Genomic DNA, 57671 nt, shown 5'->3' on the forward strand with positions numbered 1-57671 from the left:
CTTGCAAAACAGGCATTAGAAAAAGGAAATCCCCCAGTTGGTTCTATTGTAGTTTTTGAAGATAAAATCATTGGAAGAGGAATTGAATCCGCAAAATCAAGTGGAGATATTACACAGCACGCAGAAATTTTAGCGGTAAAAGATGCCTTGAAAAACGGTTATCGAGAGGTTTTAGAAAAATCTGTGATGTTTTCTACTCACGAGCCTTGCATTATGTGTTCTTATCTTATCAGACATCATAAAATTGCAAAATTAATTTTTGGAGTTTCTGTTCCGTTTGTGGGTGGGCAATCTTCTGATTTTAAAATTCTTGAAACTGAAAATGTTCCGAAATGGGGAAATAAGCCGGAAATTGAATCGGGAATTGAATCGGGAATTTTGAAGAAGGAATGTGAGGTTTTGAATAAAAAATTTGCAGAATATCTGTCGAATCAGTAAATCTTAAAGTTTTAAAACTGATAACAATTCAAGAATTATTTTGGCAGTTGCCCCCCATACTTTATGACCATTCACTTTATAAAAAGGTGTCGTCACCAAATCTCCGGGAATACTGATTTCACTACAACCGATAATATTTGGATCTAAAAAGGAATTCAGTTTTAATTCGAAAATTTGCTGAACTTCACGGGGATCAGGTTTGAAATCTGGTCGATGTGGGAGATAACCAACGACTGGCAAAACACTGAAATCACTTGGACCGATATAAATTTCGGTTAATTCTCCTAAAACTTTGACCTCATCAGGATTAACTCCAATTTCTTCCTGTGCTTCCCGAAGCGCCGTTTGAATGAGGTTTTCATCTGTTTCCTCAAATCTTCCTCCTGGAAAACCAACCTCATTGGAATGAAAACCATCATAAGAATTCCTTAAAATCAGAGGAAAATAAATTTCATCATCAATTGGATATAAGAGCATTAACACAGCACTTTTTCTGGTTTTCTCAGTAGGTTTTAAAGTGAGATATTTTGCAGAAAGTGCTTCCATTATCTGATGTGCTTTTTCTCCCGGAAGTTCTTTTTTGAGATTTTTCTGAATCTTTTCAATGGATGAAGAAAAATTTTGCTTTTTCATAATTTCAGTTTTAACCGATTAAAAAAGTCGGCTAAATCCACGTTAATAGATAATAGCCGGTTCATCATCTCAACATCAACAGGAAATATCCGAACAAGATTGCCCATTAGCAGAGTCAGGAATGAACATTGTCGTCAAACTTTCCTCAACAATTTCTTTTAAACTTTCAAAAGGTTGAAAACCGTGGGTAAGAACTTTCACAACTCCATTTTCCAAGGTCAGTAAAGTCGGAAATCCCTGAACGCCTAATTGTTTGCTGAATTGAAATCCCTGCGCGGTTTTCAATTTCATCTCTTCCGAATTAAAACTTTCTAAAAAAACATTCTTTTCAACTCCTATTTCTTCTGCTAAATCTGCCAAAACCTCATCATTGGTAATGTCTTTCCCTTCCATATAAAATGATTTTTGCATCAGACTTAAAAATTCGAAATCTTTCTCCGGTAGAAATCTTTGGATAACTACTAATGCACGGCTTGAAGGTTCTGTATCGTAATGAAAACTATCAGAAACAAATTTCATCGAATGGTCGAAATACTGACCACTGCGAAAGTTTACATTTCTCCAGTGATATTCAAGGAAATCTTTATATTCTTTGGTCACCTTCTGCTTGCTTCCCGGTGCAAAACCACCTGAAACAATCTGTAAATCAATATTTGGATAGTTTTCTTTTAGCTCTTTCATCACCGGGCTGAAACCATAACACCACGAACACATCGGGTCTGTAAAATAATACAATTTCATAATTTTAAATTTTAATTGTTTTAAATTTCTTAGACAAATTTAGGTTCGTTTTTACAGAGATGATTTCTTAAAAAGTTCAAAAACTATCGTGAAAAGTTTAGTATTATTAAAAAGATTAAAGTTGCTGTTGCAGCTGCTTTGGTGTATTTCTGTATTTCTGTTTGAAAGACGCTATAAAATGAGCAGGAGTTTCAAAACCAACTTCATACGCTATTTCTGTAACATTCTTTTCTGAATTTTTTAATAGTTCGTAAGACTCTTCCAATCGGCGTTGCATAATCCATTTTCCGGGATTTGTTTTGAAGGTCTGAATAAACTTTCTTTTAAACGTCGACAGACTGCAGTTTGCGAGAAAAGCATATTGCTCCAAGGAAATATTTTCTTTGTAATTGTTCTGCATCAATACGACCAAATCAGGATTTTGATGAGTATCAAGACTGCGTAATCGTTTTTCAAAATGATATCCATTGGGAGCGGAAATTAAAATCTGAAATAATTCTCTCATTTTAAAAGGTAATAAAACCTGTAACCGCTCTTTATCCTGATTTAACTCGAAATAAGATTTAAATTGGACAATAACCGAATTCATTAATTCATCTTCTTCCAACAAAGCAATATCTCCGTTTAGACAGTCTTCAACTTGCGTGTGAGTATTATTTTTACAGTCGAAAATGGCATCGATTTGGGACTGAAGCCAAGTATCAGAAAAGAAAATAATGATTGATTCATAGCCTTTTTCTTCATTTTGAATTTTATCAGAAACCAGATAAGAACCCTTTTTCATAAAAAAACCAGAACCGGCCGGAACAATTCTCTTCATTCCACACCCCAAAATCTCTTTTGTACCTTGCAGAACAATGTTGATCATATTCATATGAACGCACATATTGGCTTTGATGATTTCCTGGTGAGTCTTGTAATGCATCACCTGAATATCATCATTCCACGATAAAACCTTGGGATTTTCTTTGATAATTTTACTGCAATTGAGATTGTTCATTGTTCATTAATTTTCTTGCTATGCCCTGTAAAATTGATGAATTTAAATCGGATAAAAAATGGACAATTTTTATTTCGTAATGGACAAAATTTTATTAAATCCAAAAAGAGATGCATTATACATCTCTTTTTTATTAATTTGAATTAGTGCTTATTTCAATTCATTACTAAGTTCAGCAACATTTGCATCTTCTTTTTCAGCATTAAAACGATCCAGAAACTCCAAATATAATGGTAGGCTTCTTTCTACCCATTCCTGCGATGGCTCGAAGGTCATTCCGTAGTAAGCGAAAAGTGGCTGGTAATCGGCTTTAATCCAGTCAAACATTGCTTCATAAGGACGGGTAAGATCTTCAAGATTAAATTTCAATGGTGTTCCGCGCTGCAGATGTTCTTCTTTCAATCCTAAAGAAATCGCCAAAGCCACTTTCTTTCCTCCAAACCTGAAACCACTTGAGCTTCCATAAGCCCAACCGTGAGTAAGAACTTCATCAAACCATTTCTTTAATAAGGCAGGGCCATAATACCAATAATATGGAAACTGGAAAATAATATGATCGTGCTCCTCAACCAGTTTTTGCTCTGCTTTAATATCAAATTGCTGATCCGGATACACTTTGTGTAATTGATGGATATGAAATTTTTCAGGATATTTTTCTAATTCTTGTAACCACAATTTATTAATCACTGAGTTCTCAATATCAGGATGCGTGATGATAATTAATGTCTTTTTCATTTTAAATTTTTAGGTATTTAATTACGTTTTGATAAGACAAAATTAGGTCAGGATTTGAAGTCTTTATTTCATTAAAAGTTCAAAAAATATCGTAGAAAGTTCAGAGTTATTGATTATTGAAAGCTATAATTGATATTATAAAAAAATCTGTTGTAACCTTCTAAATTGAGATATTTTAATTTGGCTTAAAATGGACAATTTTCAAATTAGAATAGATAAAATTTCATTGAGTTTAAGCCGATATTCATTGAAAATATTAACTAAGTTTACTGCTCAAAATAATGCTATGCGACTACGTTTCACAATACTTCTATTTCTCTGCCTGATTTTTAAAACTTCAGCTCAAACTCATACTGATCTTTATCAAAAAATTATCGATTCGGTTTATGAAAAAAATCCTGAAATGATTGGGGTTTTGGTACACATCGAATCTCCCAAAATTTCCTTGAGCTACGCTAAAGGCTTCGACGGAAAAAATTCCAAACAAAATTTGAATGTACAAAAACCTGTGTTGATTGCTAGTACCACTAAAACTTTTATGGCAGCAACGATACTTCGCCTGGCAGAAAAAGGTAAGTTAAATATTAATCAAAAAATAAAAAACCTAATTACTGAAACATCAAGAATGCAATTGACGAAGGCTGGATATCATTTAGACTTCATAACCATTAGTCATTTGCTTTCTCATACTTCTGGAATCAGAGATTATGTTGATGAAGGCTATTTCAAGTTTATCAATGAAAATAAAAAGCATCAATGGACAAGAACTGAGCAAGTTGAAAGAGCTTCAAAATTGGGACAACCTTTAGGAAAACCAAGAACTTTATTTCGTTATGCAGACATTAATTATGTTTTGCTATCGGAAGTTATTGAACATTTTACAGATGAGCCTTTTTATACTTCGGTACGTAAATTATTGAAATTTAAAGAAAATCATTTAAACAATACGTGGTTTATTCAATTGGAAAAACAGCATGAAAATACTTTGCCGTTGGTCAATCAATATTGAAGTCATTTTAACTGGAATATTAAAGACCTGAATCCGTCTTGGGATTTGTACGGCGGTGGCGGATTTGCTTCTAATGTAGAAGATATGGCTCGCTTCTATCAATTGTTATTCAGCAGAAAGATCATTAAAAATAAAGATATTTTAAAGCTAATGTATACCGATGTTCCACCAGATTTTACTACTAATTACTGTTTGGGAATTCGCAAAATTAAAATCGAGGATATTATGGGTTACAATCACGGAGGCGGTTTGGGCACCGATGCAACTTATTTTCCTGAACTGAATGCGACTATTTCAATTGCTTCTGTTGAAGCTGATAAAAGAAATGTTGCTTTGCAAATACGGGATCTTCTAATTGAGAGATTAAGAAAAGAAAAATAAATTTGAGAAAATTAGGAGAAGATTCCAAAAGATTGTAATAGCGTTTTTTACACATAAATATATAAAGCTGGTGAATAATACCTTATTCCTTAGATAGAATTTCTTTTTTATTAAATTCATCTACTTTTATAAGCTCTGATCTTCTCCAATATAAGGCGACTCAACTCCTCCTCTACGAAAAATAAAATATCCTTTTCCGGAGAACATATTGGATACAAAATTAATCCGAATATAGGCTTTATCATCATCAGTTAATTGATGGTTATTTAACAAAAAAAAGTGGTTTTAATCGTGTGAAGCACACTGAAAATTTTATTTAAATATGTATTTAAAATTATAAAAACATTGATAAATATCAAGAATAAATTACTGCATTTATCAATATCTGTCTTCTTCTCATTTCTGAAATTTGTCAAATAAACAACAACATTTACTATGCTCAATAATGACAATATTATATTAGTGACCGGCGCTACAGGTTCACAAGGAGGAGCTGTAGCAACAGCATTACTAAAAAGAGGAAATAAAGTCCGAGTGATGGTTCGAAAGTCATCCATCGATTCATCAATAGCCCAAGCATTAAATAAAGCTGGTGCAGAGATTGTAATCGCTGATCTGGAAGATAAAGAGTCAATTGAATTAGCCTTACAAAATGTGTACGGGCTATTTTCCGTTCAGGCTATGTCTGACGGAACAGATTCGGAGAGAAGGCATGCGGATATTTTAGTGGATGCTGCATTAAGAAAAAATGTGCAACATGTAATTCATGTTTCGGTCAGCCAGCTTGGAAACTATCAAAAATTTCCTAAATGGGGTGAAAATAGATGGAATGAAAAATACTGGCTAGACAAAAGCTATGCAGAAGAGAAAGTAAAAAATGCAGGCTTTAAATATTGGACAATTTTAAGACCCACATTTTTGATGGATAATTTTGTTCAGCCCAAAGTTAATTTTATGTATCCAGGATTAGATTCAGGGAAAATAACTGTTGTCTTTAATGCAAAAAAAGAAACTACAATTTATTGATGTTGCGGATACTGGTGAATTTGCAGCAGCGGCGTTCAATAATGCAAAAAATTTTGATCATAAAATTATTGAACTGGCTGGTGATGAGCTGACTATTGAAGAAATGGTTGCTAAAATAAGTAGAATAACAAAAAAAACAATCAAAGTGGAACACGTTACTGAAGAAGAAGCAATTGCAGATGGAATGATCTGGCCATATGCCAATTATCAGGAGTGGACAAATCAAGTAGGCTATTCGGTAGATATTAATGCTTTAAAAAGCTTTGGGATTCCTCTTACATCATTTACACAGTTTTTAGAAAAAAATAGAAATAAGCTTCCCTTATAATCTAATGCTTATTTAGGTGGCAATATACCTGAATTTACTTAATTTTCATTTATTTCATAATCTACTCTACTTGTCGATAAATAGTAAAATTCGGGATTATGTAAAATTTCAAGATTACACATTAAGTATATTGCCACCTTATAAAACTACATTTTGATCTAATTCAAATAGGATAAACTCTTCACTTCCTTATGCTCTTAAGAGAAGTTCCCCAAAAATAAATCCTCAATATAGCATCTGTATATTTATCTTTTTGAGCTTTATTAATACTCTTTCTTCCCAATCGCTTTATGTGGGTTCTTAAATCAAGAAATTTCCGTTCAATATGATTGGTCTCTCTACGTTTTGTACTGTGAAGATGTTTTGGAATTAACTTAGGAGAGATATTCAAGCGGTCGCTGTATATCTTTTTTGGATTTGCAAAAAGCAAAGTATCTGTAATACATTGTATCGTTTTGGTTGTTCTTCTACCAAGCTTATAGTCAATTACTTTCTTTGTTTCCCTACAATAAGCCGCAACTATCCACCGTTCATTAGTTTTACATTTAGTATATGTTTTCAGTTCATCAATTTCGATGGTAATATCCTTAGGAATAGGAGGCTTAACTACTTTCGAAGCGATTTTTAAAATCTTTTTTAGTACAGTCGTCTTGCTTACATCAAGTAATCTGCTAATTCCTCTAATACCAACTCCTTCTTTTATCAGCTGTTGAATATTATGATTAGTACTTTTATGATATGCACGATAAGAATAGTTCCCAATGAACTTCTTTTTGCATTTTTTGCACTGATATCGCTGTTTATTTTGTGATGTTATTCCTGCCTTGATACAGTAGCTGTAATTACAGTGAATGCATTGATTTCGCCGTTTATTCATAATGATTTAAAGTAAATTAGTAACTCCACGTCTGAACCATCTAACATAAATTACTTCGTTCCGGAGTCGCTATTTCGCTTTTTTAGTCGGCAAAAATAAAAAACGATGCATTATAATACATCGTTTTTTCTATTATATCTTTGTACCGTATTGATAATCAATGAAGTTAATTAAAAACTCCACATCTGTACCATTACCCAACTTGCGGAGAGAGAGGGATTCGAACCCCCGGACCTGTTACAGTCAATAGTTTTCAAGACTATCGCAATCGACCACTCTGCCATCTCTCCTTAAACTCCGATTGTATCGTTGTTTTCAGTGGTGCAAATATAGAACGTTTTTCAATTATGTCAAAATATTTTTACTATAAATTTTAACAAAAATTAATAATCGACTAAAAATCAGACTCATTATTTTCACAAACATCAATTAATACAGAGAAAATTTAGATTAGAAAGCAAAAAACACACCTCAAAGAAGTGTGTTTTTCAGATTTATAAATTAATTTTTAATAATTAATGTAATTCTGCCAAATACTTTTCAGCATCCATGGCTGCCATACAACCGCTACCCGCTGCTGTAATCGCTTGTCTGTAGATATGATCCTGAACATCTCCCGCAGCAAAAACTCCCGGAAGGTTTGTTCTTGAAGAACCTTTTTCAGTAACAATATATCCGTTTTCATCTAAATCGATTTGACCAGCAAAAATATCTGTATTTGGCTTGTGACCAATTGCAATGAAAATTCCGTGAACGTCTACTGTAGACTTTTCCTGAGTCTGGTTGTTAATCACCACTGCTCTTTCTACCAAATTATTTTCACCTTCAATACCAATTAATTCGTGGTAAAATTTCACTTCAATATTCGGTGTGTTTTCTACTCTGTGGATCATCGCTTTTGAAGCTCTGAACTCTCCTTTTCTTACCAACATCGTTACTTTATTCACCAATTTTGCAAGGTAAGTAGCCTCTTCAGCTGCAGTATCTCCTGCTCCTACAACCACAACATCTTTTCCTCTGTAGAAAAATCCGTCGCAGGTAGCACATGCAGAAACTCCTCCTCCATTATATTTTTTCTCATCATCAAGACCCAAATATTTTGCAGTAGCTCCTGTAGAAATAATCACAGATTTAGCTAAAATTTCTTTATTCCCTGCATATAATTTGTGAATACCGCCAACTTCTTTTGAAAATTCAACATTAGTAATCATTTCGTAATGCACTTTGGTATCGAATCTTTCAGCTTGTTTCTGCAAATCCATCATCATTTCAGGACCTGTAATTCCTGCAGGATAACCCGGGAAATTATCAACTTCTGTTGTTGTGGTTAATTGTCCACCTGGTTCCAGACCTGTGTATAATTCAGGTTTTAAGTCTGCTCTTGCTGCATAAATTGCCGCTGTAAAACCAGAAGGTCCAGATCCAACGATCACACAATCTAAAATATTTTCTTCCATAATTTATTTATCAATTTCAAGGATGCTAATTTCGGAATTTTTAATGTTTTATTAAAGTAAATTTAATGATACTTGTCAATGTTTAATATGTGAATATTCAATTGTTAATAGTTTCTGGTCTTTGGTTGATAGATTTCACTATCAGTAGATAATAACTCTTAACCAATAACAAAAATTACACTTTCATCTTAATTTTATCTACATTGATAATTTTGTAAACCAATTCTTTAATTAATTCTGCATCATCCATATTTACGGCCCCCAAACCTTTTCCTTTCATGTCAAATTCTCTCAAAATTGAAATGACACGAGTAGAATGTTTTAGCGGATATAATCTTGCTGCTTCTGCATAATCTTTAATAAAATAAGGATTAATACCCATTTGTGAAGCGATTACTTGTTGAGGTTGCCCAATCATCGTATTGTAAATAATTACATTAGAAAAATAATTGTACAAACTGGAAAGTAGCATTACAAAAGGATTATTCTTAGGGTTTTTCCCCATAAAATAGGCAATTCTGAACGCGGCATTAGCGTTTTTCGCTCCTAAAGCTTTCTGAAGTTCAAAAACATTGAATTCTTTGCTTATTCCAATATGGTTTTCAACGATGGTACCGTCTAAAAGTTGACCTTCTTTTAAAATAATTTTAAGTTTTCCTAACTCATTTGAGATTCTGGAAAGGTCATTTCCAAGATATTCTGCCAAAAGATTAGAAATATTCGGGGCTGTTTTTATCTTTAATCTGAGACATTCATCAGCAATCCATTTGGGAAGCGTATGGTCTTTTAAAGATTCGCTCAAAAAAAGCGCATTTAGCTTTGTTAAAGTTTTGGTAACCTTTTTTCGGCTGTCCAGCTTCTTATGTTTATGGGCAAAAACCAAAACCGTCGATGGAACCGGATTTTCTGCATACGCATCTAAAGCTTTGCTTTCTTCTTCATTAAATTTCAAATCCTGCGCCTCTTTTACAATAATCACCTGTTTGTCTCCCATCATTGGAAACTGCCGCGCCAAAGAAAGAATTTCCTGATACGTTGTATCTTTTCCGTAAGTGACTGTTTGGTTAAAAGCTTTTTCGTCTTCCTCCAGAAAGTCGTGTTCAAGGGCTTTTACCGCAACATCAATAAAGTAAGGTTCTTCTCCGTGGAAAAAATAAATCGGTAAAACTTCTTTATTTTTAATATTTTTGAGGATTAAATCTAATTCTTTCATCATATAAATGGAACTTCCAAAACTGAACTTTCAGGAAACTTTTGATTTTAAATTCAAGAAAGACAAAGATAAGTTTTTTATTTATGACTTGGTTCGTAAAACTTACCTTTTGCTGACTCCCGAAGAGTGGGTTCGGCAGCATTGGGTTCACTATTATCTTACCGTGAAATCCTACTCTACTTCTGCGTTAATTACTGAAAAAAAGATCGTTCTGAATGGTTTAACGAAGCGTATTGACCTTTTAATCACAGAAAAAGCGCAGCCAAAAATTTTAATTGAATGTAAAGCACCACAAATCAAATTAACAGAAAAAACATTTGAGCAGACTGCAAGATATAATTCAATAATTGGTGCTTCTGAAATTATTTTAACCAACGGTTTGCAACACATTAATGCCTATTACGAAAACGAGCAATATCAATTTTACAAATAATATTGAGGTTGAGGTTGAAATTTTGCGCCAACCTTAACCTTAACCTTAATCTTAACCTTAAAAGTATGGAAATTAAAAATATAATATTCGATTTTGGAGGTGTTTTGATGGATTGGAATCCAAGATATTTTTTCAAAACTTATTTTAATGATGATGAAAAAATGGAATATTTCCTTGAAAATATCGCTCAGGATGAATGGAATATTGAGCAAGACAGAGGAAGGACTTTAGCAGAAGGAACCGAAGTTCAGATTAAAAAATTCCCGGAATGGGAAAAAGAACTCAGAGCCTATTATGATAACTGGACGGTAATGCTGAAAAGTGACATCCCTCAAAATGTAGAAATACTGAGAAAACTGGGAAACACACCTTATCAATTATACGGATTGACCAATTGGTCTGAAGAAACTTTTCCCTATGCTTTAGAAAATTATGATTTCTTTCAATTATTTGACGGAAAAATTGTGGTTTCAGGAACAGAAAAGTTAATCAAACCTGACCCTAAAATCTGGAATGTTTTATTGGAAAGATACCAGTTAGAAGCCAATGAATCGGTTTTCATTGATGATAATTTCAAAAATATTGAGATGGCAAAAACATTAGGTTTCAAAACTATTCATATTCTACCGGAAACAGATTTGAAAACTGAACTGAATAATTTAGGCGTAAAATTTGATTAAATTTTCAAACTCTAATATCACAAATATTTTCACTCATTACACAGACGTTATTCGTGATATTTTTGAAAAAACATTAGGATAATTTGGGTTTCAATTAAATTACAAAATATGATACGTTCAATATTATTATCAGCATTTTTGATGACTTCAGGAACTATTTTCAGTCAGAATTTAAAACCTGTGTCTTATCAGGATGGTTCGCAAAAACTGAATGGTTTGGTAACCTCCAATGCCGGAAAAAAACTTCCCGGAGTTTTGATTCTTCCAGCCTGGAAAGGAATTGATGACGAAGCAAAAACGGCAGCAGCAGATTTAGAAAAACAAGGCTACATAGCCTTTATTGCTGATATTTATGGAGAAGGAAATATTCCGACAGACAATGCTTCGGCGGCAAAAACTGCGGGATTTTACAAGAAAGATTATGCTGCTTATCAGAAGAGAATTTCTTTAGCTTTAGAACAATTGAAGAAAAACGGAGCAATTTCAGATAAAATTGCGGTCATCGGTTATTGCTTTGGCGGAACCGGAGCTTTGGAATCTGCGAGAGGAAAATTACCCGTTGTAGGCGTTGTTTCCATTCATGGAAGTATCGGAAAAGACCAATCGAGACCGAATGAAGCTATCTCAACTAAAATTTTGGTTGAAAACCCTGCAGAAGATAAAAGTGTTACGCCGGAAGATTACAATAATCTGGTTAAAGAAATGAATGATGGTAAAGCAGATTGGCAAATCATTACGTATGCTAATTCAAAACATACTTTTACTGACTCAAAATCAACCGATTATAATCCTGTAATGGCAAAAAGAGCCTGGAATCATACGCTTTTATTTTTGAAAGAAATTTTGAAATAATTGAACTACTATAAATTAAAAACAACCTCGATAATTGAGGTTGTTTTTGTTTATAAATCACTGATCGTATTACAATTAGAACACCACCAGTATTCTGATTCTTTATCTTTCAATTTCTTTTTTGTTTTCTCTTCACAATTTTCACGGACACATTTATCACTCTCATTTTCTTTCGCTTCGTAGTCGCAATTAAAACAACTCCAACTCGTTAAATGAGTCTTTCCGTTGATAAACCATGTAAAAGAGCTTTCTTTACACTTTGGGCAAATTTGTAACGCCATATTTAAATTATTTCTTCTTCTCTATTCACCAAATCCATCGAAAAAGCCGGAAGACAAATTGCAATATATTCGCAAGGCTCTGAGAACGGATTGCTGTAACGGATTCTTGCTCCTTTTTCAATTAAAATACTTTGTCCTTTTTCTAAAATCACCTCTTCTCCGTCAATTTCAAATTGCTTTTTACCTGAAATAATGATGGTAAATTCATCAAACTCAGGAGTTTGATGAGGTTCGCTCCAATCTGGCGGAGCAACCATGTGTGCAATAGAGATGTTTGAATTCTGGGTTGAATTTCCCCAATGCTCTTCAATTAATTTTCCGTCGGTTGTAGGAACTACAAATGGTGATTTCTGAATTTTATATTTTTTCATGATTATATTTTTATTTAATTAATTTCTCGCAGATTTAGCTAATTGAGCAGATTTTAATTCCTAAAATTAATCAGCGTAATCTGCTACATCTGCGAGAAAATTTATTTATGTTTAATCAACTTTAAAATGATTTTCTTTTGCTATTTCGTACACAAAATTGGTTCGTGTCGGTTCTCCAAAATAAGCGACTTCTTCTTCCGCAATTTTTTGTCCGCCCAATCTTTCTAATGCAATCTGAGAACGGAAATTTTCTTTTCCGATATGGAAATGTACTTTGTCTACAAATTGAAAAACATAATCCAACATCAGTTTTTTGATTTGTGGATTGATCCCTTTTCCCCAAGAATTTGTTCCGTAAAAAGTATAGCCAATAAAAATACTGTTTTCAGATTCATCAAAATCATAAAAACGGGTACTTCCCAAAATATCTCCAGTAGATTTTTCTACGATCTTAAAAGCTCCTTGACTTTCGATTGCACCTTTAAAAAAGTTTTCAAAAACTTCTCTTTTGTAACGGTCTTTATTTGGGTGCTGCTCCCAAACTTTCGGATCCGAAGCCACTTCGTACAATAAGTCAAAATCCCCTTGTTGTAAGGGGATTAATTGATATTCTTCGTTTTCTAAAACAGGTTGAATAGAAAAATTCATCTTTTATAAATTTGAATCTTAGCCTTTTGCTTTTGCAGCGTCAGATTCTATTTTTTTGATTTCTTTTAATTTCTCAGCAATTTTAGTTACTGCTTCCGGTTTTGCAGGTTTTAAAGCTACTTCAGCTTGAGCCATATCCCATTTGATCACAAGATTTCCTGAATTTTCATCAGTCGGGTTTAAAGTAATTTCGAACCACTCTTGTTTATCAGCTAATTTATTAACAGGAACCGTTACATCTACAACATCCTGTTTTGGGTCGTAAGTATAAGCTCCCCATTGCTGAAAATCTTTATTTAAAATTACTTTCCAGTCTTTTTCTGTTGGTACGATAAACAAACCATAAGTTCCTGCCGGAACTGTTTTTCCACCAAAATTAACAGATTGTCCAAATGTAATTTTTGTAGAAGAGTTTGCACCCGCTCTCCAAACCTGTCCGTAAGGAACAAGTTCTCCGAAGATCTTTCTTCCTTTCACTCCCGGTCTTCCATAATCAACAGTAATTTTAGACATTGAAAACTGCTGTTCTACTTTCTGACGCGGACTTGCTGCAGGTACCGAATAATCTTGTGCAAAGCTTAAAGCTGAAGCCGAAATGCAAACTGCAAATAATAATTTTTTCACTTTTAAAATTTTGCCTAAAATTACAAAATCGAGTTCATAAATCACTTTTTGAGACTGATAAATTTTGTTAAATTAAATTGAAAAAAGAAAATGATTATGTTTTTATTTTAACGCAAAGGTCGCAAAGATTTTTTTAACTACTAATTGTTTTTAAGTTCGCAAAGGCGTTTCACTTAGCCAAGCTCACTAAAATTAGTTAAAGATTTTTTTTTGCTTGTTTGATGTGTCTCAGATTATGGTAGATTACAAAACGGAAAGTATCACCTAGTTTTAATTTAATTAAATTTGAAATACTGATGCTGGTTTTTACTTTGTTTAAGTCTATATTTTTAGCTTCATTTAAAAGATCAATCATTTGTTTTTGCTGATGAATAAATTCATTTAAAAAGCTCTTATCAAGTTTGCTGTGAATAGGATTCATTGATTTGAAAGTCTTCATTGAATTTAATTTCTCCTTTGGAAGCATGCTATTTGCGAAATAATTTCCTAAAATTCCTGAACTGAAAATCTTTGTTGATTTTGTGGATGAATTTTCTATTCTTTTACTGATTTCAGGAATATAAAAATTCCCGTAACGATTCAAATGTTCAATGCATTCAAGAATGCTCCAGCTTTTTTCTGAAAGTCTGAAGTTAAGTTTTTCATCGGTTTCATTTAGAAGATTTTCAGCAAACTGTATGTTTTCTTCAGTAATCTTTTTCAATTCATCGATCAGTTGAAGCGTAGGAATTTTCATGTTAATTTTTATTGCAAATTTCCAGTTTTCGTAAATGATAAATCTTGATTACAGTCAATATTTTTTGAGTCTTGACAAAGTTTCAGGGCTCATTCTTAAATAATTAGCAATATGTTTATTGGGGATTTCCTGAAAAAGTTTCGGACTTCTTTTTAAAACCCTTTCATAACGTTCTTTCGGAGAATTGATTAATAAATCCTTTTCTCTTTCAATTTGTTGTAAAACTAAATCTTCCAAAATTACAGTCCATAATTTCAGATTATCGTCAGAAGATTTTATAAATTCATAAAGATCTTTTTTTGAAGCCACTTTAATTTCGGTTTTCTTAATCGCCTGAATGTAAAAATCAGTTGGTTTTTCAGACAAAAAAGAATCGAGGCAGACAATTATATTTTCTTTATATCCAAAACGAATTGTTCTTTCCTGATCTTCATCTCTGATAAAAATTCGTAAACTCCCTTTTTCAACATAATAAATATTACTGTCGATATCACCTTCCAAAGTCAGAAAATTATGCCTTTCAATCACTTTCTTTTTTTGAAATAAATTAGCGTCGATTAACTTCTGAATAATATTCACATTCTTAAATTTTAATGAAACAAAAACCCCATAAAAATATGAGGTTTTAAAATATATTAGAAAAATTTATTCTGGCATCGCTTTCCATTTCTGCAAAATAGCAGTGTAAAAATACATAAAGAGAAAGCCTGCAAAAAGAATAATATAGCTCAACCAAAAGCCTAATTCTTCGAAAATATTTGAGCAGTTTTGATAAGGATAAGAATCTTGCATCTTTATTACCATTTCCTGACAAGCTGCATTTTGATGGATTCTAATAATCGCAAAAATTAAAAGCACAAACAAAACAAAGCCATTCATCGAGATATTGACCAAAACAGAAGATACCATTTTACTCACCATATTCATTTTCAGCAACGGAATCAACAGAATAACTAAACCGATAAACAAAATAAAATATGATACAAAAAACTGCTCCTTACCTCTGAAAGTAAGACCATAAAATACCGTAATTAAAGTAACGGTTAAAGTTAAAACTCCTGCGCTAATCACACTGAAAAGCAACGAACGAAGCCCGGTAATTCTGAAACTGAAAATAAAAGTAGAAAGGAAAAACGCAATCCAGATATAAATATGAATGTTATCTGAAAAGAAATCGTCTTGCTTCATAGAGTCTACGCTTTTAAGCAAATCTTTCATGTTTCCAGACAGATAATAATACTCTGTCATATTATTTTTTACATATTTATCCGGAGCAAGCTGTTGATTGATTTTAGGATTAAATTCTCTGATTTTTATACTGTCTCTGGTATAATCTGAACTTACAACTGCAGAATCTACAGCAACTGTTTCTTCATAATATTCATCTTCATCGGTTCTGGTTTTTCCTGCATAATCTTTTATAAAATAACGGATTTCAAAATTCGGATTATCCTTAGAATAAATCATAGAAACCCATTTTTTTGCATCCAAGTTATTCTTAACTCTATAAGTTTTAGAAATCGAAAGAAAATCTTCAAAAAGTTTCTCAAGCTCAGCCTGATTTTTAGAATTTAAAAGCGTTGCCGTTTTTTGATTAACAGATGCTTTTTTATTTTTAAGAATATAATCCGGAGCATCTTTATCGTAGTAATAATCAGTTTCTATGGCACTCACTCCATTATCAAGTTCATGGAAATCATAATCATAAAAAATTTCCGAAAAATTGTAGAAACTTGGCTGCGTTGTTTTAATATATGATGAAAGATCTACAACCTCTTTTTTGTAGTAAAAAGTTTCAAATTTTTCTTTCTCGTCTGAATAAGCGGGCTGTATTTTGTTAGAATATTCAGGATTTGGAGGAATGAAATTTCCTCGCTTGTCTTTTTTATAAGATTTTTTTGAATACAGCGTATAATACTGATACACTCTGTTGTAATACACAAAAAACTTTTTGTTTTGGTCTATTTTTTCAATATCATTTTCACAGTACAAATCGTAAAAAGGTTTTGGGAACAATCTGTTTTCTAAAGTATAAGATTCTATATTCTGAGAAAGAAAAGGCGCAGTTCGGTTGATAATATCAATATTTTTTGCCATTTCCTGATCAGGATATTTATTATTGATAAACATTCTGAAACCCGTCATGTACGAGAAATAAAACGTGGTACACGAAAAAATAATAATAAAATACTGTAAAAACTGACCAAATAGTTTTCCTTTAGAAGTAGGATAAAAATTCTTGAAGGCATTGTTTTTAAGCATCATCAAAAGCCATCCTACGATCAGTAAAATAGAAATAATAAGATGAACGAAAATAACACCGTTTTTGAAATAATCATCTTTTACAGAATATTTCTGCAAAGAAACAGGATCGATATGCGAGACATAACCGATGATAAAAAAGACGATATGAAAAACGAGAGCCGCCAAAAGCATCCATACAATTTTAGTATTCCAGACTGTAGGATATCTTTCGAGCAAATATTGGTTGAATTTATTGAGTTTTTGCATTTTAATTTGAATTAAAAAAGATTAATTAACGAAAAACCTTCTCGTAGAAGACGAGATATTTCTGATGTAAATAATTTCTGCTTTTGCATTTCCTAAAGCTGAAATTACCTCATAAAACTGAGTTTCTGATGAGAAATAAGCGACGTAAACACCACCATTGAAGTTAAGCTTTTCCATATTGAAACCCTTAAAGACTTCGAGAAGTTTATCGCGACTCTCATTAGTATCAATCTCAATAATTAATTGGTTTTCGTCATCACCATTTACTTCAGAATTATCTTTATATTTTCCGTTTTTCAGAAAGATTACCTTGTCTGAAATCTTTTCTACTTCGTACAATTGCTGCGAGCTTAAAATTAAAGCAATCGGATGATTTACCGAATTGGCAATTGATTTTAAATCTTCCAAAATGACCTGTTGCGCCAAAACATCAAGGTTTGCTAAAGGCTCATCCAACAAAAGAATTTCAGGTTTTCTTAAAAGAATTCTCGCTAATTCAAAACGCATTTTGTAACCGGATGAAAGTTCGCTCCATTTCAGATGCTTGTAATTCCACAATCCGAGACGGGCAATCATCATCAAGGTTCTGGTTTCGTTTTCTTCAGGCGCAACACCATGATTTGAAAGCACAAATTTCAGATTATCTTTCAGACTTCCATACCATTTTTCGGTTCGTTGCGGAATGTAAACCAATTTCGTTCTCAAATCATATTCATTTTTTGATTTTTCGTTGAATGAATAGTTTAAACTTCCATCATTAAATGAAATTTCATTCGCCAAAATTCTCAGCAAAGTTGTTTTCCCGTTTCCATTCTCTCCTACCAAACCGTAAACCTGCCCTTTATTGATTTCCACAGAAACCGGACCGAGCGAAAAACGGTTGCTTCCGTAAGATTTTACAATATCTTTTGCTTTCAAAACAGACTGTTCAGAAATATGTTCTTTTACCTGAACTTTTTCAATTTTGGCGAGAAGAGTTTTTGATTTTTCGATTAACTCATCGATGACGTGATTGTGTGTTTCTTTCCAGTCGGTTAAATCAATCGCTTCTTTATAAATCGACATATCCTGAGTGTCGATAGCGCAATCTAACAGTTTTCTGAACCCTAGAACGGTGTCTTTATTATCAAAAAAATGGTAGACTTCGGCGACTCTTTGCTGATGTTTGGTCATTTGGTTTATTTAATTTGACCGAAGATAATTATTTTTAAGACAAGTTATATCTAAATGGTGAGAAAAATTTAATCTATATTTGGGGATATTTTAAGAATCGAGAAATGTTTAAGAAGTTTAGCTGTTTAGCCATTGTTTTATTGAGTTTAAATCATTTCAAAGCTCAGGAAAAGATTCCATTCAGATTAACGAAACACAATAATATTATTGTAAAAACTTTGGTTAATGATAAAGATTCGCTTCATCTGATGTTTCAGATTGCGATGGAAGATGCTTCAATTTCGCCAGATAGAATCAGAAAAGCAGACCATATCACATTTAAAGATGAAATAAGTGACGGTAATACGGTAAAAATCGGCAATAAAAAATATGAGAACATTAGGTTTTTTGATAATGAATTGACCGGTCATGAAGCCGATGGAAAAATAGGAACCGGGATTTTTAAAGACCAATATTTTAAAATCGATTACGACAACAGCCAGTTTGTTTCTTATGATAAAGAACCGGATTTAAGGGATTATCAACCGATGAATCTGTATGTAAAAAACGGGCAATTTTTTATCGTTGCAGACAATGTAATTGAAGATAAACAGCAGGAAGCTTATTTTCTTCTTCAGTCTGGTTATTCAGGAGGTTTGCTGTACAGTAACGAGTTTGCAGAAGCCAATAATCTGAATGAAAAGCTAAAAATTACAGGCGAAAAGTCAATGAAAAACTCTTCCGGACAAATCATTACATCCAAACAGGGAGTTTTACCTTTTCTAAAGCTTGGAAATATTGTTTTAAAAAATGTTACAGCCGGATTTTTCACAGGAGACCTCAAAACTCAACACGCGAATTATTTTGCAGCCGATGTGATGCGCAGATTCAACTGGATTTTTGACAAAGACAGAAAAATGGTTTATATAAAACCGAGTAAGTATTTTAATGAACCTTATTATAAAATAAATTAACCCATTCCCGCCATCATCGACATATAATAATTGGCGCAGTGTAAAGATATAAGCAGAAGAATATTTTTTTCCTCAAATGTCTCTAAAATCTCTGAAGTGTTTATTTGGTATTCATAATTTAAACTTCTCCACTGAATATTGGGTTTCATCATCAGAAGTTCAGTTCCTTTTACATCGCTTAACACAAAAGATTCTTTGAAAAAACCTTTGTGACTAAGCGTATATTTTTTCTCAATATCATTGAAATAGGTATTCATTAAGATATTTCCGTCCCAGTTCATGGTAAATTTGAGAAGAACTTTTTTCCCATCAAGAACTTCAACTGTTGTTCCCCAAAAACCTTTCGGCTCAACCTGATATCTTGATTTTAAAATTTCAATTTCAGCATTGAATTTAAACCAGTTTTTATAATTCAATTGCCCGACCGGGTTCCCGTCTTTTGATACTTTAAAATTGGTATATTTTTCTGCGATAGCCTGATATTCCATTGATGTGTTTTTTGAAATTGTAACAAGTTCTAAATTTAATCTTTTTTAAAATATGTCATTTTATTCCAATTTATTAACCTTCAACCTTATCGGGTAAATAATTTTTATCTCAAATCTAAATTTCATTAACTTTGATAAAAATAAATGAAATGAATTCTAACACTTTACATATCATTAACCAAAAATTAAAAGATGAACCGGAGGAAATCCTGAAACAGGTTTTGGGATATTTAGACGGAATTCTTGAAAAAAAATCTCAAAAAGATTGGTACGAGCATAATCTAAATTACCAGTTAACAGATGCGCAAAAACGTGAATTGGATGCAATGGAAAATTTGAAGGATGAAGATTTTATGCCTGCTGAAGAATTTCATAAAAAGATAAAAGAAAAATATGGCTTTTGAGATTGAATATACTCATCACGCCGAGATTGATGTAAATAAAGCTATAGATTACTACGCCGAGAATGTATCATTAAAAGTTGCAAAATCTTTTTATAAAAAACTTTTAGCTGCTGAAAAAACATTAAAGCGAACACCATTTTTTCAAAAAATCCACAATGATTTTCATCGTTTACCACTGAAAATTTTTCCTTTCATCATTATTTATAAAATTGAAAAAGAAACTATCAAAATTTTCAGAGTTTTTCACACTTCTCAAAACCCTGAAAAATATCCGTAAAAAGCGGAAGAAAATTATGAGGATTTACATTACTTTGTTGCAGACAACAGTGTTTTGCTCTTTTTTAATCAGGTAACTGCATAAAGCTTGCTCCAATAATTTTCAATGAATCATCAAAACGTTTCCAAACTCTAAAATATCTAAACCTTCCTTCTAATGGTGCTCCCATCATTTTTCCTTTCGCTGTCATTGTAACGATAGAAAGTGCGATGTCATCCATTATTTTAATGTTATCAATTTCTATTGAAGCGTTTTCAATGATCATTGTTTTCGCTTTATGCGAATTCAAATCCATTTCTTTCGTTATAATTTCTCCCGTCGGTGCTACTGCAAGCAAATCATCGTGCAATAGTTGATCAAGTAATTCCACATTGCTTACGAGCTGAGCCGAAAAAAGTTTGTTTTCCGCTTCAACAACGTTTTCTCTGGTAATTTCTGGTTTATACATATTTTTTTGTTTGGCGATTGTCTGTTCGTTATAATTTTTTCGAAAAGTACTTTTTCTAAAGTAACTAATTTTCCATCAATCAACAAATTATTTAATTTTTATAAATAAAAAACCTAACAGGTTTTAGAAACCTGTTAGGTTTGACGAAAAGTTTCGTTCAAATTTTATTTGAAAATTACATCGTCTCCATTTTGAAACTCATGCTTTCGATTACTTTCAAGATAGCTTCAACTGTATCCATTGACGTTAAACAAGGAACACCGTTTTCTACGCTCATTCTTCTGATTTGGAAACCGTCTCTTTCAGACTGTTTTCCTTTCGTCATGGTGTTGACAACGTATTGTACTTTTCCTTTTTGGATCAAATCGATAAGGTTTACGCTTTCCTCTCCTATCTTGTAACCAATTTTGCAAGGAATTCCTTTTTCTTCAAAGAATTTTGCCGTTCCTTCCGTTGCCCAGATTCTGAAACCAACTTCATGGAATCTCGCCGCTAAATCAGCCGCTTCCTGCTTGTGTTTATCAGCTACCGTGAACAAGATTGAACCGTGCATCGGAACTTTTCTTCCTGCTGCAACCAATCCTTTGTAAAGTGCCTTTTCCAAAGTCGTGTCTTTACCCATAACCTCTCCTGTAGACTTCATTTCCGGGCCTAAAGAGATGTCAACTTTCGTTAATTTAGAGAAAGAGAACACAGGAACTTTTACGAAAACACCTTCTTTATTTGGAACCAATCCGTTTTTGTAGCCTAAATCTGTCAGTTTCTGACCTAAAATTGCCTTTGTAGCAAGATTTGCCATTGGAACTTCCGTGATTTTAGATAAGAAAGGAACCGTTCTTGATGAACGTGGATTCACTTCGATTACATAAACATTTCCTTCGAAAAGAACGTACTGAATATTCATTAAACCAATCACTTTCAATCCTTTAGCCAATCTCTGAGTATAATCTACCAAAGTATCAACTTCGCTTTGTGAAATATTCTGTGGAGGATACACCGCAATCGAGTCTCCAGAGTGAACTCCTGCTCTTTCGATATGCTCCATAATTCCTGGAATGACCACTGTTTCACCGTCACAAATCGCATCCACTTCAATTTCTTTCCCAACCATGTAACGGTCGACCAAAACTGGATGTTCCGGGCTTGCATCTACCGCAAACTCCATATAATGAGCCAATTCTGCTTCATTATAAACAATTTCCATTGCTCTACCTCCCAAAACGTAACTTGGACGAACCAGCACCGGATAACCGATTTCGTTTGCAATTTTTATCGCTTCTTCTTTTGAAGTTGAGGTTTTTCCTAAAGGCTGAGGAATCCCAATTTCCTGAAGGGCTTTTTCAAACTTATCTCTGTTTTCAGCTCTGTCAAGGTCTTCCAAAGAAGTTCCTAAAATCTGAACTCCATGAGCAGCCAATTTATCAGCTAAATTAATTGCTGTTTGACCTCCAAACTGTACCACAACTCCTTTTGGTTTCTCCAATTCGATGATGTTCATTACATCTTCTTCCGTCAACGGTTCGAAGTATAATTTATCTGAAATTGAGAAGTCTGTAGAAACCGTTTCTGGGTTGTTGTTGATGATGATTGCTTCATAACCCATCTCTTTGATTGCCCAAACTGAGTGAACTGTCGCATAATCAAACTCAACTCCCTGTCCGATTCTGATTGGTCCTGAACCTAGAACGATGATTTTTTCTTTGTCTGAAGGTACGGATTCGTTTTCTTCTTCGTAAGTTCCGTAGAAATATGGTGTTTCAGATTCGAATTCCGCGGCGCAAGTGTCTACCATTTTGTAAACCGGCATTACTCCATTTTCTTTTCTGAAATTGAAAACTTCACGTTCTTTTACATCCCAAAGAACTGCGATATTTACATCTGCAAAACCTAATTTTTTAGCTTCTAATAAGATGTCTTTGTTGAATTTATTTTCAGCGATCACCTTTTCGAAATCAATTAGTTTTTTGATTTTCCAGATGAAGAATTTATCGATTTTGCTCCATTCTACGATTTGTTCCCAGTCGTAACCTCTTCTTAAAGCGTCCCCGATGATAAACAATCTTTCGTCATCACAAACTCTGATTCTTCTTTCGATTTCTTCTGCTGTTAAAGCTGCAGCTTGCTTAGTTTTTAAACCAATATGTTTAATTCCTGTTTCCAAAGAACGAATGGCTTTTTGTAAAGACTCTTCGAAATTTCTTCCGATTGCCATTACTTCACCCGTTGCTTTCATCTGCGTTGATAATCTTCTGTCCGCAGTTTCGAATTTATCGAATGGAAATCTTGGGAATTTAGTTACCACATAATCCAAAGCCGGTTCAAAACAAGCGTAAGACTTTCCTGTAACCGGATTCATGATTTCATCTAAAGTTAATCCTACCGCAATTTTTGCAGCAATTTTAGCAATCGGATAACCAGTTGCTTTTGATGCTAAAGCTGATGAACGAGAAACTCTCGGATTCACCTCGATGATATAATAATCAAATGAGTGTGGGTCTAAAGCCAACTGTACGTTACATCCACCTTCAATTCCTAAAGCTCTGATGATTTTTAATGAAGCATTTCTCAACAACTGATATTCTCTGTCAGAAAGCGTTTGAGAAGGTGCCACAACGATTGAGTCACCTGTGTGGACTCCAACCGGGTCGATATTTTCCATGTTACAAACCACAATCGCATTGTCGTTTGCATCACGCATTACTTCGTATTCAATTTCTTTGAAACCTGCAATTGATTTCTCAATAAGACATTGTGTAACCGGACTGTATTTCAATCCTAATTCTGCAATTTCTTTCAATTCAGCTTCGGTAGCAGCGATTCCACCACCTGTTCCACCCATTGTGAAAGCAGGACGAACAATTACCGGATAACCGATTTCGTTAGCAAAATTAATTGCTCCTTCAACTGTATTTACGATGTCAGATTCTGGAACCGGCTCGTTCAATTCTCTCATCAATTCACGGAATAAATCTCTGTCTTCCGCTCTGTTGATCGCTGAAAGCTTCGTTCCCAAAACTTCAACTTTACATTCTTCAAGAATTCCTGATTTTTCCAATTCTACCGCCATGTTCAAACCTGTTTGTCCACCAAGCGTAGGTAAAAGTGCATCTGGGCGCTCTTTTCTGATGATGTGACTTACAAACTGAAGTGAAATCGGCTCGATATATACCTTATCTGCGATTTCAACATCTGTCATAATCGTTGCAGGGTTTGAGTTAATCAAAATTACCTTGTAGCCTTCTTCTCTCAAAGACAGACAAGCCTGCGTTCCTGCGTAATCAAATTCTGCCGCCTGACCAATGATGATAGGTCCTGAACCGATTACTAAAATTGTTTTTATATCTGTACGTTTTGCCATTTTTTTGTTGTTAGATACTAGATGTCAGATTTCAGATTCTAGACTTCCAGCGTTGTGTTTTACTTTTTTAGATTAGATTTAAATGAATAAATCATTCTTTGAATTTCATTCAGGTTTGATATTAAACTGTTAACTTTTTCTGCATTTAATAAATTTAATTCTCTTGTCAGAATTAATTGTGTCTGTAGTTCAAAAGAGGAAGCATTTGCAATTCCAAGAAAATGATAAAGTTCTCTGTCGTTATTTCTTCCTGCTCCTTCCGCAATATTTGACGGAATTGAAATTACTGACCTTTTAATCTGAGAAATCAAACCAAATTTTTCATCTTTTGGTAAGTCTGCACAAATAATATAAACCTCCTTCGCAAGTTCTATTGATTTCTGCCAGAAAAGTAATTTCTCAAAATTATGCATGTAAAGTCTTTTATCTGATGTCTAATATCTGAAATCTAAATTACTTTTTGAAGTTTTCCATTAATTCAATGAAATCATCAAACAAGTAGTTCGCATCTTCAGGACCTGGACTTGCTTCCGGGTGATACTGAACTGAGAAGCAAGGGTGAATTTTGTGTTTAAGCCCTTCGTTGGTTCTGTCGTTCAATGCAATGTGTGTTTCAATTAAATCTGTTTCTTTAAGACTTTCCTGATCAACCGCATAACCGTGGTTTTGAGAAGTAATTGCCACTTTGTTTTTCTCTAAATCTAAAACCGGGTGATTTCCTCCTCTGTGTCCGAATTTTAACTTGAAAGTTTTTGCTCCACAAGCCAAACCGATTAATTGGTGCCCTAAACAGATTCCGAAGATTGGAACTTTTCCTAATAATCCGCGGATCATTTCTAAAGCTCCCTGATTATCTTCCGGATCTCCAGGGCCGTTTGATAACATGATTCCGTCCGGATTCATCAACAAAATTTCTTCTGCTGTTGTATCATGTGAAACTACAGTGATGTCACAATTTCTTTGAGATAATTCTCTGATAATTCCTAATTTAGAACCGAAATCTACAAGTACTACTTTAAGTCCTCTTCCCGGGTTTGCATAAGGTGTTTTTGTAGAAACCTGCTCCACTTGGTTGGTTGGGAAATTTGTGCCTTTTAGTTCTGCAACTACTGTACTTTCGTCAGCATCAGCGTTTACAATTTTTCCTTTCACAACTCCGTAATTACGAAGAATTCTTGTCAGTCTTCTGGTATCGATTCCTGAAATTCCTGAAAGTTTTTTCTTTTTAAATAATTCATCTAAAGTAATCTGAGTACGGAAATTTGATGGTAAATCACAAAGTTCTTTTACGATAAGACCTTTGATAGCCGGCTCTATACTCTCATAATCATCTCTATTAATCCCATAGTTTCCGATAAGCGGATAGGTCATACAAACAATCTGACCGCAATAAGACGGGTCAGAAATCAGTTCTTGGTACCCTGTCATTCCGGTATTGAAAACCACCTCTCCTGCCGTTTCCAATTCAGCTCCGAAACCTTCTCCATGAAACACTTCACCGGACTCCAGTATTAACTTTTTCTTCATTTTTAAATTAGATTTTAGAAATTAGAAGTTAGACTTCTTCATTCTGTTATTTTACTTCTTATTTTTTCTATTTTACTTTTTAAACCACCCCGTCAAAATTCTTTGAATTTTCGCCACCCCTCCAAAGGAGGGGAATTTGTGGGTGTCTATTTATCTCTAAACTCGTATCCCGAATCTCTTATTTAAAAGTGTATCCTTGTCCTTCCAAGGCTTCTTTTAAAATTGCCATTCTTGCGAAAACACCGTTCTGCATTTGTTTGAAAATTCTTGAGCGTTCGCATTCTACCAAGTCTGTATCAATTTCTACTCCTCTGTTGATTGGAGCTGGATGCATGATGATCGCTTCTTTTTTCATCGCTTTTTCTCTTTCTTTCGTCAAGCCATATTTTCTGTGGTATTCTGAAGCTGAGAAACTCATTTTAGCATCGTGTCTTTCGTGTTGAATTCTCAATAACATCAAAACATCAACTTCTTTAATTAATTCATCAACAGATAAATAAGTCCCATTAATTAAAGCTCCTTCGTCAAACCATTGTTCTGGTCCTGAAAAGTAAACTTTAGCACCTAATCTTCTTAATGCTTCTGCATTTGAATTCGCAACTCGGCTGTGTTTTACATCTCCTACAATTCCTATTTTTAAACCTTCAAATTTTCCAAATTCCTGATAGATTGTCATTAAATCAAGCATACATTGAGAAGGATGGTTTCCTGTTCCGTCTCCTCCGTTAATCACGGGGATAGTAATATTTTTTAATTCATCAAAATATCTGTCTTTCTTATCTCTGATTACAACCAGATTTACACCAAGACTTTCAATTGTTTTTACCGTATCATAAAGACTTTCACCTTTATTCACAGAACTATTTGAAGCATCAAAAGAAACCACCTGCAAACCTAATTTTCTTTCGGCAATATCAAAGCTTGTTTTCGTTCTTGTACTGTCTTCAAAGAAAAGGTTTGAACAAAAAACTTCTCCTTCAATTTTGGCAGTTTTTCCGTTCGCAAAAGCCAGTGCTTCTGTTACTATACTGTTGATTCTCTCGGTACTTAGTTCTGTAATCGTAAACATAATATCTTAATTTTTTACAAAAAAAAAGCGAAGAAAATATCTTCGCTTAAAATAAATAAATATCGTAAAGGGCGTCTACGCCCGGTAATTCTAATGATATAAATACTGTGTTATTCATTAGGTGCAAAGATATAACATTTTGGCGAACTGACAAAATCAAAATTCTTATAAAATTAAAAAATCTTAATCTCTCTTTATTTTCATTTTTAAATATTACTTTTGTTAAAACTCAACACATTTTTATGGATTTAAAAGACAAAATGATTCTTAGCATCATTCAGGAAGACTCTACCTATTCTGTGAAAGAAATTTCGGAAAAGATCGGTCTTACCTTTACTCCGACGTATGAACGTATCAAACAGCTGGAAAAACAAGGAATCATCGAAAAATATGTAGGTCTTTTAAACCGTGAAAAACTGGGTTTAAATATTGTTGTTTATTGCAATGTTCGCTTGAAAGAACAATCTAAAAAAGTACTTGAAACTTTTGAAAAAAACATTATGCAACACGATGAAGTTCAGGAAATCATCAGTCTTTCAGGCGAATATGATTATATGCTGAAAATTATCGCTAAAGACATCAATTCTTATAATAATTTTACGGTAAATGTAATTTCAAATATTCCTAATATCGGACAATATCACAGTTCTATTGTACTTCACGAGGTTAAAAAATCTACTAAGTTTAAGATTGATTTGGATTAAATTAAATTGAACCATTAAGATTTTAATTAAGGAGTTAAGCTTAATTAAGAAAAATCTATAGATTTTTAATTATTATTTTATTATTTGTTTTCGAATCTTAAATATTCTGAACTTCTTAACTAAAATCTTAATGGTTAAAAATAAATCAACCCAACAATTTATTTTTCAATTTATTAAACTGATATTCTATTTTATCCAAACAAAGATTTCCGATACTTCCCTGATGGGTATGATTTAGTCTTCCTATTTCAAAATCAAACTCATTATTTTCAATCTCCTGTCCTACTTTCACATAAGCATCACGGAATGAACTTCCGTTTTTTACTTCTTCATTAATTTTCTCTACGCTGAAAAGGTATTTGTATTTTTCGTCTTCCAGAATACCATCCTTCACCTGAATATTTGGTAAGGTATAATTTAAAATTTCCAAACATTCTTTTAAAGAATCAATTGCTGGAAAAAGAATCTCCTTTGTTAACTGCATATCTCTATGATAACCAGAAGGAAGATTGTTCGTCAACAAAATAAACTCATTCGGCAAAGACTGAATTCTGTTGCAACGCGCGCGAACCAGCTCAAAAATATCCGGATTTTTCTTATGAGGCATAATGCTGCTTCCCGTTGTAAATTCTTTAGGGAAACTGATAAAATCAAAATTCTGACTTAAATACAGACAAACATCATAAGAAAATTTACCTAAAGTTCCTGCCAAAGTAGCCATTGCCATCGACAACATTTTCTCCGATTTTCCACGTGTCATTTGAGCATAAACTGAATTACAATTCATCGACTGAAAACCTAAATTATAGGTCGTACTCTCACGATCAATTGGAAAAGACGAGCCATATCCTGCTGCGGAACCCAGTGGATTTTTATTAATGATATTTTTAACCGAAAACAACATTTCAACATCATCTAACAACGCTTCTGCATAAGCTCCAAACCATAATCCAAACGATGAAGGCATCGCAATCTGTAAATGCGTATAACCTGGAAGAAGAATATTTTTATGCTGATCCGCTAGTTTGATCAATATTTGAAAAAACTCGTCTGTCAACGCTGCAATTTCACGGATCTCATCAACCAAATACAATTTAATATCTAATAAAACCTGATCGTTACGAGATCTTGCCGTGTGAATTTTCTTTCCTGTATCTCCTAATTTTTCAATTAAAATTGACTCGATCTGCGAATGAATATCTTCCGCTGTTTTATCGATTTCAAAAGTTTCATTTTCGATATCTTTCAAAATCACTTCCAAAACAGACAACATCTGTTTCGATTCTTCATTCGAAATAATTCCGACTTCTGCCAACATTTTACAGTGCGCCATCGAACCTTTGACATCATATTTCGCCAAACGCTCATCAAAATCAAGATCTTTCCCGACTGTAAATTTGTTGACTAATATATTGGTGGCATTGTCATCTTTTTGCCATATTTTTTTCATAAAATTTCTTTTTTTTATTTTAAAAATTTCTTTTGTCTTGAAACAAAAGAAACAAAAATTCAAGACTGGAAACTCCGGCTAAAATTTTAAATTATTTCCTAAAATTTCCAAAACTCGGGCGGAAAGTTTGATTTGAAATGATAAGATTATTTTTTGCCGCCACTCAAACAGTGGAAATTTTTTAACGGTAATAATTTAAAATTTCTTAACGCCTCCGTTTCCTAGGTCGTTGTTTGTGGACTTTATAGACTTACATCATTCATTTCCCCGCTTCCAGCCTATAAAACCTTCTCTAAAATCTTAATATAAATCTCAATTCCTTCCGCAATTTCTTCGATGAAGATAAATTCATCTGCAGTGTGAGAGCGCCTACTGTCACCTGGACCGAGCTTTACTGATGTACAAGGAATTATCGCTTGATCGGATGAAGTTGGTGAACCGTAAGTTGTCCTGCCAATTTCCAAACCAGCCTGTACGAATGGATGTTCCGTTTCGATTTTTGATGAATTTAACCTGAAAGACCTTGCTGTTAAGGTTGATCTCATCTGCGATTGAATGATCTCAAACGCTTCTTTATTCGAATATTCATCCGTAACTCTCACATCCAAAGTAAAAGCGCATGATTCAGGAACAACATTATGCTGAACTCCGGCATGAATTCCCGAAAGTGTCACCTTAACTTCGCCTAAATAATCTGAAACTTTTGGAAATTTAAAGCTCAGAATATTTTGAAGATCTTCCATGCATTTTACAATCGAATTATTGTCATTCGGATGAGCGGCGTGAGAAGGAGTTCCTTTCATTTCTCCATCAATAACCAAAAGTCCTTTTTCTGCAATCGCTAGATTCATCTGCGTTGGTTCTCCTACAATAGCCAATTCGATGTTTGGTAACTGAGGAAATAAGGCTTCAATTCCGTCAAAACCTGAAATCTCCTCCTCTGCCGTCAAAGCAATAATTAAATTATATTTTAAATCTTCTTTATCAAAAAAATGCAAAAAAACCTGCGCCATCGAAACCAATGAAGCTCCCGCATCGTTGCTTCCCAATCCGAATAATTTTCCATCTTTCTCAATCGGCAAAAACGGATCTAAAGTATAAGCTTTATTCGGTTTTACGGTATCATGATGCGTATTCAGCAAAATCGACGGTTTGAAAACATCAAAATTTTTATTCACCGCCCAGATGTTATTTTTAAAACGTTTTGTTGGAATCTGATGTTTTCTGAAAAAATTTTCAATCTCCACAGACGTATTAAATTCATCTTTGCTGAATGACGGAATTTCAATCAGTTTTTTCAACAATTCTACTGCATTATTCAGTAATTCTTCTTTACTATAAACAGATTTCAGTTCCTGCATGATGATTTTCTATATGGTTTTTTAGTGAGGTTTCCTTAATCAAGAATACCTTATTAACTTTATTTTTCACTGCTCCAAGAGCATTTTCTAATTTGGGAAGAATTCCTTTATGAAGTTTTCCTTCATCTTTTAAGGTTGAAAATTCTTCCTCGGAAATATTTTTAATAACAGATTCAGGGTTGTTTACATCTTCCAGCACTCCTTCTTTATCGAAACAATACAACAATTCAACATCATATTTTGAAGATAAAGCCTGCGCAATTACCGAAGCAATCGTATCTGCATTGGTATTGAAAAGATGTCCTTTTTTATCGTGAGTAATTGCAGAAAAGACAGGAACTAATTCAAGCTTCAATAACTTTGAAATCAATTTTCTGTTCACGCTTTTCTCTGTAATGTCGCCAACAAATCCGAAGTCTATTTCTGCGTCTTCTCTTTTTGTGGCTTTAATTAAATTGGCATCAGCACCCGAAAATCCCATTGCTCTGCACTTTTTATGCTGAAGTTTTGCGACAATATTTTTGTTGATTCCTCCTGCATACACCATCGCTACAATATCCAAAGTATCTTTATCAGTGATTCTTCGGCCGTTAATCATTTTTTGTTCAACGCCCAGTTTATCAGCTAAAGTTGTCGCCAATTTTCCGCCTCCATGAACCAGAATTTTCTTTTCTTTAATTTCAGAAAACTGCTCTAAAAATTCGTTCAATAATTCCTCATCATCGATTAATGCTCCGCCGATTTTTATGATGTATAATTTTTCTTTCATACAAACCTTTTTTTGAGAACCATGTCAAGGTTTTGAACCTTGACATGGTTTGCTAATCTAAACTTAGCGATTTTCTAAAACCCGTTAGGTTTGGATTTATTAAGAATTCAATTCATCTAAAATTTCAGAGAAAACTGCCTGCGCCGAAAAAATTCGATTTTTTGCCTGTTGATAAATGATAGAATTTTTACCGTCCATCACCTCATCACTCAACTCCACATTTCGACGAACCGGAAGACAGTGCATCACCTTTCCTTGATTGGTATTAGACAGTTTTTCATTCGTCAACATCCAGTTTTCTTTCACTTCCGGCATTGCTGCATAATCATCAAAAGATGACCAATTTTTCACGTAAATAAAATCTGCATCTTTCAACGCTTCATCCTGATTATGGATTATTTTTACATCTTTTGTGAAATTTTTATCCAAATCATAACCTTCCGGATTCGCAATTACCAACTCAACATCCATTTCCTGCATCCATTCTGCGAAAGAATTCCCTACTGCATGAGCAATTGGTTTGATATGTGGAGCCCAAGTCAATACCACTTTAGGTTTACGCTCTTCTTTCCAATTTTCCGTGATCGTAATACAATCTGCCAAACTTTGCAAAGGGTGACGCGTTGCTGATTCCAAAGAGATAACCGGAACTTTTGCATGTTGCTCGAACTGACTTAAAATACTTTCGTTAACATCATCTTCCTTGCTTTTCATTCCTGCAAAACAACGAACCGCGATGATGTCACAATATTGATTTAATACTTCAATAGCGTCTTTGATATGTTCTACCGTGTCGCCGTTCATTACAGCTCCGTCTGCGAATTCCAGACTCCAAGCTTCCTGTGCAGCATTTAACGTCAATACATTTAAACCTAAATTCTGAGCTGCGATTTGGCTGCTTAAACGGGTTCTTAAACTTGAATTTAAAAATACAAGTCCAATTGTTTTTCCTTTTCCTTTCTCTGTTTCCGAAAGAGGGTTTTCTTTAATTTGTAAAGCTTTTTTTATAATATCCTGTAAGTTTTTAACATCGCTTACAGAGGTGAATTTTTTCATTTTGAATTGATTTTTTTACCACAAAAGTTTTAACACATGAGTCACATTAGATTTTAGTTAAAAACTTTGAAAACATTTAGAACACATGAGTTGAAAATCAAAGATTTTCATAAGTTTTAATGCTCTTTAAAAAGTTTTATAGGTTCTTAAAATCATAAAACTTTTGTGACTTTTGACTTCGTCAAATCTTCGATTTGTGGTTAATTAATTATAGATTTTCTAAAACAGTTTTTAAAGCACTGATGAACAAATCAGTTTCTACTTTTTTAATGTTAAGTGCCGGAAGAATCCTCAACAAAGCCTTATCATTAGAATTTCCTGTGAAAATATGATGATTGTACAACAGGCTATTCCTCACTTCCGAGCAATCCCTGTCGAGTTCAATTCCAATCATCAAACCTTTCCTTCGGATGGTTTTAATATGTGGAAAATCTTTAATTTCATTTTCAATATACGCGCCCATTTCCTGAGCATTTTCGATGAGATTTTCATTTTTCATCACGTCCAACACCGCAATCGCCGCAACACAAGCTAAATGATTTCCTCCGAAAGTTGTTCCCAGCAAACCGTTGCTTGCCTGAAATTTAGGATGAATTAAAACTCCGCCAATTGGAAAACCATTCCCCATTCCTTTTGCCGTTGTAATGATATCTGCTTCAATTCCAAATTCCTGATGAGCAAAGAAATAACCGCTTCTTCCGTATCCTGACTGAACTTCATCCAAAATCAAAACGGTATCATATTTTTCACATAGTTCTTTAATTTTAGTTAAAAATTCAACGGTTGGAATCATAATTCCGCCAACGCCCTGAATTCCTTCAATAATGACAGATGAAATTTCGTTTCCTTGTTTTTCGAAAACCTCTTCAAGTTGTTCTATATTATTCCATTCAGATTTAATAAATCTTTCATCATAATTTACCGGAGCTACAATTTTCGGATTATCCGTTACCGAAACTGCCGCCGAAGTTCTTCCGTGGAATGAACCTGAAAAATACAATACTTTGTTTTTTCCGTTATGAAAAGATGCCAATTTTAAAGCATTTTCATTCGCTTCAGCTCCTGAATTACATAAAAACAAGTTGTAATCTTCTAAACCTGACAGTTTTCCTAATTTATCTGCTAATTCGGTTTGTAATTCATTCTGAACTGAGTTTGAATAGAAAGATATTTTATCTAACTGGTTTTTTAATTGAGTTTGATAATGCGGATGGTTATGCCCGATAGAAATTACCGCGTGACCTCCGTAAAAATCAAGATATTTTTCTCCTTTATCGTCCCAAAGAAATGATCCCTGAGCTTTAATTGGGTTTATGTTGAATAATGGATATACGTTGAATAAATTCATCTTAGTTGATTGTTTTTGGTTGATAGTTGTTGGTTTTTCTAATAACTATCTTTATTAATTTTCTTTTGTCTTGAAGCAAAAGAAACAAAAATTCAAGACTGAAAACTTCCGCTAAAAATTTAAATTGAATCCTAAAATTCCCAAAACTCGCACGAATTGAAAATTTATTCTTAGGCTGAAAATTTGCCTCGTGCTCAAACAGTGGAAATTTTTTAACGGATTAAATTTCAATTTTCTTAACGCTACATTTTCCTAGGTCGTTTTTTGATTGGAGTTTTTAAAATTTACAATTCAGATTTTTAATTCACATTTAAAACGCAATCGGTTTTAAGTTTAATCCTGAATTTTCTTCCCAGCCCATCGCAAGATTCATGTTTTGAACTGCCTGTCCGGAAGCTCCTTTTAACAAATTGTCAATCGCTGAGTGAATGACCGCAACATTTCCACTCTTTTCTATATGAATCACACAGCGATTGGTATTGACAACCTGCTTTAAATCAATTGCTTTTTCGCTTACCTTTACAAAAGGTTCATCTGCATAAAAATCCCTAAACAATTGATGAATATCTGAAAGTTCTAAATCTGTTTTCACCGTGGAACTCGTAAAAATTCCTCTCGCAAAATCTCCTCTCCATGGAACAAAATTTAGACTGATTTCATTTTTATTGAAAGAAGCTAATTGCTGCAAAATTTCTTCAACATGCTGATGCTTCAAGGTTTTGTAGGCAGAAATATTATCATTCCTCCAGGTGAAATGCGTCGTTGCCTGCAAAGATTGTCCGGCTCCTGTAGAACCTGTAATTCCTGTTGTATAAACATCATTCAATATTTTTTTTTGAGCTAACGGAAACAAAGCCAACTGAATCGCCGTAGCAAAACATCCCGGATTGGCAATACTTTTTGCGCCAATAAGTTGTTTTCTATTGATTTCCGACAATCCGTAAATAAAATTTCTGTTTTCGAAATTTCCATTCAAACGAAAATCGTTTCCCAAATCGATGATTAGTGTTTCTTCATTAATTTTATTTTGTGCCAGCCAACTCTGGCTTTCTTTATGCGGAAGGCACAAAAACAAAATATCTACTTCTTCAGGCTGATCTGTTAAGACCATTTCACAAACCGTCGTTAAATCCGGGTACAAATCTGAAATTTTTGTCCCCGAATTTGAACGACTATATAAAAAACTCAAAGTCACATTGGGATGAAAAGCCAGCAGACGAACCAATTCGCTTCCGGTGTAACCGTTCGCTCCGATGATTCCTGCTGTTTTTTTTATATTAATCATTTTTATTTTCCCACAGGTTTCGTCTGCAGTTATTTTTATTGAACCCTTCGGGTTCTGATTGTTTGTTGATTTTATCAACCATAGGTTTCACCTACGGCTACTATTATTGAACCCTTCGGGTTTATCATCATAATGTTGAATTAATTTGATGATATATATTTAAAGAATTGCTTACGATTTTTGTATAACCTTTCACATCTTCGCCCGTCCATGCTCTGTTTGCTTCGCCGTAACTTCCGAATTTATCGGACATTAAATCGTGTTGAGATTCAATCCCATTTAAAACAAATCTATAGGGATGAAGTGTTACAAAAACTTTTCCGCTGACTGTTTTTTGAGAATCATCCAAGAAAGACTCAATATTCCTCATGACAGGGTCTAAGAAAAGCGCTTCATGAAGCCAGTTTCCGTACCAGTCGGATAATTGAGATTTCATCATCTGCTGATATTTTGAAAGCGTATGTTTTTCCAATAAATGATGTGCTTTGATAATCACAGACGCCGCTGCTGCTTCAAACCCCACTCTTCCTTTGATTCCTACAATCGTATCTCCAACGTGAATATCACGGCCAATTCCATAAGCAGAAGCCAATTCTTCAATTTTTTGAATGGCGTAAACCGAATGTTCAAAATTTTCACCGTTTACTGCTACAACCTCTCCATTTTTAAACTCAATTTCCAGTTCTGAAGGCTGAGTTTCTTTAATTTGTGAAGGAAAAGCTTCTTCAGGTAAATAATTTCTTGAAGCTAAAGTCTCTTTTCCACCAACTGAAGTTCCCCAAAGTCCTTTATTTACAGAATATTGTGCTTTATGAAATTCCATTTCATAACCGTGACTTTTCAAAAACTCGATTTCTTCTTCACGAGATAAAGACATATCGCGAATCGGTGTAATGATTTCTACATTCGGGCACATTACCTGGAAGATCAAATCAAAACGAACCTGATCATTTCCCGCACCTGTACTTCCGTGAGCAATAGCATCAGCACCGATCTCAATCGCATATTTTGCAATTTCCTGCGCCTGAATCGTACGTTCAGCACTTACAGACAATGGATATGTATTGTTTTTCAACACATTCCCAAAAATCAAATACTTTACGCAAGAATTATAATAATCTTCCTGAGCATCTACACACCTGTATTCTTTCACCCCAAGATTGAAGGCTTTTTTTTCCAGTTTTTTTTCTTCTTCTTTAGAAAAACCTCCGGTATTTACAGTCACTGCATACACCTCATATCCAAGTGTTTCACTCAAATATTTAGCACAGTAAGAGGTATCTAAACCTCCGCTAAACGCTAAGATTACTTTCTTGCTCATTTTGATATTGATTTTTGGGCTGATTATTTACAACCTTATTTACTTTATTATCGTCAGGAACGAAAAGCATTGCTGTACAAAGACAGTTTTTACGTTCCTTTTTCATTAAAATTTCATAATTCACACAGTTTTTGCAACCGTTCCAAAATTCTTCATCTTGTGTCAATTCAGAATAAATGACAGGTTTGTACCCTAAATCACTGTTAATTTTCATCACAGCAAGACCTGTTGTTAATCCAAATATTTTCGCATTGGGAAATTTCTCTCTTGATAAAGCAAACACTCTATCTTTGATTAAGGTTGCAATCCCTCCATGTCTGAATTTTGGAGAAACAATTAATCCAGAGTTAGCCACAAACTGACCATGCGACCAGGTTTCTATATAACAGAAACCCACCCACTCTCCGTTTTCAGTGGCTACAACAGCATTGCCTTCTGAAATCTTTTTACTTAAATATTCTATGGAACGTTTTGCAATACCCGTCCCTCTTCGCTGTGCAGAATCATACATTTCCTGCTGTATTTCACTCACATACATTAAATGCATGGACGAGGAAATTTCTATTTCCATTTATTTATCTGAATTTTTTGGCAAATTTAAAACATAATAACTTTAAAAACCAAATTAGAAAGATAATTTTATTGAATTAAATTAATATACAGGTAATTTTATCTTTAAGTTAAATTAACATTTTGCTAAATTATTATATATTTGCTAAAAAAATATAGTTATGGAAAATAACTGTCCGAAATGTAAGAGCTCAAATATTGTAAAAAGCGGAATCATTAATGAGAAACAAAGGTTTCACTGTAAGGATTGCAACTACTATTTTACAGTAAAAAAACTTGGTAAACAGATTGATGATTATTACGTAACAAAAGCTTTACAATTATACCTTGAAGGATTGAGTTTCCGTGAAATAGAAAGAATTATCGGGGTTTCTCATGTCACGATCAGCTCTTGGATTAAGAAATATAATATCACAAGACCACCCCACTCAGATTTCCATCCTGTTTATAAAATTTTAAAACAAAATGAACTTATTGAATATATGAGCAAGGAAGAAAACATTAAAAATTCAGGTTTAATTATCACTCAGTTTGCTGATAAATACATGTTGATTAAATGGGAAAGGTTTAAGAAATAATTTTCCTAATAATGAGTTAAGAATTATAAGTTATGAGTATTTAAAAAAATTAATTTAATGATTATCAATAATTTAATTTAAAAAAAAGAAGGATTTCCGAACTCATAATTCATCATTCACAACATATAACTATATACTAAGCATAAATATATATTAAATTTTTATAACTAAATTATTAATTACAATTTGGCTTTCACAAAATAACAGCCAAAAAATTAATAATTTATGAAGAAAATATTAAGTTTTATTGGATTAGCTTTAATTAGCAGTTCTGTATACGGTCAAGGTTCTCCTGATTATGGAAATGGTTTAAAAATAAATTTAAATCCTGAAGGAGATAAATACATTAGATTTATTTTATGGGACCAGTTCTGGATCAGGAACACAGAAATGAATCCCGGAAGTATGGTTGGAGGCGAACCTACAGATAATACCTGGAATTTAGGAAACCGAAGAGCCCGTATTTTGGCTTACGCACAAGTAACCAAGCGCTATATGATTTTATTGCATTTCGGAATGAATAATCAGACTTTCATTAACGGCGGCGCAACCGGAACAACCGGAACAGGAGGCTATGGAAACGGCAAGAAGCCTCAACTTTTTTTTCATGATGCCTGGAATGAATATGCGGTAATTATGCCGGGTGAAGCCGGAAAATTCAGCTTAACTTTAGGAGGTGGACTTCATTATTACATGGGACTTTCCCGTATGACAATGGCTTCAACATTAAACTTTCTTACAGTAGACTCTCCTATTTTCAGCTGGCCTTTGATCGATAATTCCGACCAGTTTGCAAGACAAATGGGAGTTTTCGCAAAAGGTAAATATGGAAAGTTTGAATACCGAATGAGTTTAAATAAACCATTCGCAACAGATTTAACCCCTCCAAATACCTTAATTCCTGGAAATGAAGTTGCTGTTGACAACAATGGAAACCCAAACTGGTCTAAAGCAGGATATTTTGAATACCAATTTTTAGATACAGAATCTAATCTTCTTCCTTTCAAAGTGGGTTCTTACTTGGGAACTAAAAAAGTTTTCAACGTCGGTGCAGGTTTTTATCATCAAGCAGAAGGAACGAGAACTTCAGTCAACTCAAATATTGAAAAACACGACATCACCCTACTTTCCGTAGATGCTTTTGCCGATATTCCTTTGGGTGAAGCAAAAAACAAAATGGCAGTTTCAGCGTATGCTGGATATTTCAACTATAATTTCGGACCCAATTACGTTAGGAATTTAGGAACAATGAATATCGCAGCCAACGACCCAAATTTTGTCGGGCAAAGAGCTTTAGCTGGCCCCGGAAATTTACAGCCAATGATCGGAACAGGAAATGTAGTTTATGCTCAAGCAGGTTTATTACTCCCTAATCAGGCAGAAAAACCGAAAGTTAGAATTCAGCCTTTTGCAGCATATACTTACAAAGATTTTGAAGCATTCGACAAACCATCTTCACAGTTTGATGTGGGAGCCAACTGGTTTTTAGACGGTCATCATGCGAAAATCACTACTCAATATTCTACAAGACCTGTTTATACAAACCCTACAGAAAGCCCGAAGTCTAAAGGAGAATTTATTGTACAACTTCAGATTTATCTATAAAAATTAATTTCCATTATAATAATTTAAACAAAAAAATCTAGTGATATGAGCGAACAACACCACGATGCTTACGAGAATATGACAGATAAGCAGAAAAACCGCACCATCTGGAGCGTCATCACTGCATCATCTCTCGGTACTTTGATAGAATGGTATGATTTCTATATTTTCGGAAGTTTGGCCGTCGTTTTAGCGACAAAATTCTTCCCTGCAGATAATCCTACCGCAGCATTTTTATCTACACTGGCAACTTTTGCAGCAGGATTTGTAGTAAGACCTTTCGGAGCTTTATTTTTCGGGAGATTGGGAGATATTATCGGAAGAAAATATACTTTTCTCGTTACTTTATTAATCATGGGATTCTCCACATTTCTAATCGGATGTATTCCCGGATATGAAACTATAGGATATTTGGCGCCAGTATTAGTTTTAATCTTAAGACTTTTACAAGGTTTAGCTTTAGGAGGAGAATATGGTGGAGCAGCAACTTATGTGGCGGAATATTCACAGCCACACAGAAGAGGTTATTGGACTTCATGGATTCAAACTACCGCAACTGCCGGACTTTTCATTTCATTAATTGTAATTTTAATCACAAAAAATTCACTTTCTGCTGAAGATTTTGATTCTTGGGGGTGGAGAGTTCCATTTTGGATTTCAATTTTAATGGTGGGAGTTTCTTATTTCATCAGAAAAAATATGAAAGAATCTCCTCTTTTCGCAAAAGCTAAAAGTGAAGGAAAAACTTCTAAAAATCCTTTAAAAGAAAGTTTCGGTAATAAATTCAACTTCAAGTTTGTCTTATTGGCATTATTCGGAGCTGCGATGGGACAAGGTGTAATTTGGTATACAGGACAATTTTACGCAATGAGTTTCCTCCAAAAAGTAATGAATATCAACTCAATGCAGGTAGACTATTTAATGGCAACAGCTTTATTGATGGGAACTCCTTTCTTCGTATTTTTTGGTTGGCTTTCAGATAAAATCGGTAGAAAAGCAATTATGATGACCGGAATGCTGGTTGCGATTTTAGCCTACAGACCGATTTACGACGCTATGTACAAAAGCGTGAACATTGAAGCTAAAACGGTTGCAAGTGACGGCATCAAAGAAACCAGAGTTGCAGCAATTCATAAAGATATCGCAACAGACAGCTTAATTACTTTCCATAAAGAAACAACTTTTACCGACGGAACTTTAATTAAAAAGGACAGTATTGTTCATTGGTCTGCAACAGGTCCGGTAATGAAAGACGGAAAAGCCGAAGAACCAAAAGTTTCCACAGCAATTACATTGAACGACGACACAAGATGGTATTTGGTATTTCTGGTGTTTATTCAGGTGATTTTTGTGACGATGGTTTATGGTCCGATTGCAGCATTTTTAGTTGAAATGTTTCCTGTGAGGATCCGTTACACCTCGATGTCTTTACCGTATCACATTGGTAATGGAGTTTTTGGAGGATTACTTCCCGCGGTTGCCACTTATCTCGTAACTTCAGGAAAAGATGCAGGACACCCAACTTGGTATCTTGAAGGACTTTGGTATCCGATTGGAGTTGCCGCAGTCTGTTTAGTCATCGGATTGATTTATCTTAAAAATAAGAACAACAATATCCACGATTAATAGGGATAATCACTTAAAAATTTATTAATTTTAAATCTACTAAAATGAACGGATTAAAAAAAATATTAGGCATTGTCTGGATTTTAGCCGCATTAGTTGTTGCCTACTTCGGAATAACAGTAATGGGAGTCCCTAAACTCACTTCAGGAAAACAGGAAGACCTTGTATTCGGAATCATCATACTTTTTGTATTGGTGCCGATCGTAACAGGCGGAATGGCAATTTTCGGATACTATTCTTTAACAGGAGAATATTCTGACGATAAAGTTTAAACTATAAATGATAGATGATAATTGATGAATGATTTCGGTCTATTCATCAATTATCTTTATCATTGATTATTCAATATTCATGAAAAAGCGACACGAACAAAAACTGATTATTCTGAGCATAGGTTTACTTATTGCTTTCAGCATTCCTGTTTCATTGCTTTTTAACAGTGAAAGGGAGATTTTCGGTTACCCCATGATCCTCGTTTATTTATTCGCAGTCTGGATGATCTCCATCATTATTTCTTTTGTAATCGTAAAAAAATATGATGAGTAGTTTCGCATTATTTATCGTTGTTTTGATTTACCTCGCACTTTTGTTCTTAGTTGCCCATTTGGCAGAGAAGAAGAAGAGTAAGCTTTGGATTAACAACCCTTACATTTACGCATTGTCTCTTGCGGTGTATTGCACTGCATGGACGTATTATGGAAGTATCGGCGTAGCAGCGACAAGCGGTCTCAATTATTTACCTATTTACATCGGACCAATAATGGTAATTCCTGCGTGGATTTACATTAATACAAGAATTGTAAGAATCTCAAGAGTCAATAAAATCAGTAGTCTTGCAGATTTTATTTCTTTGCGATACGGAAACAGGAGAAGTTTCAGCGCCATCATTACTTTGGTTTGTCTTTTTGCAATCATTCCTTATATCGGATTACAAATAAAAGCTATATCTGAAACATTTCACTTAGTAACAGAAACCAGTGTTTCCAAAAACATTTTTACCGACAGCGGAACCTTTGTAGTTGTTTTAATCGCAGTATTTTCATCTTATTACGGAACAAAATATGTGGATGCTTCCGAAAAACGCTTAGGAATCATCTCCGCAATCGCACTAGAAAGTTTTCTTAAATTATTTTTCATCATTATTTTAGGATTGTTTGTTATTTATTATGCTTTTGACGGATTTTCAGATTTATATCAAAAGGCAAGTAAATTTTCTGATTTTAAAGCAAAAAATACATTCAACGGAATTGAAGGCGCTATGAACTGGATGGTTCTCTGCTTAATTTCCGGAACGGCGATCTGTATTTTACCAAGACAGTTTCATACCGCAATTGTCGAAAACAGACAGGAAAAACACATCAAAACAGCAATCTGGTTTTTTCCTCTGTATCTTTTAATATTCACTATTTTTATTTTCCCGATCGCTTGGGGCGGAAGATTGATTTTTCAAGGTCAAAACGTAAATCCGGAGTTCTACTCTATTCTGATTCCGCAACATTTTGACAATACTTTAATTACCGTTTTGGTGTTTTTAGGAGGTTTAAGTTCTTGTATTTCAATGATTATTATTTCAGCAATAACATTATCAATTATGCTTTCTAACAACCTAATTATTCCTTACGGATTATTGGGGAAATTTAAAGCTGAAAATGAAACTCAAAATACCAGAAATATCACCAACGTTCGTAAATTTTCAATTTTTGGATTGATTATCGTTGCGTTTGCTTTTTATAAATATTTCATTTTAAAAACTTCATTAGATTCGGTTGGCTTAATTTCGTTTGTCATTATCGCACAATTGGCTCCTGCATTTTTTGGCGCTATATTTTGGCGAAGAGGAAGCTACAAAGGCGCGATCATCGGGCTTTTTGCAGGATTAATTATTTGCTATTTCGGATTGATTGTACCCCAATATTATTTTTCATACAACTCAGAAATCAAAGGAGCTTTACGGGATATGTATGACGTTTTCGACTTCTTCAGTATTCCGTATTTAGGAAGAATTCCTGAAATTTTCTTTTGGTCGATCTTAGTGAATACAGGTTTGTTTACCATCCTTTCTGTAAGCATGAAGGGAAATTACCGTGAAAGAAATTTTGCCGAATTATATGTTGACATTGATAAGTACATTCAAAATCACGAGAATGCTTTTATCTGGAGAGGAACCGCCTATGTTTCTGACATCAAAAATATTCTGGAACGTTTTTTAGGCAAAAAGAAAACCGAACAGGCAATGCGGATCTTCAACATTAAATACAATATCGATTCGCAAACTGAAACCGCTGATTCAAGATTTATAAAATTTTCCGAAAACCTTTTGGCTGGAAGAATCGGGACAGCTTCTGCGAAAATTTTAATTGAAGGCGTTACAAAAGAAGATAAAATTTCATTGAAAGAAGTTTTAAATATCCTGGAAGAATCTAAGGAGAATATCACTTTAAATAAGAAGCTTACTGAGAAATCTGAAGAACTGAAACAACTTTCAAACGATTTGAGTGCAGCCAATGAAAATTTAATTGTAAAAGACCGCCAGAAAGATGATTTCTTAGATTCTGTTGCACATGAATTAAGAACTCCAATTACAGCGATTCGTTCAGCGGGAGAAATTTTAGCAGATGATGACGATATTCCTTTAGATATTAAAAGGGAATTTTTAAATAACATCATCACAGAATCTGACCGTTTAAGTGAGATCATCAACGATATTCTTTATTTGGATAAACTTCAGCATGGAGAAATTACTTTAAACATTCAGGAGAATAACATTATTGAAACTTACAAAAAAGCTTTAAACCCTATTTTACATTTGATTCAGCAGAAATTCATTCATGTAAGCGAAGTTGATCTACTTCATAATTATCTGTTTGAATATGATGAAGCTAGAATGATTCAGTTATTCCAAAATATCTTAGGAAATGCTTTAAAGTTTACTGAAGAACAAGGTACAATCCAGACTAAATTTTCAGAAAAAGATAATTTTTTAACCATCAAAATATTCAATACCGGAAAAAATATTCCGGAAGAAGATCTGGAAGTGATTTTTGATAAATTTTACCAGTCTAAAAATCAAAATATTATAAAACCAACAGGAAGCGGTCTCGGTCTTGCCATTTCAAAAAGAATTGTAGAAGCCCATAACGGAACCATAAAAGCAGAAAACAGTGGATTAGGGGTGACTTTTACAGTTACTTTACCAAAGGAGAATAACGTCCAAAATGACGAACCCGGCAGGGTTTAATAAAAATAACCGTAGGTGAAACCTATGGAAAATGAAAATTCAACACAATCAAGAACCCGACAGGGTTCAATTTTAAAACAAACACAAATGGGAACATATCGACAAATATTTTATCATATCGTTTTCGGAACAAAACATCGAGAACCAACAATTAATGAAAATAATGAAGCAGAGCTATACAAATATATTTAGGGAATTTTAAACAATAAAAAATGTAAATTATATAGAATTAATGGAATGCCAGACCACATTCATATTTTTTGTGACCTCCATCCAAACATCACTCTTAGTAATTTGGTAAAAGATATCAAAGTTGCAACAAACTTATGGATGAAAGAATCAGGCTTGTTTCCCACATTTACTGGATGGCAGGAAGGTTACGGAGCATTTACCAACTCAATAAGAGATAAAGAAAGAATTATAAATTATATAAAAAATCAAAAAGAACATCACAAAACGGAAACTTTTGATGATGAATTTAAAAAGCTTTTAACAGAACATGGAATCGAATCATTCGAATGAACATAAATTTATTCAACCCTTGCGGGTTGGTTTAATGCAAATTATAATCTGTATTCCATAGGTTTCACCTACGGCTATTAAGATTGAACCTTTCAGGTTCTCAAAGAAAATATAAAAAACAATGAAGTTGAACCTTAACGATGTACAAAAATGAAAAAAATATTAATCGCGGATGACGAACATAAAATATTAATGTCTCTAGAATACAGCTTTCGGAAAATAGGATACGAAGTGTACATTGCAAGAGACGGGGCTGAGGTTTTAGAGTTTCTTAAGACTCTTGTTCCGGATGTTATTTTATTAGACATCATGATGCCAAATCTTGATGGATACAGCACTTTAGAGGAAATTAAAAAAAATGAAGGTTTGAACAATACAAAAGTTCTTTTTTTAAGTGCCAAAAACAATCCGAAAGATATAGAAAAAGGCTTAGGAATGGGAGCTGATGCGTATGTAACAAAACCTTATTCCATAAAAAAACTGATTCAGCAGATTGAGGAACTTTTAGGATAATTCAAACACAAATATCACCAATGGATTAAACAAACAACACAACTTCTTTAGTGTCATTCGTGGAAAAAATTAGTGTAATTAGTGTTTAAAAAAACAAACACAGAAAATATGAATACTGACGATTTATTTAAACAAAGCATAGAAAACAAAGAGCAATTCTGGAAAGAACAAGCTCAGGAAATTTCGTGGTTTGAATTCCCCAAAACGATAATTTCAAAAGATAAAAACAGCTACACGCAATGGTTTGAAGACGGAAAACTCAATATGTCATACTTGTGCATCGACAAACATATTGAAGATGGTTTTGGGGAAGAAATTGCGATTATTTACGATTCTCCCGTTACGAATCAAAAGAAAAAATATACTTTCAATCAGGCAAAAGAAGAAATATCAAAATTAGCCGGTGGTTTGGTTTCTTTAGGTTTAAAAAAAGGCGACACCGCTGTAATTTATATGCCGATGATTCCGCAGACGCTTTTTGCAATGTTGGCTTGTGCGAGAATCGGCGTGATTCACAATGTCGTTTTCGGAGGTTTTGCGCCAAACGAATTGGTTGTAAGAATTGACGATTGCAAACCAAAAGCTTTAATTACCGCAACCGCAGGAATCGAAATTGCCAAAAGAATTCCTTATCTGCCTTTAGTAGAAAAAGCGATTGAATTAGCGCAGGATAAAGTAGACAACATCATTGTTTTCAATAGAAAGCTGACTGATAATAAAGATGAAATGTTCGAAGGAATTGTTGATTACGAAGAATTGGTTTCAACATCAGAACCAGCAGATTCTGTCTCTGTAGAATCCAATCATCCTTTGTATTTATTATACACTTCCGGAACGACTGGAAAACCAAAAGGAATCACAAGAGATACAGGAGGCTATGCTACTGCTTTAAAATTTTCTATGAAATATATTTATGGAATTGAGGAAGGCGAAACTTTTTGGGCAGCATCCGATTTTGGTTGGGCAGTTGGTCACAGTTACACGGTTTACGCTCCTTTAATCAACAGAAATACAACGATTATTTTTGAAGGAAAGCCGATTATGACTCCCGATGCAGGAACTTTTTGGAGGATTATTTCTGAACATAAAGTTTGTGCAATGTTTACGGCTCCAACTGCGATTAGAGCTATTAAAAAAGAAGACCCGAATGGCGAGTTAGTTAAAAAATATGATTTAAGCCATTTCAAAAAACAATTTTTAGCAGGTGAAAGGTGTGATGTAGCCACTTTAGACTGGTTTGCAGAACACATCGGAGTTCCTGCCATCGACCATTGGTGGCAAACAGAATCTGGCTCGCCAATGCTGGGTTTAATGACTTTTAATGATGATTATAAAATTAAAAGAGCGGCTGCAGGAAAGCCAATTCCAGGGTATGATATTAAAATTTTTGATGAAAACGGTTATGAATTAGACGAACACAAGGAAGGATATTTAGTCATCAAACTCCCACTTCCTCCGGGTGCTCTTTTAGGGGTTTGGAATGATTATGAACGTTTTGAAAAAAGCTATTTATCTCAATACAAAGGATATTATTTTTCAGGAGACGGCGCAATAAAAGATGAAGACGGTTATATTTTCATTACCGGAAGAGTGGATGATGTAATCAATGTTGCAGGACACCGACTTTCAACTTCCGAAATGGAAGAAATTGTTTCGTCTCATCCAGATGTTGCCGAATGCGCAGTTGTAGGAATTGATGACGATTTACGTGGACAAGTTCCTTTTGCAACCGTTGTTCTGAAAAATGGTTCAGAAATTTCGGAAGAAAATGTAGAAAAAGAAATTATTCTGAAAGTAAGAGAAAAAATAGGCGCCGTTGCTTTTTTAAAAAGCGTGATGGTCGTAAAAAGACTTCCAAAAACAAGATCCGGAAAAACTTTAAGAAAACTCATCAGAACCATTATTGATAATAAAGAATTTCAGACTCCTTCGACGATTGATGATGAAAAAATTATTGATGAAATTCAAGAAAAATTCAAGACTTACAAAGACAAAAAATAATTTAAAATAAATAATTTCTAAAAAAAAGAAAGTATGAGAAATTACGTGATAGAAGATTTACCGCACTACTTTGAAGAGTACAAAAAATCAATAAAAAACCCTAAAAAATTCTGGGATAAAGTTGCTGATCAGAATTTTGTATGGTATCAAAGATGGAGCAAAGTGGTAAAATATGATATGAATGAAGCAAAGATCACTTGGTTTAAAGATGCTAAATTAAATATCACCAAAAACTGCCTCGACAGACATTTATCGGTAAGAGGAGAAAAAACTGCTATCATTTGGGAACCGAATGATCCCAAAGAAGAAGCACAACACATTTCTTACAACGAATTATATACAAGGGTTAATAAAACAGCCAATGTTCTTCGCGAAATGGGAATTGAAAAAGGCGACAGAGTCTGTATTTATCTTCCCATGATTCCTGAATTGGCAGTCACCATGTTGGCTTGTGCAAAATTAGGAGCAGTTCATTCTGTAATTTTTGCAGGATTTTCAGCTTCGGCCGTGGTTTCAAGAGTAAATGACTGTGGCGCAAAAATGTTGATTACTTCAGACGGAAGTTATAGAGGAAGCAAAGTTTTAGATTTAAAATCAATTATCGATGAAGCGGTAGAAAAATGCCCGACTGTAGAAAAAACTTTGGTGGTGAAAAGAACTCACAACGAAGTAAAAATGAAGGAAGGCAGAGATTTCTGGATGGATGATTTATATGAAAAAGCTTCTGCCGATTTCGTCACCGTAATTATGGATGCGGAAGATCCTTTGTTTATTTTGTACACTTCAGGTTCTACAGGAAAACCAAAGGGAATGCTTCACACTTCCGCAGGTTACATGGTATATTCAGCATACACTTTCAAAAATGTTTTCAATTATCAGGAAAATGACATTTATTGGTGTACTGCAGATATTGGGTGGATAACTGGGCATTCTTACATTCTTTACGGACCATTATTAAACGGTGCAACAACCGTAATTTTTGAAGGAATTCCAACCTATCCTGAACCGGACAGATTTTGGGATGTTATTGAAAAACATAAAGTAACCCAATTTTACACTGCTCCAACTGCCATTCGTTCTTTAGCAAAAGAAAGTACAGAATGGGTTGATAAGCATGATTTAAGTTCATTACGAGTAATCGGATCTGTTGGAGAACCTATTAATGACGAAGCTTGGCATTGGTTTAACGATCATGTGGGAAGAAAAAAATGTCCGATTGTAGATACTTGGTGGCAAACAGAAACCGGAGGGATTATGATTTCCCCTCTTCCTTTTATAACACCCACAAAACCAACGTATGCAACACTTCCATTGCCTGGAATTCAACCTGTTTTAATGGATGATAAACGCAACGAAATTACAGGAAATCAGGTGACAGGAAATCTTTGCATCCGTTTTCCATGGCCGGGAATTGCAAGAACCATTTGGGGCGATCACCAAAGATATAAAGAAACTTATTTCTCTGCATTTCCTGGAAAATATTTTACGGGAGATGGTGCTTTGAGAGACGAGGTTGGTTATTACAGAATTACAGGTCGTGTAGATGATGTGGTGATTGTTTCTGGTCATAATTTAGGAACTGCACCAATTGAAGACAGCATTAATGAACATCCTGCTGTTGCAGAATCTGCCATTGTAGGTTTCCCACATGATATTAAAGGAAGTGCTTTGTATGGTTTTGTGATTTTAAAAGAATCTGGAGAAGGTCGTCAGAAAGAAAACTTGAAAAAAGAAATTAATCAATTGATATCTGATCAAATAGGCCCTATTGCAAAATTAGATAAAATTCAGTTTGTTTCGGGACTTCCGAAAACCCGTTCAGGAAAGATTATGCGTAGAATTTTAAGAAAAATTGCTGAAGGAGATTTCAGTAATTTCGGTGATACTTCTACACTATTAAATCCTGAAATTGTGGAAGAGATTAAAAATGAAAGAATTTAGATTTAAAAACTTTTGATAATAAACGAACTCTGTATTTATTACAGAGTTTTTTTGTGCTTAAAGGTTTAAAAACAGTTTATTCCAAAATAGATAAAATCTTAATTTTTACTAAACTTTTATAGATAAAATAAAATATTGTAAAAATTATTAAATTTTTAATAAACATATTGAAAATATTTCTATCTTTAGATAACAAATACAAAACAATATTACTATGTCAAGCATCTTAGCAGGATTATTTGGACCGCACAGTGATTACAAAAAACTCGAGAAGGAAATTGAAGGTTTAGGATTCTTAGATTCCGAGTACATTGTGTACCTTAGTGACGATCATCATAACTCCCAGTACTTGGCGAGTGTGGAAATAAAAAACAGAGATTTGACCGAAAAAGTGAGGCATATCTTTGATGAAAACCATGTGCATAAAACCTATTTATTTGAAAATATGAGCATCGATCAGGCTTCTTATATAAATTTGAAAAGATTGATTGATGCGCGTAGCAAAGCTGAAATTCACAGCAGCCCGGATGTGAGAATAAAAGCTCAGCACGACGGAATTAATTCTGAAGTAAAAGCATAACATTAAAAACTAAAAACTTATAACCGAATCCGCGGAATTTATTTCTGCGGATTTTTAGTTTTATAAATCGACCAATCATAATATTTTTCGTATTTTCGTTTAAATAAAGCCTTTTACACAGATGAGTTACGACTTGGAACAAGAAAATAAAGAAATCTCTGCGAGGTATAAAGACCTGATTTCTAACACATACAGAACTTTGGATGAAGAAAATAATAAACTCATCCGAAAGGCTTTTGATATTGCTCTTGATGCTCACAAAGATCAAAGAAGAAAATCTGGTGAACCCTACATTTATCACCCTATTGCTGTTGCTAAAATTGTTGCAACAGAAATTGGTTTAGGAGCTTCATCAATTGCCTGTGCGCTTTTACACGATGTTATAGAAGATTCTGAATACACTTACGAAGATCTGAAAAAGATTTTTGGAGAAAGAATCGCTGGTGTTGTCAATGGATTGACGAAGATTTCTATCATGAATCATCAGAATATTTCTGTACAGTCTGAAAACTACAGAAAATTGCTATTGACACTCTCTGAAGATTTCCGTGTGATCCTGATTAAAATTGCAGATCGACTTCACAATATGCGAACGCTGCAAAGTATGGCGCCCGATAAACAGAAAAAAATTGCTTCTGAAACGGTTTACATCTATGCACCAATGGCTCACAGATTGGGATTGTACAACATCAAATCTGAGCTTGAAGATTTATCTTTAAAGTATAATAATCCCGATGTTTATAATGAAATCACCGAAAAATTGGAATTGGCAAAAGAAAGCCGAATCCGCTACATCGATGAGTTTACCAAAGAAGTTTCTGAAAGATTAAAAGATGAAGGTTTAAATGTAAGCATAAAAGGTCGTGCAAAAGCCATCTCTTCTATTTACAGAAAAATGCTTAAACAGGGAGTTTCTTTTGAAGAGGTTTTTGATAATTACGCAATTCGAATCATTTATAAATCTGATGCAAAGAATGAAAAGTTCCTTGCATGGAAAATATATTCTATCGTTACAGACGTTTATCACAGTAATCCATCGAGAATGCGTGACTGGATTACCCAACCGCGTTCTACTGGTTACGAAAGTTTACATTTAACTGTTCTAGGTCCCGACCGAAAGTGGATTGAAGTACAGATCCGTTCCGAAAGAATGGATGATATTGCCGAAAAAGGTGTTGCTGCCCATTACAAATACAAAGAAGGTTACAAACAAAGCAACGATGACCGAAACTTCGAAAAATGGGTTACCGAAATACGTGATGTACTCGAACAACAGCAGAATCTCACAACTTCTGAGCTTTTAGATAATATTAAACTTAATTTATATTCTAAAGAAGTTTTTGTATTTACACCAAAAGGTGAAATTAAAATTCTTCCAACCAATGCAACGGCTTTAGATTTTGCTTTTTCGGTGCACTCGGATTTGGGAATGAAATGTTTAGGAGCAAAAATCAACGGGAAATTGGTACCTATTTCATACGTTCTTCAAAACGGCGATCAGGTAGATATTCTTTCGTCTCAAAATCAAAAACCAAAATTTGACTGGCTTGATTTTGTAGTGACTTCAAAGGCAAAATCAAAAATTAAAAGTTATCTTAATTCTGAGAAAAACTCATTTGTAGAAGAAGGAAAAGAGATTTTACAGAGAAAACTTCGTCATGCAAAAATTAATTTTAACGACGAGGAAATCAATAAACTTCAGAAGTTTTTCAACCTAAAATCTTCTCAAGAGCTTTTCTTAAAATTCCAGACTAACGAACTGGATGCAAGCAGTTTAAGAAAATATATTGAAAGTAAAAACGTTTTCAATAATCTACTTTCGAGATTTAAGAGAAATACCAATAAAAACCAGCATTACGAAGAGCCGAAAGAAATCAATCTCGATATGATTGTTTTTGGGAAAGATGAAGAAAAGCTCAATTACAGTTATGCAAAATGTTGTACGGTAATTCCGGGAGACAAAATATTTGGTTTCATTACGATTTCAGACGGAATTAAAGTTCACAGCGACAATTGTCCGAATGCGATTAATCTTCGTGCACAATATGATTATCGCGTCATTCCTGCAAAATGGGTGAATGAAGAAAGCTTTAAAAACCGTATTAAAATTGAGATTGAAGGTCTCGACAGAATGGGAATGATTAACGACATCACCACCGTAATCAGTGGCGCAATGGGAATGGATATGAAGAGTATGTCGATTGAGTCTAACGACGGAATTTTCACAGGAAATATAAATTTAGAAGTAAAACATAAAGGTCAGCTTGAAGAAACCTTCAAAAAATTAAAGGCAATCGACGGAGTTTCAAGAATCAGACGTATTTAAAATAAAAAAAATGATGCTGACCCAGTATTTTAAAAAATTTTTCCAAAGCAATCAATCATCCGGAGTTTTACTCATCTTATGTGTGGTTTTTGCATTAATTATTGCAAACTCATCCTTAGGAATTGGTTTTCAGCAATTTTTAGATTTTCAATTAGGTTTTGAAGATTTACATTTAAAATATCCTATAAGTATTTGGATAAACGATGGTTTGATGGCAATTTTCTTTCTCTTGGTTGGGTTGGAAATCAAACGAGAATTGGTAGAAGGTGAGCTTTCATCTTTTAAAAATGCTTCACTACCTATTTTTGCTGCAATCGGCGGAATGTTGGTTCCTGCAGTTATTTTCACGGCATTTAATTTCGGAACAGATTACAGCAACGGATGGGGAATTCCGATGGCGACTGATATTGCTTTTTCTTTAGCAATCATTTCAATGTTGGGAAAAAAAGTTCCGGCTTCGCTAAAGATTTTTCTGGCAGCTTTGGCAATTGTAGATGATTTGGGTGCTATTTTGGTAATTGCTATTTTTTATACCGAACAAATTCACTGGATCTATCTTTTGCTTTCTTTCGGTATTGTTGCAATTTTATTTCTTTTAAATTATCTGAAGGTTACAAAGCTGGTTTTCTATATCATTCCGGGAATATTTTTATGGTATTTTCTGCATCATTCAGGAATTCACGCAACGATTGCAGGAGTTTTACTGGCATTTACGATTCCAACAAATGTTTCTAAAACAAAAATCTCACCTTTAGAAAAACTTGAACATTCGCTGCATTTTCCGGTAAGCTTTATCATAATGCCGATTTTCGCATTGACAAACACCAATATTGCGTTTAACAGCAGTATGGTTGACGGATTATTCAACAGTTTAGGATTAGGAATAATTGGCGGACTTGTTTTGGGTAAACTGATAGGAATTAATCTTTTCTCATTGATTGCGATAAAACTAAAAATCAGTTCACTTCCACAACGTTCTTCATGGAATCAGATGATTGGTGTCGGTCTTTTAGCGGGAATAGGATTTACAATGTCGATATTCATTGCCTTGCTTTCTTTTAAACACGAAATATCTTTTCAGGACGAAGCTAAATTTGCGATTCTGATTGCTTCATTTATCGCAGCGGTTTCCGGATATTTGATTTTAAATTTCAGTGCGAAGAAAAAGAGAGTAAAAAAACACAGGAAAATCAGTTCTTCTTAACGGTCCAGTTGCCTTTAAGACTGCCCATTTCCCAAGTTCCCATTTTTGAATTAAGATTACCTATCAGAATAAAACCCGATGGCGCTCTGTTGGTGGTATTGAAAGATGCATTGATAAAACCTGTAAGATAGCTTTCGCTCGAATTCAGGGTGTTTCTTGTTATTTCTATTGTGCCTTTTTCGCTTACATTAATGATTAGATTTCTACTCACATCTCCGGTGTAAGTTCCTGTATAATTTCCTTGATATGGTGAAACAGTATTCTGTTCTTGTTTATTTTCATAAATCTGATCTACAACATCTTCGCAAGATTGTAAAATCACAAAAGATATTATTGTAAATACAGCCAAAATACGCTTCAACTTAACTTTCTTTTTTATCATGATAAGGTCTTCGGTGCTCATCATCACTTTCTAGATTGGGTTCAGAATTTTGAGAATGATAATTTTTCGCCTCTCTTTTTATTTCGTCTGAAAGCAATTTTTCTATTCTTAATTTTCTCAATGCCATGTTCAGTTCGTTGCCAAAAAGCAAAAGATAAACATTTACATTTACCCAAACCATCAATAAAATCATACTTCCGATGGAACCGTAAAGTACGTTATAACGAGCAATATTTTTAACATAAAGAGCAAAGAAATACGTGGTAATCACAAACAGAACCGTCGTAAGAATTGCTCCCGGAATTGCCTGTCTGAATCTGATAATCTTCACCGTTCCCAACCAATAAAACATCGCTAAAAGAATAAAGTAAAAGAGCGGAAACGACACAAAACCAATGATTTTAGAAAGGTTTTTCACAAGCCAGGAGATATCATAAGACGGTGTAAACAGCTTAAGTACAACTTCCACATAATAAACTCCGAAAAGCGCTAAAAATATGATACTTACGAAACCAATTGTGATAAAAAAAGAAAGAATAAATTCTTTTACATCCGTCAGTTTTTCTTCTGAGTTTTCGTTGAATCCATTGATTAAAGAGAAAGTACCGTTTGTGGCAAAAACAAGTGCTACAAGAATTGTTAAATTACTGATTCCCTTCATGTTTGGGATAATATTATCTTCGATATAATTTCTTACGTCACCTTCGATATTTGATGGGAAAATATTATGCATTAAAACTTCAAAAATATAAAACTGAAGCTTATCATAATGCGGCATATATGGAATTACCGAAAGTAAGAAAAGTAAAAAAGGGAATAAACTTAAGGTAAAGCTCCAAGAAATACTTGCTGCTTTTCGGCCAATTTTCCCTTTAAAAATTCCTGAAATGTAGATCTGAAACATCTGCCAAAGTGATATTCCGAGTACCGGAAGATGAATATCGTCTAGAAACTCTTGAAATTTCAAGATAAATTTAGGAATTTTTAAAGCCATAAAGTATATTTGCGCTTAGCAAATATAAGAAATGCGAATCAGTTTAGTTTGTATTGGGAAAACAGATGACAAAGAAATTACATCTTTAATCGGTTATTACCTTACCCGGCTTCCAAAACACTGGAATTTTGAGATTATAGAAATTCCGGATGTAAAAAATGCCAAAAATCTTTCTTCCGATCTTCTCAAAAAAGAAGAAGCCAAATTATTTTTAAATCAAATCGATAAAAATGATCTGGTTATTATTCTCGATGAAAAAGGAAAACAGTTTACAAGCCGTGAATTTTCTCAGAAAATAGATTCGTGGATGAATTCTTCGGTAAAAAAAGTTCATATTCTGATTGGTGGAGCCTACGGTTTTTCAGATGAAATCTACAGCAGAGCCAACGAAAAAATGTCATTATCTAAAATGACATTCACGCATCAAATGATACGGTTATTTATTGTGGAGCAGTTTTACAGAGCTGATCAGATTTTACAGGGAAAACCTTATCACAACGATTAAAAGATTGACAGGTAGCAGGAATTAGATAATAGGTAGCATCAGAAGAATATATTTTTATATTATTTGAGCAACTGTTAAAATATATTTTACTTTAAAATAATTATTCCCGCAGATTTTACGTTTTATTTCACTTACGATCTATGAAAATCTGTGAAATCTGCGGGAAAATAAAAAAACAATTTATTTTTGTAAACCAATCTGTCTTTTTGCCTCTCCTACCACGAATGCAACCGAGTTTGCGATATTAAAACTTCGAATCAGTTTAGACATCGGGATCGTTAAATGATTTTCAAAACGGTCTAAAACCTCTTTGCTCAAGCCTACACTTTCTTTTCCGAAAACCAGCCAGTCACCATCCTGAAAATCAGTTTCCAGATAAGATTTTTCAGCATGTGAACTCATCAGAAAAACACGAGACAGATCGGGAATATTTTTCATCCATTCGTCAACATTTTCATATTCTGTAACATCAAGGTGTACCCAATAATCTAAACCGGAACGTTTCAGGTTTTTATCATCAATCAAAAATCCGAAAGGATGTATTAAATGCAATCTGCTTTCGGTTCCTACACATAATCTTCCGATATTACCGGTATTATTAGGGATCTCTGGTTCTACGAGAACAATATTTAACATGAATTTTTTAATTTTTATTTAAATGATGAATCTGTTTTATATCTGTATCTAACTTCAGTGAAAGATGATAAATAATATCTGAAGTATTCTTTTTTATTTTTAATTACACCCTCAATCGTTTTGAATCTTTTTAATTGCGAATTACTGGGAAAAAGGATTGATGAATTATTACTCCTGCATATTATACATTTGTCATCCAAAACTGATCTTCGTGTACAAACTAAACATTTTTGTAAGTTCAAAATTCTGTTTCTCAATTCATTCTGTTCACTAGATAAATATTGTGAAGGGATTTTTTTCAATATCTTAAAAAAATTCAAGGTATTGAATGAATTAAAAGGTAAATACTGTGTAGGATCAAAAACATATCCGTCAATAAAAATATCTTCATCCTTTATTTTAGATAAATTTAGCCAATACTCTCCTTCTCCCCCTTCAATCTCTATTTTTTTAATTTCCTGCCAGTTTACGTTCATAAACTTTTTCAAAGAGGTCTCGTAGTATCTGAATCCTGCCGCATTGATCTTTGTGATTCTATTTTTTTGTAAATATGAAATAATACATTTTTGACATAAATATTCATCATTAAAATGCTCTACTTTCTTTATGCTGCTACAGTTATTACAGGTCAAATGGAAGATCTCTTTATATTTTCTGCAAATATCCAAACATTTACCGTTTGCCTCGGCACGAAAACCTTTAATAACAAATTCGCCCCAAGAATATTTATAATTGAGCGGTACATCATTGGTCCATCCATTAGCCGATAGATCATCAAACATTTTTCTCAAGGTTTTTCTCCATCCGGTTGGAAAATCTTTAACTACGTACTCAATATATAAGTTTTGAGTCATTCTTGAAAAATCATAATTCCTTTTTTTCAATTCATCAATTGCACCGGAAATATATTCTTTTTGATAACTGAAACTATCGACATGTACTTGGTAAACTAATGTATCGGTATTTTCTTTTTGAATTTGCTCTTTGTAAGGGTTTTCCATAAGTAAAATATGCTAAATTATTTTTTCGCACACTTACTTTCAAACTCTGTCAATAAAGCTTTTTCGTGACCCAATGCAGCGGCTTTATCTAAATTGGAGCAAGCTTCTTTATCTTTTGCAGATTCAAACAAAATGGTTGCTTTTGTAACATACGATTGCGAAAATTTAGGATCGATAGAAATTGCTTTGTTGATGTCTGCTAAAGCTTCTTTTGATTTTTTCATTTTCAGATAGATATCTGCTCTTCCATTGTATAATAAAGATTCCGGTTTCTCGGTAAGCATTAAGTTATAATCTTTTAGAGCACCTTCTAGATCTCCATTATTCTTTTTCAGATTGGCTAAACCAGTTCGTGCAAAAATATTATCAGGTGCAAAAGTAAGGATCTGTTTTAAATCTGCCATCGCCAAATCTTTTTTACCTAAATTATTGTAAATCTTAGACCGGATTAAATAAATTTCAGCATTTTCAGGCTCGAGTTTTACTCCTGTATTAGCGTATTCTAAAGCTTTGGTACGATTTCCTTTTTGATTGTGTAAGGAAGCCAGATTTTCATAGACAGCAATAGATTTAGGATTTGATTTTAAAGCAGATTCGTAAGATTTAAAAGCCGAAGTCGTTTTACCTAATCGTCTCTGCGAAGTTCCTAAACTAACGTAATAATCTGACTGATATTTCTGAATATGTTCCGAAAGCACCAATTTTGAATATTGCTCTTCAGCACATTGATAATCAGCTTTTTTAAAACATTCTTCAGCTATTTTTTTATCTTGAGCAGATAAAAAATTAAGAGACGTTAGTACTACGCTAAGAACGAGTAAATGTTTTTTCATGGGTTTATAGTTTGTTTATTGATTACTTTTTTTGCGAGCATAGCAAAAAGCCCTCCCAATAAAGTTCCAACAAACGCCCCTACCAAAATATCTATCGGGAAATGTACTCCTAAATATATGCGGCTGTAAGCTACCACTGCAGCCCAGACAAATATAGCATAAGGAAACCACTTAAGCTTATCTTTCAATAAAAAACTTAGATAGCTTGCTAAAAAGAAAGTATTTGAAGCGTGTGCAGAGTAAAAACCATATTGCCCGCCACATTTTACAATACGCATAACGTTTTGAAGTGAAGGGTCATGACAAGGTCTTAGTCTTGCAACACCATATTTAAAAATCCCTGAAACCTGATCTGAAACAGTCACTCCAATTGCAATGAAAAGGAGAATATACAGCAGAGATTTTAATTTAAAATTTTTGTAAAGAAGATAACAGAGAATCACATACAACGGAACCCAGATCCAGGTTGCAGAAATCATCATCCAAAACTGGTCAAACGGAGTGTCGCCCAAATTGTTGAGATAAAGGAAAAGATTTTTATCTTCCTGAATAATTTCTTCCATATTTTAGCGGCTTACCGGTCCTTCGTAAGTTTCATCATCTGCAGGTTTTACTTTTGGCAATTCGGTTGCAGAAGGCTGTTCCTTTAAA

At 33.8% G+C, this 57671-nt stretch carries 62 protein-coding genes and 1 tRNA gene (1 of these 63 running past the window's edge); 26 read left to right on the forward strand and 37 right to left on the reverse strand.

Going from position 1 to position 57671, the window contains the following annotated elements; translation table 11 throughout:
- On the forward strand, positions 1-438 hold a 438-nt coding region (locus tag OEW74_RS13895), incomplete at its 5' end, for a nucleoside deaminase (protein WP_265429049.1).
- Positions 439-441: 3 nt separating this feature from the next.
- Here the strand turns inward: OEW74_RS13895 and OEW74_RS13900 are convergent.
- From OEW74_RS13900 to OEW74_RS13915, 4 genes are all read right to left on the reverse strand, one after another.
- Entirely contained in the window at positions 442-1071 is a 630-nt protein-coding gene (locus OEW74_RS13900; RefSeq protein ID WP_265429050.1) for an NUDIX hydrolase, read from the reverse strand.
- A 75-nt stretch (positions 1072-1146) separates the two neighbouring features.
- Positions 1147-1812 (reverse strand): DsbA family protein, encoded by a 666-nt coding sequence (locus OEW74_RS13905; RefSeq protein ID WP_265429051.1) that lies wholly within the window; start codon positions 1810-1812, stop codon positions 1147-1149.
- Positions 1813-1927: 115 nt separating this feature from the next.
- On the reverse strand, positions 1928-2812 hold the full coding sequence (locus tag OEW74_RS13910; protein WP_265429052.1) for a helix-turn-helix domain-containing protein: 885 nt from the start codon (positions 2810-2812) through the stop codon (positions 1928-1930).
- Between the two features lie 150 nt (positions 2813-2962).
- Positions 2963-3547 carry an NAD(P)H-dependent oxidoreductase gene (locus tag OEW74_RS13915; protein WP_265429053.1) on the reverse strand — a complete coding sequence of 195 codons (585 nt, stop codon included), beginning with the start codon at positions 3545-3547 and terminating at the stop codon, positions 2963-2965.
- Positions 3548-3737: 190 nt separating this feature from the next.
- Here OEW74_RS13915 and OEW74_RS19640 point away from each other — a divergent pair, with 190 nt between their 5' ends.
- From OEW74_RS19640 to OEW74_RS13930, 4 genes are all read left to right on the forward strand, one after another.
- Entirely contained in the window at positions 3738-4556 is an 819-nt protein-coding gene (locus OEW74_RS19640; RefSeq protein ID WP_322645575.1) for a serine hydrolase domain-containing protein, read from the forward strand.
- A gap of 84 nt (positions 4557-4640) precedes the next feature.
- Positions 4641-4937, forward strand: a complete 297-nt coding sequence (locus OEW74_RS19645) for a hypothetical protein (RefSeq protein ID WP_322645576.1) — start codon at positions 4641-4643, stop codon at positions 4935-4937.
- A gap of 435 nt (positions 4938-5372) precedes the next feature.
- Positions 5373-5963, forward strand: coding sequence for an NmrA family NAD(P)-binding protein (locus tag OEW74_RS13925; RefSeq protein WP_265429054.1), 591 nt, complete (start codon positions 5373-5375; stop codon positions 5961-5963).
- The gene (locus OEW74_RS13930; protein WP_265429055.1) at positions 5935-6291 is read left to right on the forward strand and encodes an NmrA family NAD(P)-binding protein; all 357 of its coding nucleotides are present in this window, start codon (positions 5935-5937) and stop codon (positions 6289-6291) included. Before OEW74_RS13925 ends, OEW74_RS13930 begins: the two co-directional genes overlap by 29 nt.
- 181 nt (positions 6292-6472) lie before the next feature.
- On the opposite strand, the gene OEW74_RS13935 is transcribed toward OEW74_RS13930, so the two are convergent.
- The 4 genes from OEW74_RS13935 to holA form a co-directional block, all read right to left on the reverse strand.
- Positions 6473-7168, reverse strand: coding sequence for an IS1 family transposase (locus tag OEW74_RS13935; RefSeq protein ID WP_265429056.1), 696 nt, complete (start codon positions 7166-7168; stop codon positions 6473-6475).
- Positions 7169-7373: 205 nt separating this feature from the next.
- Positions 7374-7458 (reverse strand) — tRNA-Ser (locus OEW74_RS13940).
- 225 nt (positions 7459-7683) lie between these two features.
- A complete protein-coding gene (trxB, locus tag OEW74_RS13945) occupies positions 7684-8625 on the reverse strand; it encodes a thioredoxin-disulfide reductase (protein WP_265429057.1) in 942 nt (313 codons plus the stop codon).
- Positions 8626-8800: 175 nt separating this feature from the next.
- Positions 8801-9838, reverse strand: a complete 1038-nt coding sequence (gene holA / locus OEW74_RS13950) for a DNA polymerase III subunit delta (protein ID WP_265429102.1) — start codon at positions 9836-9838, stop codon at positions 8801-8803.
- A 7-nt stretch (positions 9839-9845) separates the two neighbouring features.
- Here holA and OEW74_RS13955 point away from each other — a divergent pair, with 7 nt between their 5' ends.
- The 3 genes from OEW74_RS13955 to OEW74_RS13965 all read left to right on the forward strand — a co-directional run bounded on the left by OEW74_RS13955 (position 9846) and on the right by OEW74_RS13965 (position 11803).
- Positions 9846-10271, forward strand: a complete 426-nt coding sequence (locus tag OEW74_RS13955) for a type I restriction enzyme HsdR N-terminal domain-containing protein (RefSeq protein ID WP_265429058.1) — start codon at positions 9846-9848, stop codon at positions 10269-10271.
- 65 nt (positions 10272-10336) lie between these two features.
- Positions 10337-10951, forward strand: coding sequence for an HAD family hydrolase (locus OEW74_RS13960; protein ID WP_265429059.1), 615 nt, complete (start codon positions 10337-10339; stop codon positions 10949-10951).
- 108 nt (positions 10952-11059) lie between these two features.
- Positions 11060-11803: a dienelactone hydrolase family protein gene (locus OEW74_RS13965; protein WP_265429060.1), complete on the forward strand. Its 744-nt coding sequence runs from the start codon at positions 11060-11062 to the stop codon at positions 11801-11803.
- A 50-nt stretch (positions 11804-11853) separates the two neighbouring features.
- Here OEW74_RS13965 and OEW74_RS13970 read toward each other — a convergent pair whose 3' ends face one another.
- From OEW74_RS13970 to OEW74_RS14005, 8 genes are all read right to left on the reverse strand, one after another.
- Positions 11854-12084, reverse strand: coding sequence for a hypothetical protein (locus OEW74_RS13970; protein WP_265429061.1), 231 nt, complete (start codon positions 12082-12084; stop codon positions 11854-11856).
- Positions 12085-12086: 2 nt separating this feature from the next.
- Entirely contained in the window at positions 12087-12455 is a 369-nt protein-coding gene (locus OEW74_RS13975; RefSeq protein ID WP_074228239.1) for a cupin domain-containing protein, read from the reverse strand.
- Between the two features lie 111 nt (positions 12456-12566).
- On the reverse strand, positions 12567-13103 hold the full coding sequence (locus OEW74_RS13980) for a GNAT family N-acetyltransferase (protein ID WP_265429062.1): 537 nt from the start codon (positions 13101-13103) through the stop codon (positions 12567-12569).
- Positions 13104-13121: 18 nt separating this feature from the next.
- Complete coding sequence (locus OEW74_RS13985) at positions 13122-13727, reverse strand: DUF2911 domain-containing protein (protein ID WP_265429063.1); 606 nt, start codon at positions 13725-13727, stop codon at positions 13122-13124.
- 196 nt (positions 13728-13923) lie between these two features.
- Complete coding sequence (locus tag OEW74_RS13990; RefSeq protein WP_265429064.1) at positions 13924-14463, reverse strand: DinB family protein; 540 nt, start codon at positions 14461-14463, stop codon at positions 13924-13926.
- A gap of 54 nt (positions 14464-14517) precedes the next feature.
- The gene (locus OEW74_RS13995) at positions 14518-15042 is read right to left on the reverse strand and encodes a Crp/Fnr family transcriptional regulator (RefSeq protein WP_265429065.1); all 525 of its coding nucleotides are present in this window, start codon (positions 15040-15042) and stop codon (positions 14518-14520) included.
- 66 nt (positions 15043-15108) lie between these two features.
- The gene (locus OEW74_RS14000; RefSeq protein ID WP_265429066.1) at positions 15109-16974 is read right to left on the reverse strand and encodes a hypothetical protein; all 1866 of its coding nucleotides are present in this window, start codon (positions 16972-16974) and stop codon (positions 15109-15111) included.
- Between the two features lie 21 nt (positions 16975-16995).
- Positions 16996-18147 carry an ATP-binding cassette domain-containing protein gene (locus OEW74_RS14005; protein ID WP_265429067.1) on the reverse strand — a complete coding sequence of 384 codons (1152 nt, stop codon included), beginning with the start codon at positions 18145-18147 and terminating at the stop codon, positions 16996-16998.
- A 104-nt stretch (positions 18148-18251) separates the two neighbouring features.
- Here OEW74_RS14005 and OEW74_RS14010 point away from each other — a divergent pair, with 104 nt between their 5' ends.
- Complete coding sequence (locus tag OEW74_RS14010; protein ID WP_265429068.1) at positions 18252-19100, forward strand: hypothetical protein; 849 nt, start codon at positions 18252-18254, stop codon at positions 19098-19100.
- On the opposite strand, the gene OEW74_RS14015 is transcribed toward OEW74_RS14010, so the two are convergent.
- Positions 19097-19588: a hypothetical protein gene (locus OEW74_RS14015; protein WP_265429069.1), complete on the reverse strand. Its 492-nt coding sequence runs from the start codon at positions 19586-19588 to the stop codon at positions 19097-19099. The genes OEW74_RS14010 and OEW74_RS14015 overlap by 4 nt on opposite strands.
- Before the next feature lie 149 nt (positions 19589-19737).
- Between OEW74_RS14015 and OEW74_RS14020 the strand changes: the two genes are divergently transcribed.
- The gene (locus OEW74_RS14020; RefSeq protein ID WP_265429070.1) at positions 19738-19992 is read left to right on the forward strand and encodes a hypothetical protein; all 255 of its coding nucleotides are present in this window, start codon (positions 19738-19740) and stop codon (positions 19990-19992) included.
- Positions 19982-20269: a type II toxin-antitoxin system RelE/ParE family toxin gene (locus OEW74_RS14025; protein ID WP_265429071.1), complete on the forward strand. Its 288-nt coding sequence runs from the start codon at positions 19982-19984 to the stop codon at positions 20267-20269. Before OEW74_RS14020 ends, OEW74_RS14025 begins: the two co-directional genes overlap by 11 nt.
- Before the next feature lie 64 nt (positions 20270-20333).
- Here the strand turns inward: OEW74_RS14025 and OEW74_RS14030 are convergent, their stop codons facing one another.
- From OEW74_RS14030 to OEW74_RS14050, 5 genes are all read right to left on the reverse strand, one after another.
- Complete coding sequence (locus OEW74_RS14030) at positions 20334-20717, reverse strand: nuclear transport factor 2 family protein (RefSeq protein ID WP_265429072.1); 384 nt, start codon at positions 20715-20717, stop codon at positions 20334-20336.
- A gap of 175 nt (positions 20718-20892) precedes the next feature.
- A complete protein-coding gene (gene carB, locus OEW74_RS14035) occupies positions 20893-24075 on the reverse strand; it encodes a carbamoyl-phosphate synthase large subunit (protein ID WP_265429073.1) in 3183 nt (1060 codons plus the stop codon).
- 59 nt (positions 24076-24134) lie between these two features.
- Entirely contained in the window at positions 24135-24488 is a 354-nt protein-coding gene (locus OEW74_RS14040; RefSeq protein ID WP_265429074.1) for a four helix bundle protein, read from the reverse strand.
- Positions 24489-24528: 40 nt separating this feature from the next.
- A complete protein-coding gene (locus OEW74_RS14045) occupies positions 24529-25602 on the reverse strand; it encodes a carbamoyl phosphate synthase small subunit (RefSeq protein WP_265429075.1) in 1074 nt (357 codons plus the stop codon).
- A gap of 178 nt (positions 25603-25780) precedes the next feature.
- The gene (locus tag OEW74_RS14050; RefSeq protein ID WP_265429076.1) at positions 25781-26671 is read right to left on the reverse strand and encodes an aspartate carbamoyltransferase catalytic subunit; all 891 of its coding nucleotides are present in this window, start codon (positions 26669-26671) and stop codon (positions 25781-25783) included.
- A 242-nt stretch (positions 26672-26913) separates the two neighbouring features.
- Between OEW74_RS14050 and OEW74_RS14055 the strand changes: the two genes are divergently transcribed.
- On the forward strand, positions 26914-27375 hold the full coding sequence (locus tag OEW74_RS14055; RefSeq protein WP_265429077.1) for an Lrp/AsnC family transcriptional regulator: 462 nt from the start codon (positions 26914-26916) through the stop codon (positions 27373-27375).
- A gap of 145 nt (positions 27376-27520) precedes the next feature.
- Here the strand turns inward: OEW74_RS14055 and argH are convergent, their stop codons facing one another.
- The 8 genes from argH to OEW74_RS14095 form a co-directional block, all read right to left on the reverse strand.
- Complete coding sequence (argH, locus tag OEW74_RS14060; RefSeq protein WP_265429078.1) at positions 27521-28825, reverse strand: argininosuccinate lyase; 1305 nt, start codon at positions 28823-28825, stop codon at positions 27521-27523.
- A gap of 278 nt (positions 28826-29103) precedes the next feature.
- Positions 29104-30186 carry a M20 family metallo-hydrolase gene (locus OEW74_RS14065; RefSeq protein ID WP_265429079.1) on the reverse strand — a complete coding sequence of 361 codons (1083 nt, stop codon included), beginning with the start codon at positions 30184-30186 and terminating at the stop codon, positions 29104-29106.
- Positions 30161-30955: an acetylglutamate kinase gene (gene argB, locus OEW74_RS14070; RefSeq protein ID WP_265429080.1), complete on the reverse strand. Its 795-nt coding sequence runs from the start codon at positions 30953-30955 to the stop codon at positions 30161-30163. The genes OEW74_RS14065 and argB overlap by 26 nt, the downstream gene beginning before the upstream one ends.
- A 99-nt stretch (positions 30956-31054) precedes the next feature.
- On the reverse strand, positions 31055-32011 hold the full coding sequence (locus OEW74_RS14075; RefSeq protein WP_265429081.1) for an N-acetylornithine carbamoyltransferase: 957 nt from the start codon (positions 32009-32011) through the stop codon (positions 31055-31057).
- A 208-nt stretch (positions 32012-32219) separates the two neighbouring features.
- Positions 32220-33359, reverse strand: coding sequence for an aspartate aminotransferase family protein (locus tag OEW74_RS14080; protein WP_265429082.1), 1140 nt, complete (start codon positions 33357-33359; stop codon positions 32220-32222).
- A gap of 310 nt (positions 33360-33669) precedes the next feature.
- Positions 33670-34644, reverse strand: coding sequence for an N-acetyl-gamma-glutamyl-phosphate reductase (gene argC / locus OEW74_RS14085; protein WP_265429083.1), 975 nt, complete (start codon positions 34642-34644; stop codon positions 33670-33672).
- Between the two features lie 127 nt (positions 34645-34771).
- The gene (gene argG / locus OEW74_RS14090; protein WP_265429084.1) at positions 34772-35965 is read right to left on the reverse strand and encodes an argininosuccinate synthase; all 1194 of its coding nucleotides are present in this window, start codon (positions 35963-35965) and stop codon (positions 34772-34774) included.
- Positions 35937-36536 (reverse strand): GNAT family N-acetyltransferase, encoded by a 600-nt coding sequence (locus OEW74_RS14095; RefSeq protein WP_265429085.1) that lies wholly within the window; start codon positions 36534-36536, stop codon positions 35937-35939. The genes argG and OEW74_RS14095 overlap by 29 nt, the downstream gene beginning before the upstream one ends.
- A gap of 160 nt (positions 36537-36696) precedes the next feature.
- Between OEW74_RS14095 and OEW74_RS14100 the strand changes: the two genes are divergently transcribed.
- The 13 genes from OEW74_RS14100 to nhaA all read left to right on the forward strand — a co-directional run bounded on the left by OEW74_RS14100 (position 36697) and on the right by nhaA (position 52669).
- Positions 36697-37113, forward strand: a complete 417-nt coding sequence (locus OEW74_RS14100) for a transposase-like zinc-binding domain-containing protein (RefSeq protein ID WP_265429086.1) — start codon at positions 36697-36699, stop codon at positions 37111-37113.
- Between the two features lie 225 nt (positions 37114-37338).
- A complete protein-coding gene (locus OEW74_RS14105) occupies positions 37339-38718 on the forward strand; it encodes a porin (RefSeq protein ID WP_265429087.1) in 1380 nt (459 codons plus the stop codon).
- Positions 38719-38763: 45 nt separating this feature from the next.
- Positions 38764-40344: an MFS transporter gene (locus OEW74_RS14110; protein ID WP_265429088.1), complete on the forward strand. Its 1581-nt coding sequence runs from the start codon at positions 38764-38766 to the stop codon at positions 40342-40344.
- 44 nt (positions 40345-40388) lie between these two features.
- Positions 40389-40616: a DUF6814 family protein gene (locus tag OEW74_RS14115; protein ID WP_066679784.1), complete on the forward strand. Its 228-nt coding sequence runs from the start codon at positions 40389-40391 to the stop codon at positions 40614-40616.
- Positions 40617-40695: 79 nt separating this feature from the next.
- On the forward strand, positions 40696-40890 hold the full coding sequence (locus tag OEW74_RS14120; RefSeq protein WP_102981271.1) for a hypothetical protein: 195 nt from the start codon (positions 40696-40698) through the stop codon (positions 40888-40890).
- Positions 40883-43582, forward strand: coding sequence for an ATP-binding protein (locus OEW74_RS14125; protein WP_265429103.1), 2700 nt, complete (start codon positions 40883-40885; stop codon positions 43580-43582). Before OEW74_RS14120 ends, OEW74_RS14125 begins: the two co-directional genes overlap by 8 nt.
- 195 nt (positions 43583-43777) lie before the next feature.
- The gene (locus OEW74_RS14130) at positions 43778-44104 is read left to right on the forward strand and encodes a transposase (protein WP_265429104.1); all 327 of its coding nucleotides are present in this window, start codon (positions 43778-43780) and stop codon (positions 44102-44104) included.
- A gap of 150 nt (positions 44105-44254) precedes the next feature.
- On the forward strand, positions 44255-44617 hold the full coding sequence (locus OEW74_RS14135; RefSeq protein ID WP_265429089.1) for a response regulator transcription factor: 363 nt from the start codon (positions 44255-44257) through the stop codon (positions 44615-44617).
- A gap of 108 nt (positions 44618-44725) precedes the next feature.
- The gene (locus tag OEW74_RS14140; RefSeq protein ID WP_265429090.1) at positions 44726-46618 is read left to right on the forward strand and encodes an AMP-binding protein; all 1893 of its coding nucleotides are present in this window, start codon (positions 44726-44728) and stop codon (positions 46616-46618) included.
- Positions 46619-46651: 33 nt separating this feature from the next.
- Positions 46652-48559, forward strand: a complete 1908-nt coding sequence (acs, locus tag OEW74_RS14145; protein WP_265429091.1) for an acetate--CoA ligase — start codon at positions 46652-46654, stop codon at positions 48557-48559.
- Between the two features lie 214 nt (positions 48560-48773).
- Positions 48774-49139: a hypothetical protein gene (locus OEW74_RS14150; RefSeq protein ID WP_265429092.1), complete on the forward strand. Its 366-nt coding sequence runs from the start codon at positions 48774-48776 to the stop codon at positions 49137-49139.
- A gap of 121 nt (positions 49140-49260) precedes the next feature.
- On the forward strand, positions 49261-51465 hold the full coding sequence (locus OEW74_RS14155) for a RelA/SpoT family protein (RefSeq protein WP_265429093.1): 2205 nt from the start codon (positions 49261-49263) through the stop codon (positions 51463-51465).
- A 10-nt stretch (positions 51466-51475) separates the two neighbouring features.
- Positions 51476-52669, forward strand: coding sequence for a Na+/H+ antiporter NhaA (gene nhaA, locus OEW74_RS14160; RefSeq protein WP_265429094.1), 1194 nt, complete (start codon positions 51476-51478; stop codon positions 52667-52669).
- Here nhaA and OEW74_RS14165 read toward each other — a convergent pair.
- Both OEW74_RS14165 and OEW74_RS14170 read right to left on the reverse strand, forming a co-directional pair.
- Positions 52656-53051, reverse strand: coding sequence for a hypothetical protein (locus OEW74_RS14165; RefSeq protein ID WP_265429095.1), 396 nt, complete (start codon positions 53049-53051; stop codon positions 52656-52658). The two genes, nhaA and OEW74_RS14165, sit on opposite strands and share 14 nt — an antisense overlap.
- Positions 53032-54045, reverse strand: coding sequence for a YihY/virulence factor BrkB family protein (locus OEW74_RS14170; RefSeq protein WP_265429096.1), 1014 nt, complete (start codon positions 54043-54045; stop codon positions 53032-53034). The genes OEW74_RS14165 and OEW74_RS14170 overlap by 20 nt, the downstream gene beginning before the upstream one ends.
- A 31-nt stretch (positions 54046-54076) precedes the next feature.
- Between OEW74_RS14170 and OEW74_RS14175 the strand changes: the two genes are divergently transcribed.
- Positions 54077-54550, forward strand: coding sequence for a 23S rRNA (pseudouridine(1915)-N(3))-methyltransferase RlmH (locus OEW74_RS14175; RefSeq protein ID WP_265429097.1), 474 nt, complete (start codon positions 54077-54079; stop codon positions 54548-54550).
- 180 nt (positions 54551-54730) lie between these two features.
- On the opposite strand, the gene OEW74_RS14180 is transcribed toward OEW74_RS14175, so the two are convergent.
- The 5 genes in view from OEW74_RS14180 to OEW74_RS14200 are tightly spaced (at most 17 nt apart) and all read right to left on the reverse strand, a layout consistent with a single transcriptional unit that may run on beyond the window.
- Positions 54731-55186 (reverse strand): tRNA (cytidine(34)-2'-O)-methyltransferase, encoded by a 456-nt coding sequence (locus tag OEW74_RS14180; RefSeq protein WP_265429098.1) that lies wholly within the window; start codon positions 55184-55186, stop codon positions 54731-54733.
- A gap of 14 nt (positions 55187-55200) precedes the next feature.
- Positions 55201-56187 (reverse strand): hypothetical protein, encoded by a 987-nt coding sequence (locus OEW74_RS14185; protein ID WP_265429099.1) that lies wholly within the window; start codon positions 56185-56187, stop codon positions 55201-55203.
- Between the two features lie 17 nt (positions 56188-56204).
- The gene (locus OEW74_RS14190; RefSeq protein ID WP_265429100.1) at positions 56205-57020 is read right to left on the reverse strand and encodes a tetratricopeptide repeat protein; all 816 of its coding nucleotides are present in this window, start codon (positions 57018-57020) and stop codon (positions 56205-56207) included.
- Positions 57017-57583 (reverse strand): phosphatase PAP2 family protein, encoded by a 567-nt coding sequence (locus OEW74_RS14195; RefSeq protein ID WP_265429101.1) that lies wholly within the window; start codon positions 57581-57583, stop codon positions 57017-57019. The genes OEW74_RS14190 and OEW74_RS14195 overlap by 4 nt, the downstream gene beginning before the upstream one ends.
- Before the next feature lie 3 nt (positions 57584-57586).
- On the reverse strand, positions 57587-57671 hold the 3' end of the coding sequence (locus OEW74_RS14200; protein ID WP_074228196.1) for a Sec-independent protein translocase subunit TatA/TatB. 251 nt of this gene lie beyond the right edge of the window; the window shows 85 of its 336 coding nt (coding positions 252-336); its start codon lies off the right edge, out of view; it ends in the stop codon at positions 57587-57589.

Source organism: Chryseobacterium sp. YIM B08800, from assembly GCF_026163565.1.
Classification (GTDB): Bacteria; Bacteroidota; Bacteroidia; order Flavobacteriales; family Weeksellaceae; genus Chryseobacterium.

What these genes read in the sequence shown, in the direction of transcription:
- OEW74_RS14190 (WP_265429100.1), bottom strand. Translation starts at nt 57,020, where the DNA reads ATGAAAAAACATTTACTCGTTCTTAGCGTAGTACTAACGTCTCTTAAT.
- OEW74_RS13900 (WP_265429050.1), bottom strand. Translation starts at nt 1,071, where the DNA reads ATGAAAAAGCAAAATTTTTCTTCATCCATTGAAAAGATTCAGAAAAAT.
- argH (WP_265429078.1), bottom strand. Translation starts at nt 28,825, where the DNA reads ATGAAAAAAATATGGCAAAAAGATGACAATGCCACCAATATATTAGTC.
- OEW74_RS14150 (WP_265429092.1), top strand. Translation starts at nt 48,774, where the DNA reads ATGTCAAGCATCTTAGCAGGATTATTTGGACCGCACAGTGATTACAAA.
- OEW74_RS14185 (WP_265429099.1), bottom strand. Translation starts at nt 56,187, where the DNA reads ATGGAAAACCCTTACAAAGAGCAAATTCAAAAAGAAAATACCGATACA.
- OEW74_RS13930 (WP_265429055.1), top strand. Translation starts at nt 5,935, where the DNA reads ATGCAAAAAAAGAAACTACAATTTATTGATGTTGCGGATACTGGTGAA.
- OEW74_RS13960 (WP_265429059.1), top strand. Translation starts at nt 10,337, where the DNA reads ATGGAAATTAAAAATATAATATTCGATTTTGGAGGTGTTTTGATGGAT.
- OEW74_RS14045 (WP_265429075.1), bottom strand. Translation starts at nt 25,602, where the DNA reads ATGAAGAAAAAGTTAATACTGGAGTCCGGTGAAGTGTTTCATGGAGAA.
- OEW74_RS13915 (WP_265429053.1), bottom strand. Translation starts at nt 3,547, where the DNA reads ATGAAAAAGACATTAATTATCATCACGCATCCTGATATTGAGAACTCA.
- acs (WP_265429091.1), top strand. Translation starts at nt 46,652, where the DNA reads ATGAGAAATTACGTGATAGAAGATTTACCGCACTACTTTGAAGAGTAC.
- OEW74_RS14040 (WP_265429074.1), bottom strand. Translation starts at nt 24,488, where the DNA reads ATGCATAATTTTGAGAAATTACTTTTCTGGCAGAAATCAATAGAACTT.
- OEW74_RS13965 (WP_265429060.1), top strand. Translation starts at nt 11,060, where the DNA reads ATGATACGTTCAATATTATTATCAGCATTTTTGATGACTTCAGGAACT.
- OEW74_RS14075 (WP_265429081.1), bottom strand. Translation starts at nt 32,011, where the DNA reads ATGAAAAAATTCACCTCTGTAAGCGATGTTAAAAACTTACAGGATATT.
- nhaA (WP_265429094.1), top strand. Translation starts at nt 51,476, where the DNA reads ATGATGCTGACCCAGTATTTTAAAAAATTTTTCCAAAGCAATCAATCA.
- OEW74_RS14010 (WP_265429068.1), top strand. Translation starts at nt 18,252, where the DNA reads ATGTTTAAGAAGTTTAGCTGTTTAGCCATTGTTTTATTGAGTTTAAAT.
- OEW74_RS14005 (WP_265429067.1), bottom strand. Translation starts at nt 18,147, where the DNA reads ATGACCAAACATCAGCAAAGAGTCGCCGAAGTCTACCATTTTTTTGAT.
- OEW74_RS14165 (WP_265429095.1), bottom strand. Translation starts at nt 53,051, where the DNA reads ATGATAAAAAAGAAAGTTAAGTTGAAGCGTATTTTGGCTGTATTTACA.
- OEW74_RS14100 (WP_265429086.1), top strand. Translation starts at nt 36,697, where the DNA reads ATGGAAAATAACTGTCCGAAATGTAAGAGCTCAAATATTGTAAAAAGC.
- OEW74_RS19645 (WP_322645576.1), top strand. Translation starts at nt 4,641, where the DNA reads ATGGCTCGCTTCTATCAATTGTTATTCAGCAGAAAGATCATTAAAAAT.
- OEW74_RS14170 (WP_265429096.1), bottom strand. Translation starts at nt 54,045, where the DNA reads ATGGCTTTAAAAATTCCTAAATTTATCTTGAAATTTCAAGAGTTTCTA.
- OEW74_RS14030 (WP_265429072.1), bottom strand. Translation starts at nt 20,717, where the DNA reads ATGTATAAACCAGAAATTACCAGAGAAAACGTTGTTGAAGCGGAAAAC.
- OEW74_RS13975 (WP_074228239.1), bottom strand. Translation starts at nt 12,455, where the DNA reads ATGAAAAAATATAAAATTCAGAAATCACCATTTGTAGTTCCTACAACC.
- OEW74_RS13970 (WP_265429061.1), bottom strand. Translation starts at nt 12,084, where the DNA reads ATGGCGTTACAAATTTGCCCAAAGTGTAAAGAAAGCTCTTTTACATGG.
- OEW74_RS14140 (WP_265429090.1), top strand. Translation starts at nt 44,726, where the DNA reads ATGAATACTGACGATTTATTTAAACAAAGCATAGAAAACAAAGAGCAA.
- OEW74_RS14135 (WP_265429089.1), top strand. Translation starts at nt 44,255, where the DNA reads ATGAAAAAAATATTAATCGCGGATGACGAACATAAAATATTAATGTCT.
- OEW74_RS14050 (WP_265429076.1), bottom strand. Translation starts at nt 26,671, where the DNA reads ATGTTTACGATTACAGAACTAAGTACCGAGAGAATCAACAGTATAGTA.
- OEW74_RS19640 (WP_322645575.1), top strand. Translation starts at nt 3,738, where the DNA reads ATGGACAATTTTCAAATTAGAATAGATAAAATTTCATTGAGTTTAAGC.
- OEW74_RS14195 (WP_265429101.1), bottom strand. Translation starts at nt 57,583, where the DNA reads ATGGAAGAAATTATTCAGGAAGATAAAAATCTTTTCCTTTATCTCAAC.
- OEW74_RS13955 (WP_265429058.1), top strand. Translation starts at nt 9,846, where the DNA reads ATGGAACTTCCAAAACTGAACTTTCAGGAAACTTTTGATTTTAAATTC.
- argG (WP_265429084.1), bottom strand. Translation starts at nt 35,965, where the DNA reads ATGAGCAAGAAAGTAATCTTAGCGTTTAGCGGAGGTTTAGATACCTCT.
- OEW74_RS14015 (WP_265429069.1), bottom strand. Translation starts at nt 19,588, where the DNA reads ATGGAATATCAGGCTATCGCAGAAAAATATACCAATTTTAAAGTATCA.
- OEW74_RS14175 (WP_265429097.1), top strand. Translation starts at nt 54,077, where the DNA reads ATGCGAATCAGTTTAGTTTGTATTGGGAAAACAGATGACAAAGAAATT.
- OEW74_RS14025 (WP_265429071.1), top strand. Translation starts at nt 19,982, where the DNA reads ATGGCTTTTGAGATTGAATATACTCATCACGCCGAGATTGATGTAAAT.
- OEW74_RS13980 (WP_265429062.1), bottom strand. Translation starts at nt 13,103, where the DNA reads ATGAATTTTTCTATTCAACCTGTTTTAGAAAACGAAGAATATCAATTA.
- OEW74_RS14110 (WP_265429088.1), top strand. Translation starts at nt 38,764, where the DNA reads ATGAGCGAACAACACCACGATGCTTACGAGAATATGACAGATAAGCAG.
- OEW74_RS14065 (WP_265429079.1), bottom strand. Translation starts at nt 30,186, where the DNA reads ATGCAGGAACTGAAATCTGTTTATAGTAAAGAAGAATTACTGAATAAT.
- OEW74_RS14125 (WP_265429103.1), top strand. Translation starts at nt 40,883, where the DNA reads ATGAGTAGTTTCGCATTATTTATCGTTGTTTTGATTTACCTCGCACTT.
- OEW74_RS14095 (WP_265429085.1), bottom strand. Translation starts at nt 36,536, where the DNA reads ATGGAAATAGAAATTTCCTCGTCCATGCATTTAATGTATGTGAGTGAA.
- OEW74_RS14000 (WP_265429066.1), bottom strand. Translation starts at nt 16,974, where the DNA reads ATGCAAAAACTCAATAAATTCAACCAATATTTGCTCGAAAGATATCCT.
- carB (WP_265429073.1), bottom strand. Translation starts at nt 24,075, where the DNA reads ATGGCAAAACGTACAGATATAAAAACAATTTTAGTAATCGGTTCAGGA.
- holA (WP_265429102.1), bottom strand. Translation starts at nt 9,838, where the DNA reads ATGAAAGAATTAGATTTAATCCTCAAAAATATTAAAAATAAAGAAGTT.
- OEW74_RS14180 (WP_265429098.1), bottom strand. Translation starts at nt 55,186, where the DNA reads ATGTTAAATATTGTTCTCGTAGAACCAGAGATCCCTAATAATACCGGT.
- OEW74_RS13910 (WP_265429052.1), bottom strand. Translation starts at nt 2,812, where the DNA reads ATGAACAATCTCAATTGCAGTAAAATTATCAAAGAAAATCCCAAGGTT.
- OEW74_RS14120 (WP_102981271.1), top strand. Translation starts at nt 40,696, where the DNA reads ATGAAAAAGCGACACGAACAAAAACTGATTATTCTGAGCATAGGTTTA.
- OEW74_RS13990 (WP_265429064.1), bottom strand. Translation starts at nt 14,463, where the DNA reads ATGAAAATTCCTACGCTTCAACTGATCGATGAATTGAAAAAGATTACT.
- OEW74_RS14155 (WP_265429093.1), top strand. Translation starts at nt 49,261, where the DNA reads ATGAGTTACGACTTGGAACAAGAAAATAAAGAAATCTCTGCGAGGTAT.
- argB (WP_265429080.1), bottom strand. Translation starts at nt 30,955, where the DNA reads ATGAAAGAAAAATTATACATCATAAAAATCGGCGGAGCATTAATCGAT.
- OEW74_RS13935 (WP_265429056.1), bottom strand. Translation starts at nt 7,168, where the DNA reads ATGAATAAACGGCGAAATCAATGCATTCACTGTAATTACAGCTACTGT.
- OEW74_RS14105 (WP_265429087.1), top strand. Translation starts at nt 37,339, where the DNA reads ATGAAGAAAATATTAAGTTTTATTGGATTAGCTTTAATTAGCAGTTCT.
- OEW74_RS14020 (WP_265429070.1), top strand. Translation starts at nt 19,738, where the DNA reads ATGAATTCTAACACTTTACATATCATTAACCAAAAATTAAAAGATGAA.
- OEW74_RS14115 (WP_066679784.1), top strand. Translation starts at nt 40,389, where the DNA reads ATGAACGGATTAAAAAAAATATTAGGCATTGTCTGGATTTTAGCCGCA.
- OEW74_RS13905 (WP_265429051.1), bottom strand. Translation starts at nt 1,812, where the DNA reads ATGAAATTGTATTATTTTACAGACCCGATGTGTTCGTGGTGTTATGGT.
- OEW74_RS14080 (WP_265429082.1), bottom strand. Translation starts at nt 33,359, where the DNA reads ATGAATTTATTCAACGTATATCCATTATTCAACATAAACCCAATTAAA.
- trxB (WP_265429057.1), bottom strand. Translation starts at nt 8,625, where the DNA reads ATGGAAGAAAATATTTTAGATTGTGTGATCGTTGGATCTGGACCTTCT.
- argC (WP_265429083.1), bottom strand. Translation starts at nt 34,644, where the DNA reads ATGATTAATATAAAAAAAACAGCAGGAATCATCGGAGCGAACGGTTAC.
- OEW74_RS13925 (WP_265429054.1), top strand. Translation starts at nt 5,373, where the DNA reads ATGCTCAATAATGACAATATTATATTAGTGACCGGCGCTACAGGTTCA.
- OEW74_RS14055 (WP_265429077.1), top strand. Translation starts at nt 26,914, where the DNA reads ATGGATTTAAAAGACAAAATGATTCTTAGCATCATTCAGGAAGACTCT.